Annotated in this window: 38 protein-coding genes and 12 pseudogenes (2 of these 50 only partly in view); 18 read left to right on the top strand and 32 right to left on the bottom strand. The window is 64.5% G+C overall.

Going from position 1 to position 57671, the window contains the following annotated elements; genetic code table 11:
• Positions 1–152 carry the start of a lipopolysaccharide biosynthesis protein gene (locus ACTGJ9_RS37100; protein WP_456675060.1) on the bottom strand. It extends 1093 nt beyond the left edge of the window, so only the first 152 of its 1245 coding nucleotides appear in the window; the start codon lies at positions 150–152; its stop codon lies off the left edge, out of view.
• A 576-nt stretch (positions 153–728) separates the two neighbouring features.
• On the opposite strand from ACTGJ9_RS37100, the gene ACTGJ9_RS37105 reads away from it, so the two are divergent.
• The 4 genes from ACTGJ9_RS37105 to ACTGJ9_RS37120 all read left to right on the top strand — a co-directional run bounded on the left by ACTGJ9_RS37105 (position 729) and on the right by ACTGJ9_RS37120 (position 3383).
• Entirely contained in the window at positions 729–1307 is a 579-nt protein-coding gene (locus ACTGJ9_RS37105) for a hypothetical protein (RefSeq protein WP_456675061.1), read from the top strand.
• Positions 1308–1339: 32 nt separating this feature from the next.
• Entirely contained in the window at positions 1340–1756 is a 417-nt protein-coding gene (locus ACTGJ9_RS37110; protein WP_456675062.1) for a hypothetical protein, read from the top strand.
• A gap of 147 nt (positions 1757–1903) precedes the next feature.
• Positions 1904–2998, top strand: a complete 1095-nt coding sequence (locus tag ACTGJ9_RS37115) for a tetratricopeptide repeat protein (protein ID WP_456675063.1) — start codon at positions 1904–1906, stop codon at positions 2996–2998.
• Complete coding sequence (locus tag ACTGJ9_RS37120; protein WP_456675064.1) at positions 2991–3383, top strand: glycosyltransferase family 9 protein; 393 nt, start codon at positions 2991–2993, stop codon at positions 3381–3383. Before ACTGJ9_RS37115 ends, ACTGJ9_RS37120 begins: the two co-directional genes overlap by 8 nt.
• 9 nt (positions 3384–3392) lie before the next feature.
• On the opposite strand, the pseudogene ACTGJ9_RS37125 reads toward ACTGJ9_RS37120, so the two are convergent.
• From ACTGJ9_RS37125 to ACTGJ9_RS37150, 6 genes and pseudogenes are all read right to left on the bottom strand, one after another.
• Positions 3393–4151 (bottom strand): annotated as a pseudogene (locus ACTGJ9_RS37125) (IS5 family transposase).
• A 416-nt stretch (positions 4152–4567) separates the two neighbouring features.
• Positions 4568–5794 carry an IS91 family transposase gene (locus ACTGJ9_RS37130; RefSeq protein WP_456675065.1) on the bottom strand — a complete coding sequence of 409 codons (1227 nt, stop codon included), beginning with the start codon at positions 5792–5794 and terminating at the stop codon, positions 4568–4570.
• Positions 5795–5814: 20 nt separating this feature from the next.
• Positions 5815–6675 carry a tyrosine-type recombinase/integrase gene (locus tag ACTGJ9_RS37135; RefSeq protein WP_456674985.1) on the bottom strand — a complete coding sequence of 287 codons (861 nt, stop codon included), beginning with the start codon at positions 6673–6675 and terminating at the stop codon, positions 5815–5817.
• Positions 6676–6864: 189 nt separating this feature from the next.
• Complete coding sequence (locus ACTGJ9_RS37140) at positions 6865–7662, bottom strand: adenylate/guanylate cyclase domain-containing protein (protein WP_456675066.1); 798 nt, start codon at positions 7660–7662, stop codon at positions 6865–6867.
• A 108-nt stretch (positions 7663–7770) separates the two neighbouring features.
• Positions 7771–8960, bottom strand: a pseudogene (locus ACTGJ9_RS37145) (adenylate/guanylate cyclase domain-containing protein).
• 112 nt (positions 8961–9072) lie between these two features.
• A pseudogene (locus ACTGJ9_RS37150) lies at positions 9073–9656 on the bottom strand (HutD/Ves family protein).
• A 122-nt stretch (positions 9657–9778) separates the two neighbouring features.
• Here ACTGJ9_RS37150 and ACTGJ9_RS37155 point away from each other — a divergent pair.
• Positions 9779–10591, top strand: a complete 813-nt coding sequence (locus tag ACTGJ9_RS37155; protein WP_456675067.1) for a class I SAM-dependent methyltransferase — start codon at positions 9779–9781, stop codon at positions 10589–10591.
• A gap of 31 nt (positions 10592–10622) precedes the next feature.
• Here the strand turns inward: ACTGJ9_RS37155 and ACTGJ9_RS37160 are convergent.
• The 9 genes and pseudogenes from ACTGJ9_RS37160 to ACTGJ9_RS37200 all read right to left on the bottom strand — a co-directional run bounded on the left by ACTGJ9_RS37160 (position 10623) and on the right by ACTGJ9_RS37200 (position 21500).
• Positions 10623–12175, bottom strand: a pseudogene (locus ACTGJ9_RS37160) (L,D-transpeptidase family protein).
• 314 nt (positions 12176–12489) lie between these two features.
• Complete coding sequence (locus tag ACTGJ9_RS37165) at positions 12490–13680, bottom strand: CaiB/BaiF CoA transferase family protein (protein ID WP_456675068.1); 1191 nt, start codon at positions 13678–13680, stop codon at positions 12490–12492.
• Positions 13681–13751: 71 nt separating this feature from the next.
• Complete coding sequence (locus tag ACTGJ9_RS37170; RefSeq protein WP_456675069.1) at positions 13752–14963, bottom strand: ABC transporter substrate-binding protein; 1212 nt, start codon at positions 14961–14963, stop codon at positions 13752–13754.
• A gap of 214 nt (positions 14964–15177) precedes the next feature.
• Complete coding sequence (locus ACTGJ9_RS37175) at positions 15178–15873, bottom strand: ABC transporter ATP-binding protein (RefSeq protein ID WP_456675070.1); 696 nt, start codon at positions 15871–15873, stop codon at positions 15178–15180.
• Entirely contained in the window at positions 15873–16643 is a 771-nt protein-coding gene (locus ACTGJ9_RS37180; RefSeq protein ID WP_456675071.1) for an ABC transporter ATP-binding protein, read from the bottom strand. The genes ACTGJ9_RS37175 and ACTGJ9_RS37180 overlap by 1 nt, the downstream gene beginning before the upstream one ends.
• Entirely contained in the window at positions 16640–17932 is a 1293-nt protein-coding gene (locus tag ACTGJ9_RS37185; protein WP_456675072.1) for a branched-chain amino acid ABC transporter permease, read from the bottom strand. The genes ACTGJ9_RS37180 and ACTGJ9_RS37185 overlap by 4 nt, the downstream gene beginning before the upstream one ends.
• Positions 17929–18876 carry a branched-chain amino acid ABC transporter permease gene (locus tag ACTGJ9_RS37190; RefSeq protein ID WP_456675073.1) on the bottom strand — a complete coding sequence of 316 codons (948 nt, stop codon included), beginning with the start codon at positions 18874–18876 and terminating at the stop codon, positions 17929–17931. The genes ACTGJ9_RS37185 and ACTGJ9_RS37190 overlap by 4 nt, the downstream gene beginning before the upstream one ends.
• A 120-nt stretch (positions 18877–18996) precedes the next feature.
• Complete coding sequence (locus ACTGJ9_RS37195) at positions 18997–20229, bottom strand: branched-chain amino acid ABC transporter substrate-binding protein (protein WP_456675074.1); 1233 nt, start codon at positions 20227–20229, stop codon at positions 18997–18999.
• 224 nt (positions 20230–20453) lie between these two features.
• Entirely contained in the window at positions 20454–21500 is a 1047-nt protein-coding gene (locus ACTGJ9_RS37200; protein ID WP_456678747.1) for a fatty acid desaturase, read from the bottom strand.
• Positions 21501–21895: 395 nt separating this feature from the next.
• Between ACTGJ9_RS37200 and ACTGJ9_RS37205 the strand changes: the two genes are divergently transcribed.
• The gene (locus tag ACTGJ9_RS37205; protein ID WP_456678748.1) at positions 21896–22981 is read left to right on the top strand and encodes a glycosyltransferase; all 1086 of its coding nucleotides are present in this window, start codon (positions 21896–21898) and stop codon (positions 22979–22981) included.
• Positions 22982–23081: 100 nt separating this feature from the next.
• On the top strand, positions 23082–24149 hold the full coding sequence (locus ACTGJ9_RS37210; RefSeq protein ID WP_456675075.1) for an endo-1,4-beta-xylanase: 1068 nt from the start codon (positions 23082–23084) through the stop codon (positions 24147–24149).
• 71 nt (positions 24150–24220) lie between these two features.
• On the opposite strand, the gene ACTGJ9_RS37215 is transcribed toward ACTGJ9_RS37210, so the two are convergent.
• Both ACTGJ9_RS37215 and ACTGJ9_RS37220 read right to left on the bottom strand, forming a co-directional pair.
• A complete protein-coding gene (locus ACTGJ9_RS37215) occupies positions 24221–25015 on the bottom strand; it encodes a protein-L-isoaspartate O-methyltransferase family protein (RefSeq protein WP_456675076.1) in 795 nt (264 codons plus the stop codon).
• The gene (locus ACTGJ9_RS37220) at positions 25012–28473 is read right to left on the bottom strand and encodes an ATP-binding protein (RefSeq protein WP_456675077.1); all 3462 of its coding nucleotides are present in this window, start codon (positions 28471–28473) and stop codon (positions 25012–25014) included. The genes ACTGJ9_RS37215 and ACTGJ9_RS37220 overlap by 4 nt, the downstream gene beginning before the upstream one ends.
• Before the next feature lie 135 nt (positions 28474–28608).
• Between ACTGJ9_RS37220 and ACTGJ9_RS37225 the strand changes: the two are divergent.
• The 4 genes and pseudogenes from ACTGJ9_RS37225 (at position 28609) to ACTGJ9_RS37240 (ending at position 37283) form a co-directional block, all read left to right on the top strand.
• Positions 28609–35040 (top strand): annotated as a pseudogene (locus ACTGJ9_RS37225) (amino acid adenylation domain-containing protein).
• Positions 35041–35185: 145 nt separating this feature from the next.
• Complete coding sequence (locus ACTGJ9_RS37230) at positions 35186–35350, top strand: hypothetical protein (protein ID WP_187435087.1); 165 nt, start codon at positions 35186–35188, stop codon at positions 35348–35350.
• 225 nt (positions 35351–35575) lie between these two features.
• Positions 35576–36307, top strand: a complete 732-nt coding sequence (locus tag ACTGJ9_RS37235; protein WP_456675078.1) for a 4'-phosphopantetheinyl transferase family protein — start codon at positions 35576–35578, stop codon at positions 36305–36307.
• Positions 36304–37283 (top strand): annotated as a pseudogene (locus ACTGJ9_RS37240) (LLM class flavin-dependent oxidoreductase). The gene ACTGJ9_RS37235 and the pseudogene ACTGJ9_RS37240 overlap by 4 nt, the downstream one beginning before the upstream one ends.
• A 60-nt stretch (positions 37284–37343) precedes the next feature.
• Here ACTGJ9_RS37240 and ACTGJ9_RS37245 read toward each other — a convergent pair.
• From ACTGJ9_RS37245 to ACTGJ9_RS37255, 3 genes and pseudogenes are all read right to left on the bottom strand, one after another.
• Positions 37344–38367, bottom strand: a pseudogene (locus tag ACTGJ9_RS37245) (histone deacetylase family protein).
• Positions 38368–38485: 118 nt separating this feature from the next.
• Complete coding sequence (locus ACTGJ9_RS37250; RefSeq protein WP_456675079.1) at positions 38486–39427, bottom strand: SMP-30/gluconolactonase/LRE family protein; 942 nt, start codon at positions 39425–39427, stop codon at positions 38486–38488.
• Positions 39384–41459 carry a PQQ-dependent sugar dehydrogenase gene (locus ACTGJ9_RS37255; RefSeq protein ID WP_456675080.1) on the bottom strand — a complete coding sequence of 692 codons (2076 nt, stop codon included), beginning with the start codon at positions 41457–41459 and terminating at the stop codon, positions 39384–39386. The genes ACTGJ9_RS37250 and ACTGJ9_RS37255 overlap by 44 nt, the downstream gene beginning before the upstream one ends.
• Positions 41460–41666: 207 nt before the next feature.
• On the opposite strand from ACTGJ9_RS37255, the gene ACTGJ9_RS37260 reads away from it, so the two are divergent.
• Both ACTGJ9_RS37260 and ACTGJ9_RS37265 read left to right on the top strand, forming a co-directional pair.
• Entirely contained in the window at positions 41667–41900 is a 234-nt protein-coding gene (locus ACTGJ9_RS37260; RefSeq protein ID WP_456675081.1) for a DUF6894 family protein, read from the top strand.
• 9 nt (positions 41901–41909) lie between these two features.
• Positions 41910–42086 carry a hypothetical protein gene (locus tag ACTGJ9_RS37265; protein ID WP_456675082.1) on the top strand — a complete coding sequence of 59 codons (177 nt, stop codon included), beginning with the start codon at positions 41910–41912 and terminating at the stop codon, positions 42084–42086.
• Between the two features lie 21 nt (positions 42087–42107).
• On the opposite strand, the gene ACTGJ9_RS37270 is transcribed toward ACTGJ9_RS37265, so the two are convergent.
• The gene (locus tag ACTGJ9_RS37270; protein ID WP_456675083.1) at positions 42108–42230 is read right to left on the bottom strand and encodes a hypothetical protein; all 123 of its coding nucleotides are present in this window, start codon (positions 42228–42230) and stop codon (positions 42108–42110) included.
• A gap of 169 nt (positions 42231–42399) precedes the next feature.
• On the opposite strand from ACTGJ9_RS37270, the pseudogene ACTGJ9_RS37275 reads away from it, so the two are divergent.
• Positions 42400–43987: pseudogene (locus ACTGJ9_RS37275) on the top strand (gamma-glutamyltransferase).
• Here ACTGJ9_RS37275 and ACTGJ9_RS37280 read toward each other — a convergent pair.
• From ACTGJ9_RS37280 to ACTGJ9_RS37295, 4 genes and pseudogenes are all read right to left on the bottom strand, one after another.
• Positions 43984–45265: pseudogene (locus tag ACTGJ9_RS37280) on the bottom strand (NAD(P)/FAD-dependent oxidoreductase). The pseudogenes ACTGJ9_RS37275 and ACTGJ9_RS37280 overlap by 4 nt on opposite strands.
• Before the next feature lie 11 nt (positions 45266–45276).
• Positions 45277–46008 (bottom strand): amino acid ABC transporter ATP-binding protein, encoded by a 732-nt coding sequence (locus ACTGJ9_RS37285; RefSeq protein ID WP_456675084.1) that lies wholly within the window; start codon positions 46006–46008, stop codon positions 45277–45279.
• Positions 46005–46658 carry an amino acid ABC transporter permease gene (locus ACTGJ9_RS37290; protein WP_456675085.1) on the bottom strand — a complete coding sequence of 218 codons (654 nt, stop codon included), beginning with the start codon at positions 46656–46658 and terminating at the stop codon, positions 46005–46007. Before ACTGJ9_RS37290 ends, ACTGJ9_RS37285 begins: the two co-directional genes overlap by 4 nt.
• Positions 46659–46683: 25 nt before the next feature.
• On the bottom strand, positions 46684–47442 hold the full coding sequence (locus ACTGJ9_RS37295) for an ABC transporter substrate-binding protein (RefSeq protein ID WP_456678749.1): 759 nt from the start codon (positions 47440–47442) through the stop codon (positions 46684–46686).
• Positions 47443–47621: 179 nt separating this feature from the next.
• On the opposite strand from ACTGJ9_RS37295, the gene ACTGJ9_RS37300 reads away from it, so the two are divergent.
• Entirely contained in the window at positions 47622–48272 is a 651-nt protein-coding gene (locus ACTGJ9_RS37300) for a helix-turn-helix domain-containing protein (RefSeq protein ID WP_456675086.1), read from the top strand.
• A 111-nt stretch (positions 48273–48383) separates the two neighbouring features.
• Here the strand turns inward: ACTGJ9_RS37300 and ACTGJ9_RS37305 are convergent, their stop codons facing one another.
• A complete protein-coding gene (locus ACTGJ9_RS37305; RefSeq protein ID WP_456675087.1) occupies positions 48384–49649 on the bottom strand; it encodes a D-amino acid dehydrogenase in 1266 nt (421 codons plus the stop codon).
• A 70-nt stretch (positions 49650–49719) separates the two neighbouring features.
• Entirely contained in the window at positions 49720–51048 is a 1329-nt protein-coding gene (gene aptA, locus ACTGJ9_RS37310; protein WP_456675088.1) for an omega-aminotransferase AptA, read from the bottom strand.
• Between the two features lie 147 nt (positions 51049–51195).
• Between aptA and ACTGJ9_RS37315 the strand changes: the two genes are divergently transcribed.
• Positions 51196–51744: a cupin domain-containing protein gene (locus ACTGJ9_RS37315; RefSeq protein ID WP_456675089.1), complete on the top strand. Its 549-nt coding sequence runs from the start codon at positions 51196–51198 to the stop codon at positions 51742–51744.
• Between the two features lie 34 nt (positions 51745–51778).
• On the opposite strand, the pseudogene ACTGJ9_RS37320 reads toward ACTGJ9_RS37315, so the two are convergent.
• The 3 genes and pseudogenes from ACTGJ9_RS37320 to ACTGJ9_RS37330 form a co-directional block, all read right to left on the bottom strand.
• Positions 51779–54039 (bottom strand): annotated as a pseudogene (locus ACTGJ9_RS37320) (xanthine dehydrogenase family protein molybdopterin-binding subunit).
• Positions 54032–55086 (bottom strand): annotated as a pseudogene (locus tag ACTGJ9_RS37325) (FAD binding domain-containing protein). The pseudogenes ACTGJ9_RS37320 and ACTGJ9_RS37325 overlap by 8 nt, the downstream one beginning before the upstream one ends.
• Positions 55083–55580, bottom strand: coding sequence for a (2Fe-2S)-binding protein (locus ACTGJ9_RS37330; RefSeq protein WP_456675090.1), 498 nt, complete (start codon positions 55578–55580; stop codon positions 55083–55085). Before ACTGJ9_RS37330 ends, ACTGJ9_RS37325 begins: the two are co-directional and overlap by 4 nt.
• 240 nt (positions 55581–55820) lie before the next feature.
• On the opposite strand from ACTGJ9_RS37330, the gene ACTGJ9_RS37335 reads away from it, so the two are divergent.
• Positions 55821–56462 carry a TetR/AcrR family transcriptional regulator gene (locus ACTGJ9_RS37335; protein ID WP_456678750.1) on the top strand — a complete coding sequence of 214 codons (642 nt, stop codon included), beginning with the start codon at positions 55821–55823 and terminating at the stop codon, positions 56460–56462.
• 62 nt (positions 56463–56524) lie between these two features.
• Positions 56525–56932 carry a DUF4864 domain-containing protein gene (locus ACTGJ9_RS37340; protein ID WP_456675091.1) on the top strand — a complete coding sequence of 136 codons (408 nt, stop codon included), beginning with the start codon at positions 56525–56527 and terminating at the stop codon, positions 56930–56932.
• Here the strand turns inward: ACTGJ9_RS37340 and ACTGJ9_RS37345 are convergent.
• Positions 56929–57671 (bottom strand): annotated as a pseudogene (locus tag ACTGJ9_RS37345) (MFS transporter); it runs 552 nt beyond the window's last position. The gene ACTGJ9_RS37340 and the pseudogene ACTGJ9_RS37345 sit on opposite strands and share 4 nt — an antisense overlap.

The following is a 57671-nucleotide window of genomic DNA, read 5'->3' on the forward strand; positions in this document are numbered from 1 at the left end:
ATACTACCGCATAGCACATAGATATCGACGTCCCGGCCGAGCAGCAGCACCGCGGCGGGAACGCCGCAAAACGCCAACACCGCCGTTGCGCCAAAGGCAACGATCGCCGTCCCGCGGAAATCTATTTCCGAGGATATCGCCTGATAGCGCACGACCGACAATCGTATCCACGCGAAAAACACCGACCCGGCGATTCCGCGATGCCCATTCCGACGACATAGACGCCGTACTCCGCCGGGCTGAGCATTCGGGTGAACACGGTGATCGAGAGGAAGCCGATCACCGCCGGAATCAGCTGGGCACCGAGATAGATGGAGAAATATCGATTTAGCATGATGGACGCTGCTGCTCCTGATCTCCGGGGCGATCTTCTGAATCAGGCGCCTCGACAGCTCTTCAGATTGAACTTCGGGTCTTGCCGACGTCGCTGCTTATATCCGTAATTCGTCAAAGATGGTTTTCTATAGAAGCCCAATTCGCACTGCGGCGTTAATGAACCCGCGGCAGACTCGCAGCACGCGTTTGCCTTAACAAACATGGTTACTCCATCATTGACGCCTCCGCAGGATGTCCCGCCTCGACGACAGAGTAACCGTCCTTTTGAAGGCATATACACGCTGCGAATCTGCCGCGGTTTATTAACGACGAAGCGCGAATTGGCCTCGGCAGAAGGCCTTCTTTGATAAATTGCGGATACACGCACCAATTCACCGGCAAGGAGAGATGAGATGCAGGTCAGATCCGCGCTTCAGATCAATTTGCATCCGCTGGACGTGCGCCATGCGGTCCACACACTTCCGCATCAGCTGGAGGTGTGGGGCGATCAGGTCGATCGTATCGTATTCACGGTCGATACCAAGCAGAGCAAGAGCGGCCGCTACACCGGTCATGCCTATGACGAGAGCCGCGGACGCCTGTTTGCAATCCTGGAAGAAATCGTGCGGCAGTCGCCGAAGGCGGAAATTGTCGAGGTCGACTATTCGCCGGCGGCGCTCGAGTCCGTGCGGCAGCGCTATTTCTCGACGAGCCGCATCTATCCGGAAAAGGCTTTCGATGGCGGACCCTTCCATGCCTATTTCTACGGCCTGCTGAAGACGGACGCGCAATACGTGGTGCATATGGACAGCGACATGCTGTTCGGCGGCGGCAGCCAGATCTGGCTGGAGGAGGCGATCGGCTGGCTGAGGACGACGCCGGATGCGCTGTTCGCCGGACCACTTCCCGGTCCGCCCCGCGCTGACGGTACGCTCGGCGATTTGCATGGATCGTTCGCGGGGTTGACCGGGATCAACCGCCCGAGCGGCTGACCGCCGCCTACCCGGCTTACCGCTTTCGCAGCGTGAGCACGCGGATCTTCGTTCTCGATCAAGGCAAGTTCGATGCATCGATCGGGGCGCTGGACTTGGTGCGTCCGAATCTCCGTCGCCGGATCCGCGCAAAATTGTTTCGCCAGTCGCCGCTGTCGATGCCGGCCGAGGAGATCATCACCTCGGCCATGATGCGCAAGGGACTTTCCCGTATCGACTTTCTCGGTTCGGGAGCCGGGCTCTACTCGCTCCATCCGCCGTATCGCTCGGACGCATTCTATCGGGAATTGCCACAGCTGATCGCACGCGTCGAGGCCGGTGCGATACCGGAAGCCCAGCGCGGCGACTATGACATCAATTCAAGCATGTTCGACTGGACGGAGGCACTTCGGCAGAAGACCACCGGTCGTCGCCTCGCCCGCGCCGCACGCGCGCTGCTGTCGAGCTGAGTCTCGCGGTTCGGCCGGCGACGACGCGCCGGCACCATCGCATTTCACCCCGCGCCAGCCTCGCACCAGCTTCGGACCAGAAACTGGCTCAATGGGCAATCCGATTGCGCTCGGTCAGCCCGCGAGCACAGCTTTTCTGGTCACCTCATGAACCGCCGAGAACGCTGGGCCGCGGCCAAGCAATCGCAGAGGATCGCGCCGCAAAACCTCGCGGCCGCCAGAGGTCTGGAGACGGCGAAACAGGGCCAGGCGCTGTTCAATCTCGGCCGGTATGCCGAAGCCCTGGACTGCTTCAACGCCTTCGCGAAGCTCAATCCTGACGTCGCGCCGCTGTATCAGACGCGCGGGCTTTCCCTGCAGCGGCTGGGCCGATTCGAGGAAGCGCAGGCCGACTTCGAGCGGTCGATTGCGCTGAACCCCGGCGAGGCGGAGACGCACAAGAATCTCGGCTCGCTGCATGCGAGATTTGGCCGGATGGAGCAAGCCTTCGCGAGCTTCGATCGCGCGCTCGCGCTCCGCCCGAACTTTTCCGCAGCGCTCAACGAAAAGGCGCGGGCGCTGTGGAGCCTGCAATTGCTGGACGAGGCCTTCGCGGCCTTTCACCAATCGCAGGCCATCGAGCCTGGCAATGCGGACACGATCTGGAATCTCGCGCTGCTGCAGATGCTGACCGGAGATTTCGAGCGGGGCCTGGCGGGGCGCGAGGCGCGCTGGAAGGCGCCGTCGCTCGGCCTAGCCGATCGCGGATTCTCGCAAGCCCTGTGGCTGGGTAACCAGCCGCTCGAAGGCAAGACCATTTTGGTTCATGCTGACGAAGCCCTGGGCGATTCCATTCAGTTTGCGCGCTACGTGCCGTTCGTGGCCGCGCTCGGCGCTAAGGTCATCCTGGAGGTCAAGCCCGCGGTGCAGCAGCTACTGGCCGCCGTGCCCGGCGTCGCACATTGTGTCGACCGATCGTCTGTGACGTCGCTGGCGTTCGACCTGCACTGCCCGCTTGGCAGCCTGCCGCTGGCGTTCGGGACGCGGCTCGACACGATCCCGTTCGCGCAAGGTTTTCTTCCCGCGCCGCCGGCCGAGGCGCGCGATGGCGTGGGAGGAGCGGCTTCATCCCCGCACGCGCTTGCGCGTCGGCCTCGCCTGGTCGGGAGATCCGGCTCACAAGAACGATCACAACCGGTCGATATCGCTGCGCACGCTTGCGCCTCTGCTGGATTGCGACGTCCAGTTCGTCTCCTTGCATAAAGGCATCAGGGATCAGGACCGCGCCTTCCTCCGCGAACGCTGTGACATCCTCGACCTGACGGAGCAGCTCAGCGGTTTCGGCGAGACGGCAGCGCTGGTCTCCTGTCTCGATCTGGTGATCTCGGTCGACACCAGCGTCGTGCACCTCGCAGGCGCGCTCGGCGCGCCGGTCTGGGCCATGCTGCCTTTCAACCCGGTTTGGCGCTGGCTGCTCAATCGCGACGACAGCCCGTGGTATCAGTCCATGAAGCTGTTCAGGCAGCCGAAGCGAGGCGACTGGGGCAGCGTCGTCGACAAGGTTCGCGGCGAGCTGGAGGCTCTGGTGTCCACGCGGCGCAGCCGCGACAAAGCGCAGGACGCGCCGGAACCTGCCCTCGCGCTTTAGAGCCTGTCCTCAATTGAGCCAGATGATAGTAGCCGCAAGGTGGATTGCGGCGAGGAAATTTCTGGCGGTTTTGTCGTAGCGGGTGGCGATGGCGCGGTATTGCTTGAGTTTGCAGAAGAAATTCTCGATGAGGTGGCGTGCCTTGTAGGCGTCTTTGTCGAACTCGCGTTGAACCTTGCGGTTGCTCTTGGGCGGGATCACGAACGACTTTCCCCGTGCAAGCAACGGCTCGATCACCCGCTGGTCGGCATCGAAGGCCTTGTCTGCCAACAAGGTCTCGGCCGCCATATCCGGCAGCAGCGCGTCGGCGCCTTCCAGATCATGGGGCTTGGCCCGGCGTCAGGATGAAGTCCAGCGGATTGCCCAACGCATCGACAAGCGCATGAATTTTGGTGCTCAGCCCGCCTTTGCTGCGCCCGATCGCCTGGTCTTCGTCGTGTTTTTTTGTGCGCCGGCACTGTGCTGATGCGCCCGCACGATCGTGCTGTCGATCATGGCGTACTCATTATCCGCATCGCTCGCCAGCATCTCAAACAGCATCTTCCACACGCCGCTCTTGGCCCAGCGTGAGAAGCGCGTATGGATCTTGATCGGGTCGCCAAAGCGTTCCGGCAAGTCCCGCCAAGGAATGCCGGCCCGATAGCGGTAGATTACCGCCTCTACAAACAGCCGATTGTCCCTGGCCGTTACCCCCACGTGCCCTTCACGCCCCGGCAACATATCCTTGATCCTGTCCCATTGATCGTCCCGAAGGGCGTAGCGGCGCATCTGTCAGCTCCGAATCAGCTGACCGCCTATGAATCACGCGATAATCTGCTTGGGAATCTGGAGGGTTCTGTGAGGTCGCGTTCACGCGATGGTGCGGCAGGTGCAGTTGTGCGACCTCATTGAAGCCGGATTGAACGAAGGCGCGGGCGGTTATGCGCGGTTTTGCAGCTATGGGGATTGTTGGAGATCGCGAGGTCCGGTCTGCCGGCTCGGCGTGTGCGGCAGCGACACGAGATGTGCGCATCGGCAATGGATTGGGATCAGACGCGCTTTGCGAGCGGTGGCGATGGGCGGAGCGCTGCATCGGGCGGTTGTTGTCGCACAATGTGGCAGCACGGATTCGACAGCGTCCACGATGATCGAGCCGCTGGGAGTGGGATGACACATGATGATTGTCGTACATGGCATGAGCTGGCTCACGATGTGTCGCACTGGAACGGTGATGTTCGAGGGCTGGAGCAATTGAAGCTGTGTCGAAAGCGCTCGACGATGCGCATGACGCCGCCACAATCGGGACAGGGAGGAACCTCGGCCCGCGTCGGAGGGTCCGAACTCACGGGCGACGCCTCAATATTGTTTGGCGCTGTCCGCTCATGATCAAGAAGGGCACGGCAAAGCGCGAGCCTGGCGGCGCGATGGCGGTTAGCCATGAAGCCGAAATGGCGGATGCGGTGGAAGCCGTCGGGCAACGTGTGAAGAAGGAAGCGGCGGATGAACTCGTCGGCCTTGAGCTTCATGATCTTTGTCGCGCCGTTCTGGCGGTAGTCCTTCCAGGTAAAGGCGACGTGATCCTCGTCGAGGGCTACGAGCCGGCTGTTGGCTATTGCAACGCGATGGGTATAGCGGCCGAGATAGGCCAGCACCTGCGCAGGGCCGCCGAACGGCCGCTTGGCGTAGACAACCCAGCTGATGCGCCGCATAGCGACGAGATGAGCTGCGAAGGCAGCAGGCTCGGCCAGGGATGCGAGATCGCCGAAGAAGTTCAGGGTGCCGGCGTCGAAGGCGGCGGTCAGACGTTCGAGGAACAGGCGTCTGAACAGCCGGGCGAGCGGTTTGACGGCCAGGAAGAAGTTTGGTCGGCTGGCGATCCAGTGCGCGTTATCGGGCGAGAGGCCGCCGCCCGGCACGACGCAGTGGACGTGGGGATGGTGCGTCAGCGCCTGCCCCCAGGTGTGGAGGACGGCGACGACGCCGATCCCGGCGCCGAGCCGGCGTGGATTGGCGGCGAGCGTCGACATTGCCTCGGTGGCGGCTTTGAACAGGATCGCATAAACGATGGCCTTGTTCTGAAAGGCGATCGCGGCGATCGGAGTCGGCAGTGTGAAGACGACGTGGAAATAGGGAACCGGCAGCAGGTCGGCTTCTCGCGCGGCGAGCCACGCGGCTCGGTCTGGCCCCTGACACTTCGGACAGTGCCGGTTGCGGCAAGAATTGTAGGCGACGCGTGTCGTGCCGCAGTCGTCGCAAGCCTCCATGTGGCCGCCGAGCGCCTCGGTCCGGCACGCCACGATCGCGCTCATCACGCGCCGCTCGACCCGACCGAGATGACCGGCATGTACACGGCGATAGGTGTCGCCATGCCGGCGCAGAATATCGGCAATCTCGATGGCGGGCCTGTTGCAGCGGCTGTCGGGGCGGATCATCACCCGCATCCCGCCGCTGATCATCCAGATGGCGTCACCTCCAGCGACAGGCGGTCGAGCGGGCTCTGCGTCGCCCGGATGGTATGAGTGGCGACCTGCGTATAGCGCGCCGTCGACGACAAATTATTGTGCCCGAGCAAAACCTGGATGATCCGAATGTCGGTTCCGTTCTCGAGAAGATGCGTCGCGAAGCTGTGGCGCAGCGTGTGCAGCGTGACGCGCTTGGTCAGGCCCGCGGCCTTCACCGCCGAGCGGCAGGCGGCGTGCAACACGGTCGGATCAATCGGATGATCTTCGTCACGACCAGGGAACAGATAAAGCCGCGGCCGGGCGAGCCGCCAGTAGGTGCGCAGGATGCCCAGCAGCTGGGGCGACAGCATCACGTTGCGATCCTTCGCGCCCTTGCCGTGGCGCACCTGGATGACGCCGCGGGCGCTGTCGATGTCTTCGATCCGCAGTCCCGCGACCTCGGAGGCCCTGAGCCCGGCCGCATAGGCGGTGGTGAGCGCGGCGCGGCTCTTCAGGCTGGACACGGCCTCGAGGAACTGCACCACTTCGTCGGCGCTGAGAACGACCGGCAGCTTGCGCGGTTCTCGCGCATAGGGAATGCGCTCCGGGATGAGCGCCTCGCCGAGCGTGACGCCGTAGAAAAACCGTAGCGCACAGACAATCTGGTTCAGCGCCGGCCATGAGATGCCGGTCGAGACCAGATGCACCTGGAAGGCGCGGACGTCTTCCAGCTCTAACCGGTCAGGCGATCGGCCAAAATAGCGGCTGAACTTCGAAACCGCGCTGATGTAGAATCGTTGCGTCGCCGGCGACAGATTGCGGACGGTCATGTCTTCGATCATGCGGCGGCGAAGAGGGCTCAAATCGGCCATCTCGATACTCCTGTCTGAGGGGGTGGGCTCCAACACCCACATCCTCTCAGCCAGGAGGCGATCTACGCTACCTTGCCCCTCACGCCGCGGCAGCGGCTTCGTTCAATCCTCTACTTGAGGACAGGCTCTAGTTTATTGTTTGAGCATGATCTTCTCGGAATACCGCTTCGCACTTTTCCGGATCATGCCCTAACTCTCCACCCGATACAGCCGCCACCGCGCCGGCACGCCCTTGAGCTGGTGGCTGCCGTGATCCCTGAGGCGGATCTGGGATTGCGCCGCGAGCAGATCCTTCACCGCACGCGAGACCAGGACTTCGCCGGCGCGCGCCTTGGCGGCGACGCGGGTGCAGATGTGGAAGGCGATGCCGACCATCTCGCCGCCGCTGATGGTGTATTCGCCGGCGTGCAGGCCCACCCTGATATCGAGGCCGAGCGTGCGCACGGCCTCGCGGATCGCGGTCGCGCAATTGATGCCGGCGACAGGCGCCTTGAAGGTCGCGAGCACGCCGTCGCCGGTCGTCACGACTTCCTTGCCGCGCAAAGATTTCAGCTCCTTGCGAACCGCCGCGTAATACAGGCCCATCACCTTGGTCCAGCGCGCGTCGCCGAGCTTGGCGGCTTTTGCGGTGGAGCCGACGATGTCGACGATCAGGATCGTGGCCAGCGCCTGCTTGGAATCGGCGCTGCCATTGGCGGATTTGCGGCGGATCGAGATAGCGCCCGTCAGCGGCTCATAGTCGTGGCTGCGCCGCCGCGCGATCGCGGATTTGGTGTAGTCCCGGGCGCGCTCGGCCGTGCCGCAGCGGATGGTTTTCTCCTGTGGCAGACGCGTCCAGTAAACCTTGCGTCCCCTGCCGGCGCCCTGCACCTCCACGGCGCCCCATTTCAGGAACACCGCCGAGCCGACCCGCCGCACGCACCATGCTTTTGAGGTGTATCCTGATACGTTCGACTGATGCAGGCCGATGCGAAGGAATTTGGGCATGAACGTGCGGCCAATCAATGGACGGGCGGGGCTGGAGCGTAATTGGACGCTCGCGCCTTGGCAACAGCACGCAGCGAAGCAGCGCGGCCGCTACGTCACCGCACCCGGCTAAAACGCAAACAGCTCGATCGGCTCGCTGAAACCGCGCACCGCATGCTGGCCGACCCGCTCGAGCTCGAACTCCGGCGTCACCAGATCGGCGAAATCGCGCGACAGCAGCACCGGCTTGCCGATCTGCTTGGTGAGCGCCTCGAGGCGCGAGGCCATGTTGACGGCGGGACCGATCACGGTGAAATCGAGCCGGCTGGTCGATCCGATATTGCCGTACATGACGTCGCCGACATGGACGCCGATGCCGTAGTTCAGCGGCGCGCGGCCGGTCGCCTTGTTTCGCTCGTTCAGCGCGGCCATGGCCTCGCGCGCCTCGGTGACCGCCCGCAGCAGATTGGCGCAGGCGTTTGGCTCATGAAGCGGGAAGATCGCGAGCAGGCCGTCGCCGATGAATTTCAGGATCTCACCGCCATGCCGCGCGATCGGCTCGGACATCGCGTCGAAATAATCGTTGAGGAGATCGATGACGTCGTCGCGCGGCCAGTTGTCGGAGATTTTCGTGAAATCTCTGAGATCGCAGATCATGATCGCGGCACGCACCGTCGTGCCGGTGCCGCGTCGGGTGGCGCCGGCGAGGATCAGCTCGCCGGCATGGGCGCCGACATAGGTCTCCAGCAGCGTGCGCGCCAGGCGGTTCTTGACGCGGATCTCGCTGACCAGCGCCAGCACCGGCAGCACCTTCTTCAGCGCGGCGACATGGGCGTCGTCGAAGCCGCCGGGGCGGTCGGTCGAGAACGTGACGAGGTGCCGCTTGCCGAGCGTATGATACAGCGGCCAGGCCAGATAATCGGTCAGGCCCTTCGCTCGCATCTCGTCATAGAGCGCGTGCTTGCGGCCGAGCGCGGGATCACGTTCGAGATCTCACGCACTTCGGTTGCACCGTCGAACATTTCGTTGGCCGGGCTGCCGATATATTCGGAACGTCCCCTGACATCGAAATCGACCCGCGCGATCTCGGCCTCGCGCATGCCGTCGGACCACATGAAACGGGCCCCCAGCCATTGCGGGTGCTGGATCATGACATGAAGCGTCGACCGCTTGAGCGGAATGCCGGCCTGTTGGAGGCGGATGCACATCTCGGCAAAGATGTTGTCGATGAAGCGCTGGTCGCGCGTGCCGTTGGTCAGCCAGTCGATGACGGCGTCGCTGCCGGAATGGATCAAGTCATCGTTTCGCGGCGCGCTCATTCATCTGCCTCTGGGCGTCGGTCTTGGTCTCCGACATATCGGGTTCCGGCGCGGCCGCGTCAACCTGGCCAGTTGCACGGATTGTGCGCATCGCTCTGCGCAGGATCGCCGCTCAACCAACGATTCTGATCGATCCCAGCACCGCCAGGCCCGAAACCAGCGCGAGTGACGAGGCCGCGGTCAATTCGACCTTCAGCGTGTTTTCGCGCGCGATCGCAAAATCCTCGCCGCCGAGACGGATGCTGCAGTCGCCGCGCGCCGCGTAGAGCAAATGCGTTCCCGCAGGCAATGGCCGCCCGCCGGGCTCCTGAGCACCCCGAGCTCGATCTCCGCCGCACCGCGCCGCGCCATCAGGTTGACGACTTCGACCGGACCGGCCTCGAGCTCGGTGGCGATCGCGAGCTCGCCCGCGAAGCGCACGGTCGTGAACGGCTCGCGCTCGTCGAACTCCTGCCCGGGCGCTTTCAGCACCAGCCCGCGCCCGCCGACCACCATCTGCAGACGGTCGATGCCGGGCATGTGGGAGAACGGCGCGGGCGCCACGATTGGCGTGGAGGCGAAGCGCCACAGCAGGCTGTCCCAATCCTTCACCGCCGCGCCCGGCCGATGCGCATCCGCGATATCGGTCAAGGTGCCGCCGCCGTTCTTCCAGGGCGAGCGGGTGTAGTCTTCGGATTTCAGCAGCGTGGCTTTCATGTGTCTCAGTTCGTGCGGAAAGGGCGAGCAGACCGATATCACGATTGCCGCCGGCCTCAAATCGCGCCGTCGTGGATCCGTGCTATCCTGCCTGGGATGGTCAAACCTTCAGCGAGGCACCCATGTCCAGCACCGATAAGGTTTTCGCCGGCTCGGTCCCAAAGCTCTACGACGAATATCTGGTGCCGTTGATCTTCTCCTTCTATGCCGACGACCTCGCCAGGCGCATCGCAGCGCTGTCGCCCTCGGACCTGCTCGAGATTGCCGCCGGCACCGGCGCCGTCACGCGGGCCGTGGCGGCGCTGCTGCCTGCCGGTGTCCGCTATGTCGCGACCGACCTCAACGAACCGATGCTCGCGGTCGCGAAGCAGCGTCATGGCGATGACCCCCGCATGTCCTGGCGACAGGCGGATGCGCTGGCGCTGCCCTTCGACGATGCCACGTTCGACGTCGTCTGCTGCCAGTTCGGCGCCATGTTCTTTCCGGATCGCAGCAAGGGCTATGCGGAAGCGAAGCGGGTGTTGAAGCCCGATGGCACGTACCTGTTCAGTGTCTGGGACCGTATCGAAGACAATGTATTCGCGAATGACGCGACGATCACGCTCGGCAAGATGTTTCCTGACAATCCGCCCCTCTTCATGGCGCGGACGCCGCACGGCTATCACGACAAGGCCGTCATCAAGACCGATCTCGAACGCGCGGGCTTCAAGGACATATCGATCGAGACGCTGACAGCAATGAGCCGCGCGCCCTCGGCGGAATACGTCGCGATCGCCTACTGCCAGGGAACGCCGCTACGCGGCGAGATCGAGGCCAGGGATGCGAGCAAGCTCGAGGCCGCAACCGATGCCGTTGCGCAAGCTATCCGAAAACGCCACGGCTCCGGACCGGTCGAGGCCAGGATTCAGGCCTTGGTGATCACGGCCCGGCCGTAGCGGCGTGAGCCGCTAGGCTCCGCCCCGCGGCCTACCAAAAACTCCGCGGCATCGGCTGCGTCGATTGATAGTACTGGTACTGGCCGCCGCGGCGGCGCGGATTGGCCGGCTGCGGGTTGGGATCGCGCTGCCCAAAGAAGAAGAAGCCATTGCCGCCCCAGCCATCGTCGGTGGCCACTTCCATCGGCGGCGCGGTCGGCTTGCGGGTGATGAAGCCGCCTTGCGGATGGTTGCTCAGGACCGCGACGAACTCGGTGCGATAGTTGGTCTCGGCACTCAGCGGCTCGTCCGAGATGATGATGGACGAGCGCGGCACTGCGGTCGGCGCGATGCGATCCCACACGTCCTGCGGAATGGTGACTCGGTCGAGCGCGTCCTTGGCGTTGTCGCCGTCGTCGATGGTGACGACGCTCCAGCGCAGGCCGGTGCCGGTCTTCGCCATCGCCGTGAAGATGTGCGTGCCGAGCGGCTGATCGGGATTGCGGATGGTCACGGCAACCTCGATGCTGGTGTCGAACACCTCACCGCCGCCATCGGGCGCCGGCTTGTGGGTGTTGCGACGCACGTAGAGCTTCTGCGTTGCACGGCTGATGTAGACCGAGACCGGCTCGAGCGCGAGTTTTGCGTCGGTCGCAGCCTTGACCGCTTCGGCCTTCCTGGCCGCGGCCGCTTTGGCGGCATCCTTGTTGCGGCAACCGCATCACGCTTCGGCTGCGCGGCGGCCTTGGCGGCGTCCAACTGGGTCGCAGCATCCGCGGCTTTGGTCGCGGCCTTCTGCTTCAGCTCGTCGGCCTTTGCCTTGGCCTGATCCGTCTTGGCGTTCGCGACCAGCTTGTCGGCATACGCGTTCTCGGCGTCGGCGCGCGCCTTCTGCTGCTCCAACTTGCGCAGCGTTGCCGGAAGCGATTGCGCATCCTTCGCGGCTGCCGTCGCGGCCTTCTTGGCATCATCAGCCGCGCTTGCGGCCTCCTCCGCCAGGGCGGACAGCTTGTCGGCGCGCGCGGGCGCCGCCGCAATGGCCTCCTTGCTCGGCACGAACAGCGAGGGGTGCGAGAAATCGACCGGAGCGGCGTCGTTTGGCGAGATGATCACCCGCATGCCGATATTGGTTTTGTCGAACAGGCCCTCTGCGAAGTTGAAGGGCATCCGCACGCAGCCGTGCGAGGCGGCATAGCCAGGCAGCGGTCCGCCATGCAACGCAATGCCGTTCCAAGTGATGCGCTGCATGTTCGGCATCCAGGCGTCGTCATACATGGTGGAGTGGTGGTCCTTGTCCTTCTCGATAATCGCGAAGACGCCGGCGGGCGTCTCGCGCCCGGTCGTACCGGTCGAAACCGGCGCGCGCAGGATCCAGCCCTCGGAATCGTAGAACGTGACCTGCTGGCTCTTGATCGACACGATCGCCATGATCGGCTCGCCGGCCTCGCGCTGCGCCACCGCCTCGGCGGTCGGGCGCGGCTGCTTGGCGGCAACGGCTGCGCTCGGGACGGCCAGCGCAACTGCCGCCGCGAACATCACAATTCCGGGAGCCCCCCAACGCCGCATCACTCCATTGGATTGCGCCGTCGTCATCAGGTCTTTCATGCCATTCCCCGGTTGCCTGTCCGCATTTGGTCCGCCATGGATCAGATTGCGATCTTTGAATTAAGAAATCGCAGCCACCATCCGTTCCGTATCGGGCGATTTTCGGTCGGTTCCAGCGACAAAGCTCTCATATACGACGGCCCGCGCGGGCGGAAGGCCGGTCCGCGGCTGGACTGGCCTGGAGCTGGTGGACGCGCTCTGCGGCAGAATGTCCACCTGAAGCGGCGGGATGGGATGTGACCGGAATCACAGAGAATTGCGCTAGGACGGCCGGCAGCAAGCGGTCGCGCTCAGCGTCAGCTGGCCCGCCCGCTCTACGCCGCGCCGACCGCCTTGTTCGCAACTAGCGCTGCGATCTCGGCATCGCTCAGACCCGCTTCGCGCAACACCTCGCGCGAGTGCTCGCCAAGGCGCGGCGCCATGCGATGGATGCCGGCGGGGCTTTCCGAGAATTTCGTTGCGGGTCGCGCCTGGCGAATCCGCCCCTCGGAGGGATGATCGATATCCGCGAACAGTCCGACAGCGGCGAGATGCGGCTGGTCGCCGATCTCGGTGAGCCGGGCAAAGGCGGTGTGCGGCACGTCCAGCCGCAGCAGCAATTCCTCCCACTCCGCCGTGGTGCGGGTCGGTCCGATCTCGCTCATGCGGTCGTAGATCTTGTCGATGTTTTGCGAGCGCAGCACGGGATCGCGCACGCCGAGCTCGTCGCTCAATTCGGGACGGCCGACCGCCTCGAAGAAGGCGCACCAATTGTCGCCCGAATAAGGCAGCATCGTCAGCCAGCCGTCTTTGGTTTTCACCGGACGCCGGTTCTTCATGCGCTTGTAGCCGGTCCGGCCGATCGGCGGATCGAACGCATGTCCGCCCAGCATCTCGATGCTGTTGAAGCCCGCGATCGTCTCCAGCATCGGCACCTCGACCATCTGGCCTTGTCCGGAGCGTTCGCGCCGGAACAGCGCGGCGGACACCGCGCCGACCATCGCCATGGCGCAGATCTTGTCGCCGATCAGGCTCGGAACGAACTGCGGCTCCTCGTCAGATCCGATCGATGATGCGAGGCCGGAAGCCGCCTGGATGATCTCGTCGAAGGCGGGCCGCGCCGCCCACGGGCCGTCCTGGCCAAAGCCGGTCGCGGCGGCATAGATCAGCCGCGGGTTGAGCTTGGCGCAGTCGCCGTAACCGAAGCCGAGCCGCGCCATCGCGGCGGGGCGCACATTGGTAACGAGGGCATCGACCGTCGGGATCAGCTTCGCCAGCGCCGCCTTGCCGTCGGGATGCTTCAGGTCGAGCGCGAGGCTGCGCTTGTTGCGGTTGACCGCCATGAACTGGCCGCTCATGCCCCGGTTCCGGAACACGCCGGTGTAGCGCCACGTGTCCCCCGAGGGCGGCTCGATCTTGATGACATCCGCGCCCCAATCGCCGAGCATCTGCGCGGCATAGGGACCGAACAGCACGCTGGTCAGATCGAGAACGCGGATGCCGCTGAGGGGGCCGGTTGGTGCCATCGTCTCTTCACAGTGGTTGGAGGAAGCGATCACGGGCGGGCAACCTGCCCGCCCGTCCCGATACGTCGGACCTACTCGCCGAGGACGTCGCCGAACAGCTCCCAGGATTTTCCGTTGAAGCGCGCCATCTGCAACTGTCGGATCGGGGTCACCTGCTCGGCCGAGGTGTTGAGCTTGATGCCAGGCAGCAGCATCGGCAGCTCGACGTCCTTGAAGGACTGCGCCTGTTTCATCAAATTGGCGCGCGTGAGATCATTGCCGGCACGTTGCAGCACCATCTCCATCATCTGCGCCATGGTGTAGCCGGTAACGTTGAAGATGTCGGCGGGATCAGCGCCGGCATTATAGGTCTTCATCCATTCGCGCCAGGCTTTCATGCCCGCGTCGTTCTCCCAGCGCGAATCGCCGGGATCCTTCAGGAAGGCACCGGTGACGATGCCGACGGAGTTCTCGAGCCCGGCCGGCGCCAGCACGGAGCCGACGGAATTCGAGACGGCGGGAACGATGATCTGCGGCTTCCAGCCGAGCTCGGCGACCTTCTTGATCGCCTGCGCCGCGAATTTCGGCGTGCACTCGTTGAAGAGAACGTCGGCACCGGCGGCCTTGAACTTGACGATCTGTGAGTCGACCGTCGCGTCCGTCGTCTCGTACACCGCTTCCGACACGATCTGGCTGACGTGCTCGCCAAGCCCTTCCTTGAAGCCCGCGAGATAGTCGCGGCCGGGATCCTCGTTCGGCGTGATCACCGCGATCCTGGCGTCGGGCTTGTTCGCCAGAATCCACTTGGCGTAGATCCGCCCTTCGGTCCTGTAAGTCGGCTGCGAACCGGTGGTCCAGGGAAAATGCTGCGGATCGTTCCAGCGGCTGGCGCCGCTCGACGGGAACAGCTGCGGGACCTTCTTGACGTTGAGATATTTTTGCGCCGCGATGTTCGGGCCGGTGCCCAGCATCGAGAACATCGCCAGGACCTCGTCGCTCTCGACGAGACGGCGCGTCTGCTCGACCGTCTTCGCCGGCGAGTAGGCGTCGTCCATGCTGAGAAGATCGATCTTGCGGCCGTTGATGCCGCCCTTGTCATTGAGCATCTTGAAATAGGCGATCTCGGCGCGGCCGATCGCGGAATAGGCCGAGGCCGGTCCCGAATAGGGCATGGTCTGGCCGAGCTTGATGCCCGTATCGGTCGCACCGGTATCGTAATTTCCAGCCGTCGCGGCCGAGGCAGCGCCCAGGACGGCAAGCAGAGCGACGGCTCCACCGATGAACTTGAATTGGTGGCCGGGCATGCGCGGCATCTCCTTCCCTGGCAGAGTGCATCGACGCGCGGGCTCGCAAGGCCGCCGTCAACGTCCTCCACTTCTGTTCTTGGTTATCATCGACCGCATCGCTCGCGATGTCGGCGGCGGTGACGATACCTTGATTATCAGACGTGAGATGTAGCGCAGAATACAGATGCGTATGCGCAGGCCGCAGCCGTTCACAACCACGTCACCTGAGGCGTCAGACCTCGAGCCATTCCTGCCGTATTGCGGCATTGGCCTTGAGCTCGTCCGGCGTGCCTTCGAACACCACGCGGCCGTGCCCCATGATATAGATGCGCTTGGAGATGCGCATCGCGATCGACAGTTTTTGCTCGACGAGGAGAATGGCGACGCCGGCTTGCGCGATCCGCGCGATGAGATCGCCGACCTGCTGCACGATCAGCGGCGCGAGACCTTCAGTGGGCTCGTCGATCATGATCAGATCCGGGTCGCCCATCAGCGTCCGGCACGTCGTCAGCATCTGCTTCTCGCCGCCGGACAGCACGCCCGCGGCCGTATCGGCGCGCGCGGCCAGATTGGGGAACATGTCGAGCATGTCCTGCAGCCGCCATTTGCCCGGACGGCGCGTATCCTTGATGCCGAGGAGCAGATTCTGGCGAACCGTCAGGCTCGGGAAGATGTCGCGATGTTCCGGCACATAGCCGAGACCGAGCCGCGCGATCTTGTAGCTGGGCAGGCCCGCGATGTCCTTGCCCTTGAAGCGGATCGTACCTTGCGGCGCGACCTCGCCCATGATCGCCTTGACCGTGGTGGAGCGGCCGACGCCGTTGCGGCCGAGCAGGCTCACGACCTCGCCGGCGCCGACATCGAGATCGACGCCCTGGAGAATGTGGCTCTTGCCGTAATAGGCGTGAAGGTCCCTGACCTCGAGCATCAGTGCGCCTCCTCGCCGAGATAGGCTTCCTTGACCTTGGGATCGCGCCGGATCTCCTCGGGCGTGCCCGAGGCGATGATGTGGCCGTAGACCAGCACCGAAATGCGGTCGGCAAGGCCGAACACGACGCTCATGTCGTGCTCGACGATCACCAGCGTCTTGCCCTCGGTCAGCCGACGGATCAGCGCCACGGCGCGCTCGGTCTCTGCGTTGCTCATGCCGGCGGTGGGCTCATCGAGCATGACGACTGTGGCGCCGCTCGCGATGGTGATGCCGATCTCGAGCTCGCGCTGCTCGGCATAGGTCAAGAGACCCGCCGGCACGTCACGCCGGTGCATCAGATGGATGTCGTCGAGGATCCGGGCCGTGCGTTCGCGCACCTCGGGCAGGCTGTCGACGTTCTTCCAGAACGCGTAGCGATGCCCCGTCGCCCACAGCACGGCACAGCGCACGTTCTCCCAGACCGTCATGCGCGCGAACACATTGGTGACCTGGAACGAGCGCGACAGGCCGCGGCGGTTGATCTCGAATGGCCGCAAGCCCGAGATCAGATCGCCGTTCAGCTTCACCTCGCCCGAGGTCGGGGCGATGTGACCGCTGATCAGGTTGAAGGTGGTGGATTTGCCGGCGCCGTTCGGGCCGATGATGGCGTGACGCTCACCTTTGGCGACGCTGAGATTGAGGTCGCGGATAATGCCGACATTGCCAAAACGCTTCTCGACGGCCCGGACTTCGATGGCTGCGCTCTTTCCAGATACCGCTCCGCTCATGCGAGATATCCCCGATCCCGCGCCACCGTGGCGGCGCGGTCCCACGCCTCCGCGATCCGCCGCCAAGTCAGCCGCGCCATGACAAAGCCTCCGACAACGAGGACCGCTGCCGTGAGCCAGGTCGCCGGCGACGTCGCGTTGAAGGCAATGCCGAACAAATTGATGGGATCGCCGCCGGAGAAACGTGCGACGGTCTCGATGGTCAGGATCACACCGCAGGCGAGCGCGATGGTCGGCACGATCGCCACGAGATAGGACGGGATCACCGTCCAAAGCGTGCCGGCGCGGATCAGCGGCCGATGCATCATCAGCAGGCCGGCGATGCCGCCCGGCGCATACATCACGATGCCGATGAAGATGATGCCGAAATAGAGCTGCCAGGCCGTGGTGAGATTGGTCAGCCCGAGCTGAAGATAAGTCACCAGGATCGCGCCGAGGGCCGGGCCGAAGAAAAAGGCGGTGCCGCCGATGAAGCTCGAGAACAGCACGAGGCCGGACTGGATCGCGCCGAGATAGGCGGAATTCGCGATCTCGAAATTGATCGCGGCGAGCCCTCCGGCGATGCCGGCGAAGAAGCCGGCAAAGCAGAAGGCGATGTAACGGACAACGTGCGGATCGTAGCCGATGAACTGGACGCGCTCCGGATTGTCGCGGACCGCGTTGCAGATCCGCCCGAGCGGCGTGCGGGTCAGCGCGTACATCGCGATCGCCGACAGCACCAGCCAGAAGGCGATGAGATAGTAGACCTGCAACTGCGGCCCGAACGACCAGCCGAGCATTTTCGGCAGCGAGGTGCGGTCCGTGGTGATGCCGGACTCGCCGCCGAACACCGAGCGCAGGATCAGCGACGAGGACGCCACCAGTTCGCCGATGCCGAGCGAAATCATCGCAAACACCGTGCCGGCGCGCTTGGTCATGACCCAGCCGATGATCACCGCAAACACGAGGCCGCCTAGCCCGCCGAACAACGGAATGAACGGCAGCGGGATCGGCCAGCCATGCGACACCACCGCATTCATCATGTGGCAGGCGGCGAAGCCGCCGAGGCCGTAATGCACGGCGTGACCGAACGACAACAGGCCGGTCTGGCCGAGCAGGATGTTGTAGGACAGTGCAAAGACGATCGCGATGCCGATCAGGCTGAAGGATGTCAGCGAGCCGCCCGACGAGAAGATCATCGGCAGGACGATCAGCAGGACGATGCCGAGCAGCCAGACGCCGTAGAAGCGCAGGCTTCCGCCGGTAGCATCTGCCGTTCTCTTGGAGGCCGAAGTCGTAGCCGTACTCATGACTCGCGCGTCCCCATCAGGCCCATGGGGCGAACGATCAGAATGAGCACCAGCAGCATATAGGGAACGATCGGCGCGACCTGGGCGATGGTGACGTTCCAGATGTCGGTGAGAACGGACGGTCCCGCCGACGGATCGAGCGGCCCGAACGCGCTCGCCAGCGAGCCATCGAGCGCCACCGCGAACGTCTGCACCAATCCGATGACGAGCGACGCGATGAAGGCCCCCGGCAAGGAGCCGAGCCCGCCGAACACGATCACCACGAACAGGATGGGCCCGAGCGATGCCGCCATATCGGATTGCGTCACCAGGGCGGGGCCGGCAATGACGCCGGCAAGCCCGGCCAGCGCACTGCCGACACCGAACACGACCATGAACACGCGTCCGACATTGTGACCGAGGTGGCCGACCATATGAGGATGGGTGAGTGCAGCCTGGACGATGAGGCCGACGCGGGTGCGTTTCAGCACGAGCAGCAGGGCCACGAAGATCACGACCGAGATCGCCAGCATGAAGATCTTGTAGGCGGGATAGTTGGTCGAGAAGACGGTGAAGGCCGGGAAGTCCAGCAGAGCGGGCACGCGGTAGTCGAGCGGGCTCTTGCCCCAGATCATCGAGACGATCTCTTCGATGGCAAAAGCAAGACCAAACGTCAGCAGCAACTCGGCAACGTGGCCGTGCTTGTGGGTGTTGCGCAGGCCGTAGCGTTCCACGGCCATGCCGATGGCGCCCACCAGCAGTGGCGCCAACACCAGCGCCGGCCAGAAGCCGATCCACCTCGTGAGCTGGAAGCCGAAGAAGGCGCCGAGCATGTAGAAGCTTGCATGGGCGAAGTTGAGCACGCCCATCATGCTGAAGATGACGGTGAGCCCGCTCGACAGCAGGAAGAGCAGCATGCCGAACAGCACACCGTTCAGGGTGGAAATGACAATGAGTTCCAGCACAGCGCACTCATATATATCCGGGGCCTGATGGTCCCGGTGAACATCGCCCAACCGATCAAACGCATCCCCGCCGTCCTCCCGCGACCGGTAGCGGCCGCGGAAAGGCGACGTAGTCCCTGATTACGGCCGCGCCATCTTGCAGGTCGTGGAGACCATGGCCTGCGGCGTGTCGATCTTGGAAACCAGATGCCAGCCCCAACCGGTGCCCTCCTCGTCGAATGGCTCGCTCTCGGTCAACTTGCCGAAGGAGGAGATGTAGATCGGCTGCAAGAACTGATGATCGTCCTTGCGCATGATGCCCTGGCCGCCGTCCAGAACCTCGAACTTCAGGTCCTCGAGCGCCGCCGCCACCTTCACGGGATCGATCGAGTTGGCCTTCTCGGCCGCCGCCTTGAACATCCGCATCTCGTTGACCGCGCGCGGATACCACAGCGACAGGTTGACCTTGGCGCGGAAGGCCTTTTCGTAGTCCATCGCAGCCTTGTTGCCGGAGTTGGCGAAGCCTTCGGTGATCTGGAAAACCTGCCCATCGAGGCCGGTCTGCTTGATCGCGGTCGGGCCACCGGCGCCGCCGGCATAATAAGTGTACCAGTTGACCTTCAGGCCGGCATCGGCTGCGGCCTTGAGCAGCAGCGCGAAATCCTGACCCCAATTGCCGGTGACAACGCTGTCGGCGCCGGACGCCTTGATCTTGGCGATGTAGGGCGAGAAGTCCGTGACCTTGAGCAGCGGATGCAGCTCGTCACCGACGATCTGGATGTCGGGCCGCTTGGCTCCGAGCATCTTGCGCGCATCGGTACGGACGGACTGGCCGAACGAATAGTCCTGGTTGATCAGGTACACCTTCTTGATGGAGGCCGTGTCCTTCATGTAGTTGGTCAGCGCTTCCATCTTGATGTCGGAGCTCGCATCCCAGCGGAAATGCCAATAGCTGCACTTCTCGTTGGTCAGGCTCGGATCGACGGCGGCGTAGTTGAAGTACAGGACTTCCTTGCCGGGATTGCGCGTATTGTTCTTGGTGACGAAGTCCGACAGCGCCGCGCCGACAGACGAGCCGTTGCCCTGGGTGATGTAGTGAACCCCGGCATCAATCGCCTTCTGGGCCTGCACCAAGCTCTCTTGCGGATTGGTCTTGTTGTCGAGCGGGAGGATCTCGATCTTGTGGCCGAGGATGCCGCCCTTGGCGTTGAGCTCGTCGGCCAGGTACTGGAACGTCTTCAAACCACCCTCGCCGACGCTGGCGCCGCCGCCGGAGAGCGGATCGATGTAGCCGATCTTCAGGGTGTCCTCGGCCGACGCTGCATGACCAAGCATCGGGACGATCATTGCAATGGCCAAAGTGAGCTTGCGCATTGTTTGTTTCCTCGCTGAATTTCGACTTTAGTCGATAGATGCATGCGCATATTGCTGCGCAATTTCAAACTCCTACTGAGCAGAATGGGCTTTGATTGACAAGCTCGGCAAGGCATGGCTCCGGCTGCCGCTACCGCAAAATGTAAAAGGCCGGTGACCCATCGCGCTCGCAGAAATTTCCGCGGCGAGAAATAGGCATCGTGCGGCAATGCCGGTGGGGGCGGCTACAGGTTACAACAGTCCGCCATCGCGGGCAGATCGCGCGTGGACCGGGCTCGCAGCTCCGCAAACGAGACCAGCTGCAGGCGTTCCTCATCCCACAAAACCAGCGGCACAGACCGCAGACTCTGAAGCAGGGTCATTCGTCCGACGCCAGCGAGCTGCGGGTGATCCCGCAACACATCCGGCAGTCGATAGCAGGGAATTCTGCTGCTGAGATGATGAATGTGGTGGATGCCGATATTGGCCGTGAACCATCGCAAGACAGCCGGCAAATGATAGTGGGAGCTGCCATGCAGTGCAGCTTCGTGAAAACTCCAGTCATCGCCATGGGACCAGTACGTGTCCTCGAACTGGTGCTGAACGTAGAACAGCCAGACACCAATCGACGCCGCCAGAATTATAATCGGCAGATGCACGAGCAGGAACGGCCCATAGCCCACCAGCCGGATCATCGCGGCGACGAGAACCACGATGGCGCCGTTCGTGCCCATCGTGCTCAGCCAGGGCTTCCAGCCGCCGCGCATCATTCCGACCGGCAATCGGTGCTTCAGGATGAACAGATACGTGGGACCGACGCCGAACATCACCATGGGATGCCGGTAGAGGCGATAGAGCATCCGGCGCCATCGCGATTGCGCGAGGAACTCGCGCACGGTCAACGTATCGATGTCGCCAAGACCCCTGTGATCGAGATTGCCGGAACTCGCATGATGGTGCGCATGATTATGCCGCCAATAATCGTAAGGCGTCAGGGTCACGACACCGATGGCCCGGCCGACCCAGTCGTTCACGACCCGGCTGCGGAAGAACGAGCCATGCCCGCAATCGTGCTGAATCATGAAGAGGCGGACGAGCAAGCCGGCTGCGGGCACCTCCAGCAGCAAGCCAAGCCAATAGCCATTGTCAAAAGCATTCCAGGTCAGAGCCCAGATGGCCAGCAACGGCACTGCCGTCACTGCCAGTTCGAGGACGCCGCGGGTGCTGTCGGGCTCGCGATAACGGGCGAGCAACTGCGCCAATGCGCGGATTTCCGGCATCCTTTGAGCCATATCTAGATCTGCTTTCTGAACAAGCCGGGCCAGGACGGCACGCTTCCCGCGCACCAACGCCTTCGGCAGTGGCTCTGAGGTCGCGCTTCCACAAACTCTCTTGTTAATTCGAGCGCGGACGTCTTTGCTGGGCAGTATTGCACAATCCAATATCCAACATCCACCTCCGAATTTCCCGGGATTGTACGGGCCACCGCGATTTCAGCCAGATGCGGGCACCCATCCTGTCGCCGGGCCGCAGTCTGCAGATCGGCCGCCGATTGGAGTGGCCCGCCGATTTCGCGCGTTAGCGTTAAATTTACCCTGGCCTTGAACGGACCGGCGCGATCACCGAAAAAGAAACCATAATTTCAAGCCGTCGCCCGGCTTTCTCTCAATGCGTGGACGTGACTGACATGGACGTTGCCGAGCGAACGCAGGCAGAACCCGCCTCCCTGCCTCATGACGGCACGGATGCGTCTCTGGTTCCGGCCGCCCCCGCCGACCGGGACGCGCGGATGACGCTCAACCTGTTCTTCGAGGAGCGCGACGATCGCTGGTTTCCCGGCGACCGGCATGTTCGGCCGCTGCTGCGGCGGATGCTGCTCGGCAAGTCCTGGATCAGCGGCCAGCGGCGCGTGTTCCTCAATCTCTGTGCCGGGCTCGACCGGGTCGGGATTCGCTATCGCGTCAACGATTACGGCTACATCCGCAAGCATCCGGAGGAATTGGCCTGCATCATCGGGCGTCCCTTCGTGCTCGACTGGTTCGCGTGGCAAAACCCGCTCTTGCTCGGGGTCGTCATGTACAACCATCCCGTGGATGCACCGGAGCATCTGAAAGACTTGCACAAGAAGACGATTTTGGTGCCCTGCGACTGGTATGCGGAGATGTGCCGGCCGTGCTGGCCGCATGTCGAGGTCTGGCCGGTCGGCATCGAAACCGACCTGTGGACTGAGACCGCAGCCGAGCAGAAGAGCGTCGATGTGCTGCTCTATGACAAGGTCCGCTGGGAGCACGAGCGCTACGCGGGCGAGCTGATCGAACCGATCCTTAAGCATGTCGAAGCCAGCGGCCGCTCGGTCGAGGTGATCCGCTATGGTCATTACATGGAAGACGACTACAAGGCGGCGCTGGCGCGCTGCCGCAGCATGGTTTTCCTGTGCGAGCATGAGAGCCAGGGCATCGCCTGCCAGCAGGCGCTGTCGAGCGGGGTGCCCGTGTTCGCGTGGAATCGCGGCGGCCCGTGGCAGGATCCGGAGTATTTTCCGGACAAGGTGAGATACGAAGGCGGCGTATCCTCGGTGCCCTATTTCGACGCACGTTGCGGCCGCACGTTCATCGACGCGAATGGCTTCGTCTCCGGCTGGAGCGACTTCTGGTCGCAGGCCATCGCGGGCGACTTCGCACCTCGCGATTATGTGATGGAGAATCTCACGCTCGAAAAGGGCGCGCTTCACTATTACGGGATCGCTGAAGCGGTGCAGCGTCAGGCGCGCTGACGAAGCCGTTCGCGAAAGTTAACCCAACAACAGGAAACCGCCGCATCGCGAGGCGCCGGTTGGTACATTGGCGCGTTGGTTCCGAAGGGGCGGCCGCCACATGATGAAGCTCGACAGACGCGAATTTCTCCTCGGCAGCGCCGCAACGATCGCAGCGGGCGCATCGGCGTCGGCCCTTCCGGTGTCGAAACTCGCGCAGCGCCGTCCGGGCTATGGCGCAGCCGCCACGCTCTGGGACCTGCAGGCAGATCCGCGGCTCGGCGAGGCCATCAGCACCTATTGTACGCAGGTGGTGCCGGTGCTTGAACTGAAATGGCCGATGCTGCGGCCGGACCCGCACACGTTCGCCTTCGAGCGCGCCGATGCCATCTATGATTTCGCCCAGAAGAACGACCTGACCATGCGCGGCCACACGCTCGCCTGGTATCACGACATTCCGGACTGGACCAAGCAGATCAAGGATTCGAAAGGCGTCGAGCGCGCCTATGTCGATCACGTCTCGACAGTCGTGTCCTATTACAAGGACAAGCTGACCGCGTGGGACGTCGTCAACGAGCCCATCCCCGACAATCCCAAAGCCGTCACCGACCGGCGCGACACGTTCTGGACGCAACATCTCGGCGACCGCTGGATTCCGCTCGCCTTCCGCACCGCGGCCGCAGCCGATCCCTACGTCAAGCTCGCGATCAACGAATACGATATCGAGTCGGCGAAGGATTCGTTCATCGCCAAGCGCGCCGCCTACCGCAATCTGATCATGAATCTGCTCGACCAGGGCGTGCCGCTGCACGCCGTCGGGCTGCAATCGCATCTGCATGCCGAGCTCGATATCGACACCCACGGGCTCGCCGAGTTCGTCACCGAGCTGCGCTCATGGGGGCTGGAGGTCTACGTCACCGAGCTCGACGTCGACGATCAGAAGCTCACGGGAAGCGCTTCGGAGCGCGATGTCATCGTCGCCAAGCGTGTCGACGATCTCTTGACGGCAATTGCGACCAGCGGGCCGGCGCGCTCGATCCTGACCTGGGGCATCTCCGACCGCTACAGCTGGATCAACGCCACCTTCGCCCGCAAGGACAAGCAGCCGAGCCGCCCGCTGCCGCTCGACGCCGAGTTCAAGCCGAAGCCGTTCATGGACGTGATCAGCAAGTTCACGAAGGACGCGTGAAGTCGAGCCACACTCATGCGAGCGACGGGAGGCTTGGAAACTTCGTTTCGCAAGTACAATGAAACGAATCGTCAGCCGTCCAGCGGCAGTCCCTGCGCGATGCCGCGAAAGCGCAGCGGCGCCAGCGACGATGCCCGCTGCCACCAGTCGGCGACGCGATCGTCGAGCGCCGTGACCCCGCGGCCCTGGCCGGGGAAGATCTGGATCTGCTGCACCGCCTCGGCCTGGAATCCCTTGCCCCTGCGCGTGATCTTGAGGGCGGCACCTTCGCGGTCCCGCTGCGTCAGCGGCACCAGCAGACGGCCGCGCGGGCGGAGTGACTGAAGCCAGAGCGGATGCGGATGCGAGAAGCCGGCGTGCACGATGATCACGTCAGCCGGCTCGCTGACATCCAGGCAGCCGTCGCCGTTGACAACCTCGACATTCCGATAGGCGCGAAGACAGGCCGCGGCACGTACCGCGAGCCGCTCGTCGCACTCGATTGCATGCACTCTGCCCTTGGGGCCAACGATCTCTGAGAGGATCGCCGAGAAATAGCCGAGCCCGCAACCGATCTGGACCACGCGGTCCCTCTCCCCGACGCCCAGCAAATCGATGAAGTGAGCCCACAGGCTCGGCAGTCCGGTGTCGAGCTTGCGGCGTGCGTCGATCGCAACCAGCACATTGTCGTAGAGGTGGACCGGGTCCGCGTCAGGCGTCAGACGGTAGTTGCGTCCCGCTTCGCCCTTGATACGCCAGGGTCCCTTCGCGAGAAAATTTTCGCGCGGCACCGTCGCCATGGCTGCAAGCAGGCGCGGCGAGGAGAGGCGTTCCCGCCTCGCAATCAGCCGGACGTAGCGCGCACGCGCGGCGGGCAGATCGCTCATTTCATGGGATCGCCCTGACGAGCCGGCGTGTCGCCACCGATCTCGTGCACGAGCTGCATGGCCAGCTTCAGGTCCGGTGTCAAAAATCCCTCGTTGAACTTGCCGACGATCGGCACGAGCAAAAGGCTGGCGTGTTCGCGTTTTCCGGCGTCGTGCGACAGCCGTGCGAGGCTGACGGCGGTTCTGAGCTCCCAGGACAACGCGCCCTGCTTGCGCGCGATCTCCAGCGAAAGTTCGAACAAATCCTCTGCTTCCTGCGCCGAAGTCGCGTTGCCGTCCGACAGGGTGATCTCGCCTTGCAGGCGATAGACTTCGGCCAGATAGGAGTGATCGCCGGTCCGTCTTGCAGTCGCGAGCGCACCGTCCAGCGCGCGCAAGGCGGCGTCGCGCATGCCGACCTTGGCATAGGCCTCCGCGAGCAGGCAGCGGAACCAGCAGCCAGCGAGCCAGGAATCCATCGCCTCGTATTCGTCGAGGCCGAATCGCATCTGGCTGATGCCCTCGTCGGCCTCGCCGAGCTGCGCCAGCGCCCAGCCGCGCAGGATCGTGGCCTGCTGCTTCCAGTGCAGGAAATTGTGCTCGGTGGCGATGATCATAGCGCGATTGGCGTGGTCGCGCGTGCCCTCGATATCCCGCAGATGCTGGCAGAGATAGGCGCCGAACACCAATGCAAAGGCGAGCGAGAAAGGATGGCGGATCTTCTCCGCAAGCAGGATCGCCTGCTCGCTGTGCTGCCGCGCCGCGTCGGGCTGGCCGAGGAACCACAGGAGATAGCCGAGATAGGACAGCGAGACGACGCCGGGATCGGTGCCGTGCCGCTCCATCAGGTCGGAGTGCAAATCGGGGCTGTAGAGATCGATGCAGCGGTGCAGATGATGCTGCGCGGCGGCGAAGCGCCCGCGATAGAGCATGGTCATCGCGATCGAGCGGTGCGCCTCGATCAGATAGCCGGTCTGTTGCGCCGGCTGCGCCTGCTCGTTGAGCCGCTCGCGCTTGGCGAATTTCAACAGCTCGACGCTGAGATCATGCGCCCGGGTGAGATCGGCGCGGATGAAATGGCAGACCCAGAGCCCGCGGGTGGCGGCAAAGGCGTTTTCGTCGTCATCGAGCTGATGGCCGAGCTCGAGGGCGCGAATGTAGTTCTCCTCGACCTCCTGCACAGCGTAGCCCTTGGCGGCGATCAGCGCGTTGCCGAGCGCGATCCGCAGCTCGAGCTCCATCTCGTCGGCGCCCTGCATGCGGGCATTGGCCTGCACGACGCTCAAGCCCCGGCGCAGATGGCCGATCGCCTCGAGATTGGCGCCGCTCTTGGCCGCCTGCTTGCCGGCCTTGAGCCAGAAGCTCGCCGCGCCCTCGCTCTGGCCGGACTCGGTGAGATGGCGGGCGAGCAGCTCCGGCTCGCGCTCGGTCTTCTCCGGATACATCTCGGCGAGCACCTGAGCGATGCTGGCATGCAGCTTGCGCCGCTCGCTGTGCAGCAGGCTGGCATGCGCCGCGTTCTGGATCATCACGTGCTTGAAGGAGTAGAGCGCGTCCGGCGGATGGCCGCGCCGCATGATCAGGCCCGCCTCCTCCAGATGCGTCAGCGCCGCCTCGATCTGCTCCGCCGGCGTGTTGGCGACCGCATGCAGGGTCTCGTAGGAGAACTCGCGGCCGATGGTGGCGCCGATCTGCGCGATCCGCTTGAACGGTCCCATCCGATCGAGACGCGCCATCAGCGAGTCCGTCAGCGTCGCCGGGATCGCGAGTTGCCGCCACGAGCCCGACAGCACGTAGCGGCCATGCCGCTCGGTCAGGAGGTCGGACTCGAGAACCGTCTTGGTCAGCTCCTCCAGGAACAGCGGCACGCCGTCGGTCTTGACGATGATCTCCTCGATGACCTCCTTGGGCAGCTCGCGCCCGGCGACACGCTCGACCAGCGTCGCGCGCAACGGCCGACTGAGCCGGTTCAGCACGAGGGTGGTAATGTGCGAATGCGCGTTCCAGCTCGGCTGGAATTCGGAGCGCGCGGTGATGATGGTGAGGATCGGCCGGTTCTGCACCCGATCGACCAGGAGGTCGACCACCTCGCGGGAGGTCGGATCGATCCAGTGCAGATCCTCAAAGGCCATCACCAGCGGCATCTCGCGCGCGAGGCCGAGGAAGTGATTGACCAGGGCCGCGACGGTGGCGTCCTTCTGCTGCTGCGGCGACAAGTCGAGCGGCGGATAGCGCTCGCCGGTCGGGATCGACAGCAGCGCGGCAAACAGCGGCGAGACCTGCTCGATATCGCCTTGCCCGGCGGCAATCGCATTCTCCAGGCTCGCCAGCGACAACGCGGATACATCCTCGCGATCGAGGCCGAGGGAAAACTTGAGCTGCTCGACGAACGGATAGAAGGCGGTGGAGGTATAATAGGGCGAGCACTGGAACGAGACCTGTCCGTGGCGGTCGCCTGCGATCCGGTTAAAAATCTCCTGGATGATGCGCGACTTGCCGATGCCGGGCTCGCCGAACTTGACGACGACCTGGCCATCGCCTTCCTTGACCTGCTTCCAGCGCCCCATCAGCAGCGCGATTTCCTCCTCGCGGTTGACGAGCGGGGTCAGGCGCGTGCCCATGGCGGCAGCAAAGCGGGTCTCGACCCGTGTGGCACGCATGACATGCCAGGCCTGGGTCTTCTCCGAGATGCCCTTCAGCGCGTGGGTGCCGAGATCGCGGTAATCGAACTTCCCCTTCAGCAACGACTGCGTCGAGGAGGAGATCACCACGCCGTTGGGCGGCGCCAGCGCCTGCAGGCGTGCGGCCAGATTGACGGTTTCGCCGACCGCGGAATCGCGCTCTTCGGTGCCCTGGCCGACGAGATCGCCGACCACGACGAGGCCGGTCGCGATCCCGATGCGGACGGCCGGCGCGTGGCTGAGCGCGCCGCGCGGCTCGATCGCGCGCGCCGTCGACAGCACCCGCACGATCTCGAGCCCGGCGCGCACCGAGCGTTCGGCGTCGTCTTCATGCGCGGTCGGATAGCCGAAATAAACCAGAATGCCGTCGCCGACGAAGCGGGCGGCAAAGCCCTCATAATGCTTGACCACGCGCACGCAGGTCTCGCGAAAGCTCGCGATCATGTCGCGCACGTCTTCCGGATCGAACTGGGCGGAGAGCGCGGTGGAATCCACCATGTCGCAGAACATGGTGGTGAGCTGACGCCGCTCGGCGCCGACCTCGGTCCGGGTCGGCGGGTGTGCCGGCGCGACCAGCGCCTCCGCCGTCTCGGCCTGGAACAGCGACGCGGTCGCCCGCTTCAACCGCTTGCGATCGCCGAGCGGCAATCCGAGTTCGGCAAGATCAGCCTCGGTCAGGTCTCCCATGACGTCGAGATCGAGGCGATGTTGCGCGAACAGATCGGTGTAGTGGCCGAGACCGACGCCTTCGAGCCAGCGCTTCAACCCGACTTCCGTCCCCGGCTCTTTCTCCAGCATGGTGATCCCGCCCGACACTCCCCCCGCCGAAACGCTTAAGGTCCCTCAACCACAGATTTTGGGGCCAAAACTTCACCTCGGACTGGACGCGCTCCCTAACTCTTGGGAAGAATAGCCCAATCAGATCAAAAAGGAATGGTGTTGTCGGAGATTGCATTCGGGGCTGGAATGAGGTCGGCAGGGCCGGGCGCCGAAACCAAGACATTTGCCCATATCGGCGACCTTCTCGCCTTCCACGCACAAGCGACGCCGGCAGCACCCGCCCTGCTCTCCCCTGGCCGGCCGCCGCTGAATTATGGCCCGCTCGCCGCGAGGACTGCGCATCTGGTCCAAACGTTGCGCGGGCTCGGCATTGCGCCTGACGACCGGATTGCCGTTGCGCTGCCGCGCGGGGCCGACAGCGCGCTGGCTCTCATCGCGGTCGCAACAGGCTGTGCCTGCGTCCCGGTCAATCCGGACCTGACGGCGGATGAACTGCAGCGTTACTTCAGCGAATTGAAGCTGACGGCGCTGGTCACCCGGGCCGATATGAACTCACCCAGTCGTGACGTCGCCAGGGCGCTTGATATCGCGGTGATCGACTTCGTTCCGGGATCCGAGACGGATCTCGGCGGCTGTTCGTTCATCGGACCGACGATTGGTCCCGCCTGTACGAACGGCGCTGGTTGCGCCGAGGACGATGCATTCATCCTGTTGACGTCAGGCACGGCGGCGCGGCCTAAAATGGTACCGCTGACGCATCGCAATGTGTGTCTCTCCGCACAGAATGCCGGCCGCGTGCTGTCGCTCACATCGCACGATCGCCTGCTGAATGTCCTGCCGCTGTTTCACGCCCATGGCCTGATCTCCGGTCTGCTCACCGCACTGGCCGCGGGCTCCAGCGTGATCGCGACCGGCGGTTTCGACGCACCGTCCTTCTTTGGCTGGATGCGCGATCTGCAACCGACCTGGTATACGGCGGTGCCGACCATTCATCGCGCCCTGCTGACGGCCGCGGAAGCCAACCCGCAGCGCGCCCGCGCGTCATCGCTGCGCGTGATCCGCTCGGCCTCGTCCTCGCTTGCGCCCGCAATCCTCAACGGGCTGGAGACGATGTTCGGCGTGCCCGTGCTGGAAACCTACGGCATGACCGAAGCGGCCTCGCAGATTGCCGCCAACCCGTTCGAGCTGCGCAAGATCGGATCGGTCGGCCGCGCCGCAGGTCCCGAGATTGCCATCATGGACGAGACTGGCCGCGCGCTTGCAAGCGGCGAGCGTGGCGAGATCATGCTGCGCGGAGCGAATATGAGCCGCGGCTATTATAATGACGAGGCGGCGACGCAGGCCGCATTTCGCGACGGCTGGTTCCGGACCGGCGATCTCGGCTATCTCGATGCGGACGGTTATCTCTTCATTGTCGGCCGCATCAAGGACGTCATCAACCGCGGCGGCCAGAAGGTCTCGCCGCTTGAGGTGGAGGAGGTGCTGCTGGCCCATCCGGCGGTGCTGGAAGCCGGTGTCTTTGCCGTTCCCCACCCAAAACTCGGCGAAAACGTCGCCGCCGTCGTGGTGCTGCGGGAAAATTCCGAGGCGACCTCCGACCAGCTGCGCCAGTTCGCGCGCAAACGCCTCGCCGCCTACAAAGTGCCAAGCCTGATCCGCAGCGTGGCCGCGCTGCCGAAAGGTGCCAGCGGCAAGGTCAAGCGCAACGCGCTGGCCGGCCTGATTTCGGCGGCTCATGATGACGACGAGATGCAGCTGCCGCGCAACGCGCTGGAGACCCAGCTCGCGGAGATCTGGGCCAATCTTCTGGAGCTTCCGAGAGTCGGCGTGGATCAGGACGTCTTTGCGCTCGGCGCGGACTCGCTCGCGGTCACGCAGATGCGCTCGCGCCTGCGCGAGCGCTTCAACGTCGACTTCTCGTTCGAAGACATTTTTGATTGCGCTACAGTCGGCGCTCTTGCCGCCCGGCTCGAGACCACGACGCATCGCGATGCGACGCTGCCGGCTTGGCGCCCGGCGGCCTCCGAAGGAGACGCGCCGCTGTCGTTCCAGCAGCAGCGGATGTATGTGCTCTCGCGGCTCGATCCGACACGCTACAATTATAACGTGGTCGAGGTCGCGCTACTCGAGGGGCAGGTCGACATCGCCGCACTACAGGCGAGCCTCGGGACGATCTGCGCGCGCCACGAGGCGCTGCGCTCGGTCTTCGTCGAGCGCGAGGGCGAGCCCGTGCAGCGCGTGCTCGAAGCAGCGCCCCGGCTCGAGCGGATCAAGCTAAGACCCTGCCCTTCGCACCGCCGGGCTGCGGTCGTCAGGCGCGAGGCGCTCAAGCTGGCGCAATATCCGTTTGATCTCGGTCGCGAGCCGCCGCTGAAGGTCACGCTGCTTTCGTTCGACAAGTCCAGCCATGCCCTGGTGGCCAATGTCCATCACCTCGTCACCGATGGCTGGTCACAGCGGCTGTTCTGGGAGGCGCTCGCCGCCGGATACTCCGCCGCGCGCAAGGGGGCACGACGATGCTGCCCTCGCCCGGCTTCCAATATCGCGACTTTGCGCGCTGGCAGCAGAGCTGGGCGCAGACACCGGTGGCGAAGGAGCAGCTCGATTATTGGCGAACGCAGCTCGACGGCGTCACCACGCTGCCGTTGCGGACCGACCGGCCGAGGCCTGGAGTCTGGAGCGGCCACGGCGCCCGTCATTATCTCGAATTCTCAAAAGCCCTTTCGGCCGACATTCGCGCGCTGAGCCAGGACCAGGGCGTGACGCCGTTCATGGCGCTCCTCGCGGTATTCCAGTGCCTGCTGTTCCGTCATACCGGACACGAGGATGTCGCGACGGGCTCGCTGATCGCGAACCGCAACCAGATCGAGAGCGAACGGCTGATCGGGCTGTTTGCCAACACGTTGATCCTGCGCAACGATTTCGGCGGCGACCCGACCTTCGGCGAGATGCTGCGGCGGGTGCGCCAGGTCACGCTCGATGCCTATCGCAACCAGGACCTTCCGATCGAGGAAGTCCTCCGCGCGTTGCAGATCGCGCGAAGGAGCGACGGCAATCCGCTGTTCCGGATCATGTTCATTCTCCAGAACGCATCGATCGAGGCGGCGCGCTTCCCCGGCCTGTCGACGCGGCGGCTGGAGATCGACCCGAAAGTCGCGCGGTTCGACATCACGCTGGAGCTGGTCGAGGCCGAGGGCCGCTTCACCGGCTTCTTCGAATACGCCACCGATCTGTTCGACGCTGGTACGATCGAGGGCATGGCGGATCAGTTCAAGACCCTGCTCAGGGCAGTCATCGCCAATCCCGAGCAGCGCATCTCGCGTCTGCCGCTGCTCACCGACGCCGAACGCCGGCTGCTGCCGGCGAAAGGCCGGACTGCCAATTTCACGGCGCGCGGCAATTTCTGGGGATGCTTCGAGCGGCAGGCAAAGAAGACGCCGAACGCGGTGGCGATATCCGACGGAGTTCTGTCCCTGAGCTATCGCGAACTGGCGCGCCGCAGCGAGGCGATCGCGCGCTGGCTTGCCTGCGAGGGCGTCGGCGCCGAGACCGTAGTGGCGCTGCTTGCCGATCGCGGGCCCGACCTGCTCGCTGCGATGATCGCGGTGCAACGCGCGGGCGCGGCCTTCCTGAACCTCGATCCCGAGCAGCCAGCGGCGAGGCTCGCAACCATCCTCGGATCGAGCGGCGCAAGCGTGCTGCTGACGGGGCGCGCGCAGTCCGCGATGGTCGACGCGCTGCTCGAGCCATTGGTCGCGCGCATCCAGGTCGCCGAGCTTGACGACGCCATCACGCTGGAATCGGCCAAGCCGACCCGCGCGGTGCGGCGCGCAGGCGAGCCTTGCCTATCTCATCTATACGTCCGGCTCTTCCGGTGCGCCGAAGGGCGTCATGATCGAGCAGCGCGGGCTCTCGAACCATCTGGCGTCGCTCATCGCCGAACTCGGCCTCACGAGCAAGGACGTGATCGCGCAAACCGCACCGCAGAGCTTTGTAATCTCGGTCTGGCAGTTCCTCGCCGCTCCCATGGTCGGCGCGCGTCCATGTCTGCGGCAATTCGGTCGTGCAGGATCCGATGCTGCTGGCACGGGAGATCGAACGCGAGGGCGTCACGGTGCTCGAGATCGTCCCCTCGCTGCTCCGCGTGATCCTCGAACGGATGGACGAGGCGCCGATGCTGCGCGCCTTTGCCAAGCTGCGGCTCCTGATCTCGACCGGCGAGCCGCTGCCGATCGAGCTCTGCCGCGCCTGGTTCGCCCGCTGCCCGAAGGTGCCGCTGATCAACGCCTATGGCGCCTCGGAATGTTCTGATGACGTCTCCCTGCACCGGCTGACCGGAGCGCCGGACACGGCGACGACCAATGTCCCGGTCGGCGCGCCGCTACCCAACACCCAGCTCTACGTGCTCGATCCTGGTCTGGAGCCGCAACCGATCGGCGTGGTCGGCGAGCTCTGCATCGGCGGCCCCGGCGTCGGCCGCGGCTATATCAACGATCCCGCCCAGAGCGGGCAGCGCTTCATCTCCGATCCGTTCGCGCGCCGGCAAGGCAGCCGGCTGTACCGCACCGGCGACCTCGCCCGCCGCCGCGCCGATGGGACGATCGAATGCCTCGGCCGCGCCGACCTTCAGGTCAAGGTCCGCGGCTATCGCATCGAGCTCAAGGAGATCGAGGCTGCGCTTGGCGACCACGCAAGCGTCCGCGCCGGCATCGTCGAGCCGCGCCGCGACGCCAATGGCGATGTCAGGCTGATCGCCCATATCATAGCCACATCGGGCAGCCGGATCAGCGCCAGCGAGCTGCGCGATTTCCTCAAGAGCCGGCTGCCTGTTCATGCGATCCCGTCAGCCTTCCTGTTCCTGGATCAGGTTCCGCTCAATGCCCATGGCAAGCTGGATCGCTCCGCCCTGCCGGCGCCCGCGCAACCGGAGACCGCCGGGACGGAAGCCGCCGTGCCGGCCCGCCGCTTCACCGAAAAAGTGCTGTCCGATATCTGGATCGATCTGTTGAAGATCGAGAGCCTCGGCGTCACCGACAATTTCTTCGACCTCGGCGGCCATTCGCTGCTCGCGGGCCAGGTGATGGCGCGCGTGGCCGAGCGCTCGGGGTCTCGCTGCCGATCAAGACCATCTTCGAGGCGCCGACGATCGAGGAGCTCGCCGGGCGGGTCGACGAGGCCGTAGCCACGAAGCCGCAAAAGGCCGCGGCCGGCGCGTCGCGCCTCGCCGACAGCGGACCGCCCGCGCTGTCGATCGCGCAGGACCAGATGATGCAGATCGAGCAGAATCTGCCCGATCTGCCGCTGTTCAACCTGCCGTTCGCTTTCCACCTCGAAGGCCCAATTGATCCGCGCAGGCTGGCGCAGGCGCTCGACGACATCGCGCGCCGCCACGAATCGCTCCGCACGGCGTTCGGCTGGAACGGCAAGGAGCCGGTCAGCCGCATCATCGCGCCCGCCGCGCTCGGTCCGGTCCTGACCGTCGAGACCATCGGCGACGGACGGCCTCACAACAACAGGCGCCGCAAGGCGCTCGAGCTCAGGAAAATTGAGCTCCTGATCGCGCAGGAGACCTATACCCCGGTCGACGCCGCCCGGGCGCCGCTGCTGCGGGCGCGGCTGCTGCGGCTGCACGCCGAGGATCACATCCTGCTGCTGACGCTGCATCATGCCATCGCCGATGGCTGGTCGATCGGCGTGCTGTTCGAGGAATTGTCCAACCGCTACGCCGCGCTGGCAGGCCATCCGTCGGCGCCCTTGCCGAAGATGCCGCTCGCGTTCTCCGACGTCGCACGCTGGCAGCGCTGGTGGTGCGGCACCGAAGCGGCCCGCCGCCAGGCCGCCGACTGGACCGAGACTTTGCGCGGTTCAGCCGCCCTATTCGACGGCGAAGCGCGCCCGGGCGCGTCGACCGACCATCATCCGCTCAGCCTGGAGCGCGACCTGGTCGCCCTGCTCACGGCCTATGCGCGACGGCACAACGCCACGCTGTTCATGTGCCTGCTCACTGGCCTCAAGGCCCTGCTGCTGGCGCAGACCGGACGCACGGACATCACGGTCGCCACCGCCATGGCCAATCGCGCTCAGCCCGACACCGAGAAGATCGTGGGTCCGTTCGAGAACACGGTGATCGTCCGCAGCCAGATCACGCCGGATCTGTCGTTCACGCAGGCCTTGGGCCGCGTGCGCCAAAGCGTGCTCGAGGCGCATGCCCGGCAGGAGCTGCCGTTCAACATTCTGGCCGATCATCTGGAGCAGGAGGGCATCGATCCGGCTTCGCTGCTCCAAGTCTATTTCACGCTGCAAAATCCGCTGCGCCAGCCGCTTGAGCTGCCCGATGTCGCGGTGCGATCAATCGGAAACGTCGCGCGCGAGGGCCAGCCGGTGCTGCCGGTCGACCAGACCTGGCTCTCGCTGATGCTCAAGGAGCGCCCCACCGGGATCACAGGTTCCTGCAATTACAAGGGCGAGCTGCTCGACGGCGCTATGATCGGCGCGTGGATGGAGGATCTCGTCGCGCTGCTCAGCGCCGCTGTCACGCAGCCGAATGCCCCGCTCGACCGGCTGCTCGCCCGTCGGGCGGCATGACCGGCTGTTAGCGCGCGCCGAACGCGGGTTCACTCGCCAGAGCTGTGAATGATCAAGTTGCATCTTGATTCTTTGGCGGTTGCCGCGCAAGATTATTCCTGCGTTTTTGATTTGGACGATTATTTTCAACCGGGGGAGTGTCATTATGGGTTTCATCAAATTTACCAAGGGTACCTCGCTGAGCGACAAGGACCGCAAGGCGCTGCAAAAGCTTCTCTCCGACGAGAAGAAGAAGCTCCAGTCCGCTCTCAAGGACGTCGACACCAGCCTTTCGATGCTGGGCGGCAAAAAGGCCAAGAAGAAAAAGTAAGACTTGTCGGCCGGGACGCCGCAGGAATCTTCAATTCATTTCCGAATTTAGGCCGCTCGCCTGTCGAGTTGGGGTCTCGCACAAGCTTGCGCCTGTAAACCGGCCAACGGCCGACAAGAATTTGCCCGGGCGGACCGCTACAAGCGGCCTGCTCGGTTGCTTCCTGCTCGGTTGATTCTCGGTCAGGGCGGATTTGGCCTCCGCCTGACGCTATGGGCCCAATTGATGCCAGACGACGAGATTGAACTGTTTGTCGGACTGATCGAAAGCATCGACACGCCGGGCACGGTCGAAGCGTGCCGGCGGCTGCTCTCCGTCGACGAACGGATACGCGCCGACCGTTTCATGTTCGAGCGGCATCAGCGGCAATATATCTTCGCACACGCGATGTTGCGCCTGGCGCTCTCGCACGCGGCCCCCGAAATCGAACCGACCGACTGGTCGTTTTCGACCGGCCGCTACGGGAGGCCCTTTGTTGCGGCGCCCGCGAGTTCGACGGCACTGCATTTCAGCCTGTCCCACGCCGACGGCTGCGTGGCTTGCGTCGTGTCGAAGCACGAGACCGTCGGCGTCGACGTCGAGACCGTGTCGCGGCGCGTCGCGCCACTCTCCACCGCGCTTCGCTTCTTTGCGCCGGAAGAGATCGAGGCGCTGCGCGAACTGCCGGAGCCGGCCGCGACCGAGCGCTTCTTCGACTATTGGACGCTGAAGGAAGCCTATCTGAAAGCCAGGGGTTTTGGGCTCAATTTGCCGCTCGACGCATTCGCGATGCAGGTGTCGCGGGAGGCGATCGAGATCAGCTTCAAGCCCGATATCTCCGACGATCCGTTGGGGTGGCGATTCTCGCTGTGCTCGCCTTCGCCCTCACATCGCCTGGCGATCGCCGACGGCTCCCGCGCGACCGGCGGCCTCCGCATCAGCTGCAACGCCTGGCCCCTGCAGGAAGCGGCGGAATGAGTCCGGCGCGGCTGCGCGTCTTTCCCGCGATCTCGCGCAACCGCGATCCGCAAAAATATGTCGGCGAGCTGATGCGGGTCGCCGAGTTCGCCGACCGCAACGGCTTCGAAGGCATTCTGCTGTTCGAGGGCAACGACGTCTTCGTCGAGCCCTGGGCGATGGCCCAGCACATCCTGGCGACGACAACGCGAAGCTCGCCGCTGATCGCCGTCAATCCGGTCTACATGCACCCGTTCACGGCGGCGAAGTTCGTGTCGTCCTTTGCGCAGCTCTACGGCCGCAAGGTCTATCTCAACATGATCACGGGGACCGCAATCAGCGACTTGGAGGGACTGGGCGACAAGCAGTCCCACGCCGACCGCTACGTCCGGCTCGGTGAGTTCGTCGCGATCGTACGCCAATTGCTTTCGAGCCCGCGGCCGGTCAGCTTCAAGGGGCGGCTCTACACTGCAGCCAATCTCCAGCTCCGGCCGCGCCTGCCCACCGAGCTGATGCCCGAGTTCCTGATTGCGGGCCAGTCGGAGGCGGCGCAGCGCATCGCCGGGGAGAGCGGCTGCATCAAGATGCAGATGTTGCCGCCCGATCTCGATCGCGGTCTCAAGGCCCCCGGCATGAACTTCGGGATATTCGCGCGCGAAAGCCGAGACGAGGCACGGGCCGCTGCGCAGAGACGCTTCCGCGACAGTTCGGACGATCGCGAGCTTCTGGCGCTGACAATGGAGAATACCGACTCGGTCTGGAAACGTAATCTCTATGGAGGCCAGACCAGCGAGCTCCACGACAATGGCTACTGGCTCTTGCCGTTCCTGACCTTCCAGGCCGACTGCCCCTATCTCGTCGGCAGCTACGCCGAGATCGGCGCAAAGCTGAAGAGTTTGCCGCGAAGGGCCTGACCACGGTCATGCTCGACATGGTCGCGGACGAGGACGAGATGCGGCACGTTTGCAAGGCGCTGCGGACGAGCGGGTTGTTTTAGCCACCGATGACGCGGACCCCCGTCGTCCGGTCGCTCGCAATGACGGAGAATGACGGCTGATCACCGCGCCTCTTCAGATCCTGCCAGCACCGAGGTCAGGTTCGCACCCAGAATATCCGAGAGATAGCCACCCTCCTGCACGAAGACTGTCGGCAGGCCCATCTTCGCGATGGCCTGGCCGATGCGGCGGAAGCCGGGCGTGGTGACGGCGAGACCCTTCAGCGGATCGTGCTCGGAGGCGTCGAGGCCGAGCGCGATCACGAGCGCGCCGGGCGCGAAGGATTCGATCGCCTTGCGCGCGACATCCATCGCCTGGACATAGCCGTCATCGCCGGTGCCGATCGCCAGGGGAATGTTGAGGTTGGTGCCGAGGCCTGGACCTTCGCCGCGCTCATGCGCATAGCCCACACATAGGGATAATACGCGATCGGATCGGCGTGGATCGAAACCGTGTAGACGTCCGGCCGCGCGTAGAAGATGCCTTGCGTGCCGTTGCCGTGGTGGACGTCGACGTCGAGGATGACGACGCGCTCATGCTTGAGCCGCAGATGGGCCGCGGCAATCGCGCTGTTGTTGAGGAAGCAGAAGCCGCCGGCCATGTCGCGATAGGCGTGATGACCGGGCGGTCTGCACAGCGCATAGGTCGCGTCCTCGCCGTCCATCACCATCTGCGCCGCCGTGACCGCAACATCGGTCGCCGCGCAGGCCGCGGCCCAGGTGCCGGGGCCGATCGGCGCGGCGGTGTCGGCGGTGTGCCAGCCGAGCTTGCCGACGATATGCGCAGGATAGGTTGCGGCATGGCGCACGGGGTGGATGTTGCCGATCATCTCCGGACCGGAATCGCCGAGTGCTTTCCAGGCGTCCCAGGCTTCACTCAGGAACGAAAGATATTCGGGGCTGTGAATGCGCGCGCGCGGCCCTGGCCGAATGTCGTCGGCTCGACCAGTTGATGCTTCCCATCCTTCAAGCCCTTGAGCAGGCGGTCGGCCCGCTCGGGCTGCTCGGTGGTGCGCTTGACGACACCGCGAACCAGGAAGAATTGCGGATCGTGGCTGCGGTGCAGTTCGGTATGGACGGCTTTCACGCGATACTCCGTGGTCGCTTTTTGACGGTGCCACAGATGTCTGATCTCCGCGGCGGTCAGATGCAAGCAAGAAGAGTGCCGGTCTCTCTGCGCCGGAGGCAGACCGCCTCTAAAGCGTCTAGCAGCGCCCGCGCTGGAGACAGTGCTCGCGCCCCTGCTGATCCGTGCGGAAGGATTCGATGAAGCCGCCCTGGCGCTGGGTGACGAAGACGGTCTTGCCGTGGCTGCCGCCGAAAGCGAGGTTGGTCGGCTCCTTGCCCTTCAATGCGACCTCTCGCTCGACAGCGCCATTGGGCTTCATCAGCGAGATCGTTCCCTTGAGGATGCGTGCGACATAGAGGCGGCCGGTGACATCGGTGCGCAGGCCGTCGATGGTGTCCGGCTGGAACGCCTTGACGAGCTTTGCGTCGGCGAGCTCGTTGCCGCGGATGACGTAGGACCAGACCTGGCCATTGTTGGACTCTCCGACATAAAGCGTGCTGCCGTCGGGGCTGAGATCGATGCCGTTGGTGGTGCCCATCGCGCGCGGCGCGGTCATGATCTGGCCCTGCACCGATCCGTCGGCGGCTTTCGCAATGCGCCAGACGTGGCCTTCGCGGCCCTTCCAGTTCGGATCGCTCGCGTAGATCGTGCCATCGCGGGCGATCGTGATGTCGTTGGGCTGGTTCATCTCGTCGGAGTGAAACCAGACGCCGGGCTCGGTTGCGCCCTTCGGGATCGCAAAAATGTTGTGCTTCTTGTAGTCGGCGATGAACATCGTGCCGGTGCGATCGAAGCGGATGGCATTGCCGACGCTGCCCTCGGGAAGCGCCGTGAAGGCCTCCGACGCCGTCCCACCTGCGGGCAATCGGCCGATGGTGCCGGGCTTGCCGAAATTGACGACGAAAAGATTGCCGTCGCGATCGGCGGCGGGCCCTTCGATGCCGAACGTATATTCGCTGGCCGGCGTCACCTGCACGCTTTCGAACAGCTTCGTCTCGGCGGCGACGAGTGGCGTGGCCGCGACGAGCAGGATGCTACTGGACAGGCACCAGAAATTCCTGCCGAATGAAATAGCCATCGTCGTCGCTGCACTCGCCATTCAGATAGGGATCGGCCGGACGGAAGAACCGGCTGAAGCCCGGTTTGTCTACAGCGTTCCTTTGTGTCACGACAACGACCTTGGCAGCCGGTATTTCGCCGCATTCCTTGTTCGCCTTGCCATAAAATTTGCGCTGCGGCAGGCCGAGCTTGACGCGCATCCGCGTTCCCGGAACCATTTTCGCAACGAGCAGATCCGCAGTCGTGAGCAGAGGCGGATAGCCGGGCCCGGTCTTCTGCAGGCTCTCGCCGCCCGGCGGCATCAGCTTCTCCGCACCAATGCCGCGCAACCGCGTGCGCAACTTGCCCGAGTCCGGATCGCCCGGATAGATCCAGCCATCCTGCGACAGCATGAAACGGAGCACGGCCGCGTCCTTGTCGGCATCCGACTGCCCCGCCTTCAGGCCGAAATCGGAGTGACAGCCGACGCAGTGCTTCTCGACGAGGTTTTTACGCAGCGTGGTGAGCCGGATCTTGTTGTGCGCATCCCTGGCGACGAAGGCCGCAAGCTGGTCGATCAGCGCCTGACTGCGCGTGTCGCAGGGCAGCGGCGGCGGTGGATCGCCGGCGGCGCGATCGATGCGGATGATTGTCTGGTTCTTGTCCTCGACCAGCCAGATCGCACCGTCCTCGGCAACCGTCATGCCGACCGGTGCGCCTTGCGGTCGCGCACCATTGACGCGATGCCAGCCGGCGATCAGTTCCTCGAACGGCGCCGCAGCGACATCTCCGGCGTCGGTCTCAAAATTGTGGGTCGGATCGGCCGCACAACTCACGTGGTAGCGCACCGGTGCCGGCGCGGGTTTTGGGAAACCGTGGTCGTCGACGTCGTAGATCAGCACACGGCTGCCGGTCGGGCGATACCCGTGCAGGCCGACCAGCAGCTTGCCTTCGAGCTCGGGAAATTTGGCGCCGTGATAATACAGCATCGCGAGCGGCGCGCCGTGGGGCGGCAGCAGCGAGAATGGCTGCTTGTAAAGCGCGTTGCTCGTGCAAAGGGATTTATAGGCGCCGGATTGCAGCACGAGCTTGAACTCGGGACTCGGCGTCGACAGGTCGTAACAATAGGGCCAGCCATAATGCCTGCCCTGCTCGATCGCGTTGATTTCCTCGTTCGGCTTGAAGATATCGGGCAGATCGCGGCCGTTCTCGCCTTGCAGGAAGGCGTAGCCGGCATCGGGAAAGTTCGGGTGCAGCGCCAGCGCCATCGAGTTGCGCAGGCCCCGCGCGTAAATCGTGTGGGCGGGATCGGGATCGTTCGGCTTCAAGGCCGGGAAGACGCCACCCGACGGCGGCGTGAACAGCCAGATCGCAGCCATGGCGGAGGGGCCTTCTGCCGCCGCGCAAGGTCTCGTCATCGGCGCCCGTGTAATGCAGTCATCGCTGTGGGCGCCGACATTGACGAACAGACGCCCGTTGCGATCGAACACGAACTGCTTGAGCGGGTGCGCGCTCTCGTCGAGCTTCGTGCCGTCAGGCACCGTGATGCGGCGGCCCGGCATGTGACGAATGATGGGCTCGACCGTGCCGCGCGGATCATCCGCGAGCGGATCGAAGCGGAAGATGGTCTCGGCGGTCGAGGCATAGAGTTTCTTGTCCGGACCGATCACGAGGCCGAACGGATATTCGACCCCGGTCAGGAGTTCCTTGAACCGCTGGCCCTCGGCGGCGTGAGGATCGAGCAGCAGCAGCCGCCCATCGGTATGGCCCCAGCCGCCCATGTCGGCGATCACGAACAGGTCCCGGCCGGGCACCTGGACGATCGATCGCGGAAATCTCAGATGGTCCTCTTCGCTGGCAACGAGCCCGGCGCAAAATCCCGCCTTCATGTCGATCTGGAGCTTGGGAAAGGCGAGATCGCCGCTGCCGCAGGTCTCCGTTCCCACCGCGTAGCCGCTTTTCCTCACCGCCTCCGACGAGGCCGGCGACGCAACCCCGAGCAGGATCGCGGCGACGGCGGCGACACCTGCGCACAAGCTTCGACGCACATCCTGGAATGTGAACTGATTCACAGGAACCTCCCCAGCTTTCGGTCGAAGGTTGTTCCATGCCGCTCCGGCGTCGTCCAGTTGAACATCACCCGCCTGTGATCAAACCTGCAAGGCGTGTGGTGCCGACCAATCTCCGTAGATTCCCTTACCGGGCTCGGCCCGAATATTTTTCGTTCTGTTCGGGTGGTATCGATATGCCGTCCAAATCGCTTTCCAGAGGAGGCGTGTATGGTTCAGATGTATTTTCACTGCTCGAATGCCGAAGGCACGCTGATCGATCGCTACGGCACGGCAGTCGCCAACCTCTCCGAGGCGCGCGACCGCGCCGCCCAGATCATGCGCTCGATGATCGAGACGCCTGGCGCCGAGGATTGGCGTGATTGGGTGATCCATGTCAGTGACGATGATGGCGAGGAGATTTTCGATCTCCCCTTCAGCGCCATGCTCGGCAAGCCGCATTGAGGTGATGCCATGCTGCTCGCGTCCTTGACCCGGTTTCGCCAGCCCTTCACCTTCATCGCCACCAAGTGGCAGAAGCTGGTGCGGATCGCAGGCAACCCCTACCGCCCCGAGCTCCACTACATGCGCGGCCCTGGCCCAAAATGGCACGCCAAATATCAGGCCAGCCGGCTGAACCGCGGGCTCTGACCGCAGCCCGCTCGTCCTCGCCTACTTCCCCGTAAACTTCGCCTTGCGCTTCTCGACGACGGCCTTGCGGCTTTCGACGGCGCCGGCGCTTGTGCGGATGATGGCCTGAACCTGCCGCACCAGCCGATCTCCCGACCGCGCCATCCCGCGCCTGCTTCACACCTGCCATGTCGCGTCTCCCTTTCGATGTTCCGGTTGCCGGCAATGTGCCATTCTTCGCACGCTCCGCCGATTGCGGGAGCTTCGACGTCAGCACGACGAAGCCGAGACAACGAGATCCAGAAGACAACTGAAGACAGAGTTCAGCGACATCATGCCTCATCAGTTCAGCCTCAATCAAACCGTCCGCAAATCTGCCGTCACCTCCAAGGGCGGCATTGTTGCCTCGCAATCGCGACGGGCGGCCGAAGTGGGAGCGCAGGTGTTGGCGGCGGGGGCGATTGCGTCGACGCGATCGTGGCGACCACCTTTGCGCTGAACGTTCTCGAGCCCTGGAACAGCGGCATCGGCGGCGGCGGCGCCATGGTGCTCTACCGCGCCAAGGAAAATCGCTACGAGGTGATCGACTACGGCATGTGCGCGCCGCAGAGCCTGCGTGCGGCCGATTACCCCATCACCGGAGAACGCACCGCGTCCGACCTGTTCCGTGGCCGCGGGTGAAGGACGACCGCAACGTTCACGGTCCCGGCGCGATCGCCGTGCCAGGCGTGGTCGCCGGCATGGAGGAGGCGCACCGTCGACACGCCAGGATGACATGGAAAGATCTGGTCGCTCCGGCAGCCAGGCTTGCCGGCGAGGGCCTGCTGGCCGACTGGTGGACCACGCTGACGATCGCGGGCTCGGCGGCAGATCTTCGGCGCTATCCCGCGAGCGCGGCAATGTTTTTGCAGGACGGCCTGCCCCCGAGCCCGCCCTGGAGCATCGAGGCTGAGGTCCGGCTCCCGCAGGATAATTTGAAGGCGACGCTGTTGCACCTCGCCGAGGCCGGCCCGCGCGACTTTTATCAGGGCGATCTCGCCAAGAGCATCGCGTCCGACATCGGGGCCGATGGCGGCTCGCTGTCGGTCGAGGATCTCGCCGCGTTCCGCGCAAATCTGCGCGAGCCGCTGGCGATCCCCTATCGCGGCGGGAAGGTGTATGCGACGCCCGAACTCACTGCCGGGCCGACCATGGCGCATGCGCTGCGCCTATTGCAGCAGAGTCTGAAGCCGGCGAACGCGCCGGATGCGGCCGCCTATGCCGAATATGCCGCTGCCCTGCAAGCGGCCTATCGCGAGCGGCTCAAAGACATGGGCGATGCCGACGGCAAGCGCTCGCTCGGCGCCGAATATCTGGCGCCGGCCTGCACCACGCATTTCTCCGTGGTCGACCGGGACGGCAATATCGCCGCGGTGACGCAGACGCTGCTCTCGTCCTTTGGGTCGAAATATGTGACGCCGCACACCGGCATTGCCATGAACAACGGCATCATGTGGTTCGATCCGACGCCTGCTACCACCAACTCGCTCGCCCCGGGCAAGCGCTGCCTCACCAACTACACGCCTGTTATCGCCGAGACCAAGGACGGCAAGCGCCTCGCGGTCGGTGCCTCCGGCGGCCGCCGCATCCTGCCTTCGGTGATGCAGCTCGTGTCCTTTGCGATGGATTTCGACATGGACCTCGATGCCGCCATCCATCAGCCCCGCATCGATTGCAGCGAAGGCGCTATCGTGCTCGGCGATACGCGGCTGCCGGCGGATGTACGCAAGGCGCTTGCCGTTCGCTTCGACTACAGGGAAACGCCGGTGCAGACCCTGCCGATGAAGTTCGCCTGCCCGAGTGTGGTGATGCGCGACGGCGACATCAATTCCGGCGCGGTCGAGATCTTCCAGCCCTGGGCCGACGCGGTGGCGGAAAGCTAGATCCCCAGCCGGTCGCGGACACGGCCGGCAATCACCGCAGTGGTCACGCCAACCGGCCAGAACGCGTGCATCGGGATCGGCTTGATCCCGGTGACGGGCATATCGATCTCGGCTTTGGCGCCCCCGATCAACCGGCGCGCGAGCTGTGCCCCCATCGCCGTCGACAGCGCGACGCCGCGGCCGTTGCAGCCGAGCGAGATCAGGACGTTCTCCGCGGGCTCATGCACATGCGGATAGTGATCCTTGGTGATCGCGAGCCGGCTATTCCAGCCATGGGTCCAGGCCACGCCCTTGAGCTGCGGCCAGAGCCGCTCGGCGTAGCGAATGAGATAGGCGACGTCGTTCGGCGAGTTGATCCAGCGCATCGGGCCGCGGCCGCCCATCAACAGGCGGTTGTGCTGATCGATGCGGTAGTAGACTGTGATGTGTCCGCTTTCATAGAGGACCGGACGCGTCGGCATGATCGAGCGGGCGACGTCGTCGACAGTGGCGCGGTGGCAGCGATCGACGAAAACACCGGCACGATGGTGCGGCGAAGCGCCGGCCAGAGATCATCGGTGAAACCGTTGGTGGCGAGCAGCACTTTTTCTGCATGCACGACCGCGCGCGGCGTCTCGATGCGCCAGCGGCTGCCGTCGCGACGAAGCGACAGCGCCGGTGTCTCGCCATGCACCTTCGCGCCCGCGGAGATCGCGGCGCGCGCGGGCCACGGGCGTAGCTGAGCGGATGCAGGTCGCCGCCGCGTGTGTCGAGCATGGCGCCGATGTAGCGATCCGTGCCGGTCATCTCGCGCAGCTGTTCGCGATTCAGATACGTTACCGGCATGCCGCGCCGGATGCATTGCTGGGCGGTTGCCCCGATCGCAGCCGCGTTGGCTTCGTTGTAAGCCGCGCGCAGCGTGCCGTTCTGACGCGCTTCGCAAGGGATCTGGTAACGGCGGATCAAATCGTGTGTGAAGTTTGTCGTGCCGTAGGAGAACTCGATCATACGACGGCCGAGCTCCGCGCCGAAATCCGCCTCGATCTGATCGGGATCGTGCTTCAGGCCTGGATTGGTGTGGCCGCCATTGTTGCCCGACGCGCCCCAGCCCGGCTCCTGCGCCTCCAGCACCAGCGCCTCCACGCCTTGCTCGGCCAGATGCAACGCCGTGGACAGCCCCGTATAGCCGCCGCCGACGATGGCGACGGAGACATTCTTGTCCGCATCGAGCGGCGGCGTGGCCACCGGCGCGGCGGCGGTGTCGGCATAGAGCGAGGGCGGCAGAGGCAGGCGCGTCATCGGAAGTCCGATCAGAGCGGATGCAGGACGCGGCGCAAAAAGTCCTGCGTGCGCGGATGCTGGGGTTGGTTGAGCAGCGCCTTGGCCGGGCCCTGCTCGACAATAACGCCGCCGTCGATGAACAGCACGCGATCGGCAACGTCGCGTGCAAAGCCCATCTCGTGGGTGACGACGACCATGGTCATGCCGTCGTCGGCGAGCTTGCGCATCACACCGAGGACGTCGCCGACGAGTTCCGGATCGAGCGCCGAGGTCGGCTCGTCGAACAGGATCGCCTTGGGTTGCATCGCCAGCGCCCGCGCAATCGCGACGCGCTGCTGCTGGCCGCCGGAAAGCTGCGGCGGGTGCGCGTCGGCTTTTTCGGCCAGGCCCACCTGCGCAAGCAGCGCGCGGCCACGCTCGAGCACCTGCACACGCGGCTCCTTCTTCACGAACAGCGGCCCCTCGATGACATTTTCGAGCACCGTCCGATGCGGGAACAGGTTGAAGCGCTGGAACACCATCGAGACCTGGGTGCGGACCTTCACGATCGAGGCCGCATCGCGATCGACTTTCAGGCCCTCGATGTTGATCTCACCACGATCATGGCTTTCAAGCCCGTTGATACAGCGCAGGATGGTCGACTTGCCGGAGCCGGACGGCCCGATGATGCAGACCACCTCGCCCTTCTCGACGTGCGCGGTGATGCCCTTGAGCACCTCGTTCACGCCAAAGCTCTTGTGGACGTCGTTGAGCTCGATCATTTCTTGCCAGCCCGCTTCTCGAAATGGCGGACCAGCAGGATCAGCGGAATGCTCATGGTGAGATACATCAGCGCCACCATCGTGAACACGTTGGTGTTCTTGAAGGTCGACGACGCGATCAGCTTGCCTTGCAACGCAAGCTCGGCGACCGTGATGGTCGAGGCCTGCGATGAATCCTTCAGCATCATGATCATGACGTTGCCGTAGGGCGGCAGCACGATGCGCACCGCCTGCGGCAGCACCACGCGGCGCATGGTGAGCCACCAGCCCATGCCGATCGACTGCGCCGCTTCGATCTGCCCCTTGTCGATCGCCTCGATGCCGGCACGGAAGTTTTCGGCCTGATAGGCCGAGTAGGCGATGCCGAGCCCGAGGATCGCGGCCTGCAACGCGCTGAGCGTGACGCCGAGATCGGGCATCACGAAATAGAGATAGAACAGCAGCACGATGATCGGGATGCCGCGGATCACGTTGATCAGGCTGGCGCTGAGCATCGACAGCGCCTTGATGCCGGAGACCCGCATCATCGCCCAGACCAGGCCGAGCACCGTCGAGAGCAGCAGCGAGCCGACGGTGACGACGATCGTCAGCGCGACGCCGCTCATCAGGATCGGGAAGAACTCGACGGCGTCGTGCCAGAAGCCTCTCATCGGGCGGCTTTCGATCAGCCTCTCATCAACCCTGTGCCTTCAGGCCCCATTTACCGAGGATCTTGTCGATGGTGCCGTTGGCCTTGAGCTTCGCCAGCGACGCGTTGATCTTGCCGAGCAGCGCACTGTCGCCCTTGCGGACGCCGATGCCGACCGAGCCGACGGTGACGGGCTTGTAGCCGTCCACGAGACGGACCTCGGGGAAACCGCCCTGCTTCAGGTTATAAGCGAGGATCGGATAGTCGGCGTAACCGGCCTTGAGGCGGCCGGTGTTCACGTCGCGCAGGATGTCGGGGATGGTGTCGTAGGCCTTGACCTCGGCGAACAGGCCGGACTTCTTCAGCGCATCGACGAAGGCGGTGCCGACCTGGGCGCCGACTGTCTCGCCCTTCAGATCGTCCTGCGTGGCATAGGCTTTGCTGTCGCTCTTCGGCACGACCAGGCCTTCGCCATAGGTGTAGATCGGGTCGGAGAAATCGACGACCTCCTTGCGCGGCGCGGTGATGAACATCGCAGCCGCGATGATATCGATCTTGCTCGAGGTCAGCGACGGGATCAGTGCCGAGAACTGCATCGGCTCGATCTGCACGTTGAAGCCGGCATCCTTGCCGATCTCGGTGACGAGATCGACCATGATGCCCTGGATGGTGTTGGTCTTGGTGTCGAGGAAGGTGAACGGAATGCCCGTTGGCGTCGAGCCGACTTTCAGCACCTGCTGTGCCGAAGCCGGGGCGACAGCTGCAAGTGCGAGCGCCGCGACCGCGGCCAGACCAAAACGCTTCATCGCATCCCCTTTGGGCACGGCCGATGCGGCGCTCGCAAATGTCGTCATCGCAGACATTGCGGGCCGAGCCGTTTCGGCCTATTTTCACCAACATGAAAATTGGGCCACACTTTCGCCGGCGATGCAAGCGGTTTTCATCCACATGAAGGACGCGGTTTGACGTGAGCGGTGGCAAAAGAATGCGCAACCCGGCCGCCGCAAAGCCGGTTAACAAGATCAGGAGCGGCAAGAAGACTGCGGCGAAGCCGACCGAGCCTGCCATGGACGTCGCGGTCGGCCGCCGTATCCGCGATCTCAGGCGTGTCAGGCAATTCTCGCTCGAGACGGTCGCCGCGCGCACGGATCTGTCGATCGGCTTCCTCAGCCAGATCGAGCGCGGCCTGTCGTCGCCGTCTCTGCGCGTGCTGGCCACGCTCGCCGACGTGCTCGGCGTCGGCATCGCCGCACTGTTCGGCGCAAGCCCGAGTGCTGACGGCACATCCGATCAGGTGGTGACGCGCGGGCTGCAACGGCCCGAGCTGAAGCTGTGGCGCACCGGCGTATCAAAACAATTGCTGAGTCCGGCCAGCGCCGACAACCGGCTCAATCTGTTCCTGGTGCATCTTGAGCCCGGCGGCTCGACGGGCGACGAGCTCTACACCCATGACGGCGAAGAGGCCGGCCTGGTGCTCGAAGGCGAGATGATGCTGACCGTGGACAGCGAGACGTGGTCGCTGAAGACAGGCGACAGCTTTCGGTTCGCGAGCCGTCGGCCGCACCGGTTTTCCAATCCGGCGCAGGATGCGAAGGCCGTAGTACTGTGGGTGAATTGCGTGACGGGGGCTAGCTGAACTCTCTGCTCCGTCATTGCGAGCGAAGCGAAGCAATCCAGACTGCCACCGCGGAAAGATTCTGGATTGCTTCGTCGCAAGGGCTCCTCGCAATGACGAGGGGATGAACTCTTAGCCAAACCGGTGTTCGTACCGATCGACCGTCAGGGCACTCACATCGACCTCCGGCTTCCTGCCCGAGAGCATGTCCGCGAGCACGCGCCCGGAGCCGCAGGACATGGTCCAGCCGAGGGTGCCGTGGCCGGTGTTGAGGTGGAGATTGGCGTAGCGCGTTGGGCCGATCACGGGCGGGCCGTCCGGCGTCATCGGACGCAGGCCGCTCCAGAACGTCGCCTTGGAGAGATCGCCGCCCCGCGGGAACAGATCGGTCAGGGAGTGATCGAGGGTGGCGCGGCGCGCATCGTAGAGCTTGCTTGAGAAGCCGGAAATCTCGGCGGTGCCGCCGACGCGGATGCGACTGCCCAGCCGCGTGATCGCGACCTTGTAGCTCTCGTCCATCACGGTCGATTCCGGCGCGCCGGAGGCGTCCTTGATCGGCACCGTGATCGAATAGCCCTTCACCGGATAGACCGGCAGCGAAATGCCGAGCGGCGCGACGAGCCGCGACGACCAGCTTCCGAGCGCGAGAACATAGGCGTCGGCCTGCAACATCCCGGCGCTGCTTGCGACGCCACCGACCCGCGTGCCATCGGTGACGATACGATCGATGCCGGTGTTGAACATGAATCGGACACCGAGCGCTTCGGCATGCTTGGCCAGCGCCTGTGTGAACATGTGGCAGTCGCCGGTCTCGTCCTGCGGCAGACGAAGCCCGCCGGCGAACTTTTCCTTGACGCCGGCCAGCGCCGGCTCGACCGCGATGCAGCCCTCGCGGCTCAGCACTTCGTAAGGCACGCCATATTGCTTGAGCACGGCGATGTCTTCGCCGGTGCCGTCGAGCTGGGCCTGATAGCGGAACAGCTGCAGCGTGCCCTGCGCGCGCTCGTCATATTGAATGCCGATGTCGCGACGGAGATCACGCAGGCAATCGCGGCTGTATTCCGCGATCGGGATCATCCGGCTCTTGTTGACCGCATAGCGCGCGCTGGTGCAGTTGCGCAGCATCTTGAGCAGCCAGACCCACATCAGGGGGTCGAGCTTCGGCCGGATCACCAGCGGGCCGTGCTTCATCAGAAGCCATTTGACCGCCTTCACCGGCACGCCGGGCCCGGCCCATGGCGACGAATAGCCGGGCGACACTTCGCCGGCATTGGCAAAAGAGGTCTCCAACGCCGGTTCGGGCTGACGGTCGACGACCGTCACCTCGTGACCGGCACGGGCGAGGTAGTAGGCAGAGGTGACACCGATGACACCGCTGCCGAGGATCAGAACTTTCACGCTTGGTCAAACTCCCGCGGCATCACGCTCGCCGCTGCAAGGAAGCAACTCGCAACGGCGAGAGCAATTATCAGGCCACCCGCTTGATGGCGTCGCCCAGGATCGACACGATGTCGTCGATGTGGCTCTTCTCGACGATGAGCGGCGGCGACAGCGCGAAGGAGTCGCCGCTCATGCGGAAGTAGAGCCCGCGATTGAAGCAGTCGACCATGACGTCGTAGCCGCGCGCACCGACCGTGCCGTCACGCGACGACAGCTCGACCGCGCCCATCAGGCCGCAATTGCGGATGTCGACCACGTTCGGGAGCCCCTTCAGCGAATGCAGCGCATCGCGCCAGTATTCCGCGATCGACGCACCGCGCGTGAGCAGACCCTCGTCCTTGTAGATGTCGAGCGTGGCGATACCCGCGGCACAGGCGGTCGGATGCGCGGAGTAGGTGTAGCCGTGGAACAGCTCCATCTGGTTCTCCGGACCGACCATCATGCCGTCGTGAATCTTGCGGCTGGCGAACACCGCGCCGCAGGGAATGGTGCCGTTGGTGATGCCCTTCGCCGTTGTCATCATATCAGGCGTGACGCCGAAGAAGTCGGCCGCGAACGGCGTGCCGAGGCGACCGAACCCGGTGATGACTTCGTCGAAGATCAGGAGGATGCCGTGCTTGTCGCAGATTGCGCGCAAGCGCTGCAGATAGCCTTTCGGCGGCGGCAGCACCGCGGTCGAACCCGGCACCGGCTCGACGATCACGGCAGCGATGGTGTCGGCACCATGCAGGGCCACCAGACGCTCGAGATCGTCAGCAAGCTCGACGCCATGCTCGGGCTGGTCCTTGGCGAAGGCGTTGCGGCCGAGATCGTGGGTGTGGCGGATATGATCGACGCCCGGCAGCAGCGTGGCGAAGGCGCGGCGGTTGGCGACCATGCCGCCCACCGACGTGCCGCCGAAGCCGACGCCGTGATAGCCGCGCTCGCGACCGATCAGGCGGGTGCGGCTCGCCTGGCCGTTGGCGCGATGATAGGCGAGCGCGATCTTCAGCGCGGTGTCGACCGATTCAGAGCCGGAGTTGGTGAAGAAGATGCGATCGAGGCCCTTCGGCGCGATCTCGGCGAGACGCTCGGCGAAGTCGAACGCCAGCGGATGGCCCATCTGGAACGACGGCGCGAAGTCCAGCGTCATCAGCTGCCGCTCGACGGCGGCGGCGATCTGCTTGCGGCCGTGGCCGGCATTGACGCACCAGAGTCCGGCGGAGCCGTCGATCACCTTGCGGCCGTCGACCGTGGTGTAATGCATGCCCTCGGCCGAGGAGAACAGGCGCGGCGCCTTCTTGAACTGACGGTTGGCCGTGAACGGCATCCAGAACGAGTCGGTCTTGATAGTGTTCGGAATCTGATGAAGGGTCACGGCCACGCTCCTTTGCTGACGGGATAGCAGAGGCACGGCTCCCAAAGCGCAACAAGTCCTTTTCTGATCACCTGCAAGCCATTGATTTAACTGAGGCTGCCGGTCCATATTTGCGCGATCCGCAACACTTGCAACAGGGACTTGGGCATGAGCGTCGACATCGGTGGGCGGCTGCGATTCATCCGGGCGCGCCAGAAGCTGTCGCAGCGGGAGCTCGCCAAGCGCGCCGGCGTCACCAATTCGACGATCTCGCTGATCAGATCCAACCAGATGAACCCGTCGGTCGGCGCGCTCAAGCGCATCCTCGACGGCATCCCGATGGGGCTAGCCGAGTTCTTCGCGCTGGAGCCGGAGAGCCGGCGCAAGATCTTTTATCGCTCGGAGGAGCTGACCGAGGTCGGCAAGAAGCCGATCTCGTATCGGCAAGTCGGCGACAATCTGTTCGGCCGCAGCCTGCAGATCTTGAAGGAGCGCTACGAGCCCGGCAGCGATACCGGGCGCGTGCATCTCATTCATGACGGCGAGGAAGGCGGCATCGTGATTTCAGGAAAGCTCGAAGTCACGGTCGAGGACGAGCGCCGCATCCTCAATCCGGGCGACGCCTATTATTTCGAGAGCCGTCGTCCGCATCGCTTCCGCTGCGTCGGCGGCAAGCCGTGCGAAGTGATCTCGGCCTGCACGCCGCCGACATTTTGAGGGCGGTGACGGGAGAACGTCCACCGCCCCGTCATTACAGCCCCGTCAGTACCTCCTCGATCCTGATCGGGAAGCGGCGCACCCGCACGCCGGTCGCATGCCAGACGGCATTGGCGACCGCGCCGGCACTGCCGGTGATGCCGATCTCGCCGACGCCCTTGATGCCGAGCGCATTGACGTGCGGATCATGCTCTTCGACCGTGATCACGTCGAGCGGCGGCACGTCGGCATTCACCGGGATGTGGTACTCGCCGAGATTGGCATTCATGATCCTTCCGCTGCGGCGGTCGGTGATGGCCTCTTCGTGCAGCGCAAGGACATGCCCCAGATCATGCCGCCGAACAGCTGGCTCTTCACCAGATGCGGATTGACGATGCGCCCCGCGGCGAAGGCGCCGACCATGCGCGTGACACGGATCTGGCCGAGTTCGGGATCGACCTTCACCTCTGCGAACACCGCGCCATGGGCGTGCATGGCATACTCCTCCATCGCCGCCGGATTCGGCGCGCCGGTGCCGCGGGCCTCGACTTCCGCGACGCCTGCACGGGCGAGGATCTCGGCATAGCTCTCGCTGCGGCTCTCGTCGTCGCGCCTGATCAACCGGCCATCGCGCGCGATCACGCCGGCATTTCCGGCGCCGAACAGCGGCGAGCGCTCGTCATTGGTGGCGAGATCTGCGAGTTTTGCGATCACGGCGGCACCAGCGCTGTGGATCGCAGCACCGGCGGTTGCCGTGTGCGCCGAGCCTCCGGCGATGCCGGCATCGGGCAGGTCGGATGTACCAGCCTTGAACGTGAGGCGATCGATGTCGAGCCCGACTGCGTCGGCTGCGATCTGGGCCAGCGCCGTCCAGGCGCCCTGCCCCATGTCATGCGCGCCGATTTCCATCGCGCCGGTGCCGTCACGGCGGATCGCTGCACGGGCTTCGGCCTGGAACATCAGCGCCGGAAAGGTCGCCGTGCCCATGCCCCAGCCGACCAGTAGGCCAGCATCGTCGCGCATCTGCCGCGGCTGCAGCGCGCGCTTCGACCAGCCGAAGCGCGCCGCGCCCTGATCGTAGCAGGCGCGCAGCGCTTTGGACGAAAACGGCTTGCCGGTGATCGGCTCGACCTCGGCGTAGTTCTTCAGCCGAAAGGCGAGCGGATCCATGCCGCAGGCCCAGGCCATCTCGTCGATCGCGCTTTCCAGCGCAATCGATCCCGTCGCCTCGCCCGGCGCACGCATGAACAATGGCGTGCCGGTATTGACGCGCACGGCATCGTGCGAGGTGCGGATCGCAGGCGCCGCATAGAGCGTGTGCGACGCATCGGCGGCCGGTTCGTAGAAGTCGTCGAACGTGCTCGACACGGTGCGCGCATGGTGGTCGAGCGCAGTCAGGCGCCCCTCACCGTCGGCACCGATGCGCAAGCGCTGACGCGTCGGCGCACGATGGCCGACCGGGCCATACATCTGCTCACGACGCAGCACGAGCTTGACCGGCCTGCCGACCAGCTTTGCGGCCATCAGACCGAGCACCGGAGGACCGGCCATGAGCCCCTTGGAGCCAAAACCGCCGCCAAGGAACGGGCTGCGGATGTGGATCTTGTCGTGGGCGATGCCGAACAGTTCGGCAACGCGCGCCAGCGACAGCATGAGACCCTGGGTGGGCATGTCGATCTGCACATTGTCACCATCCCAGCTGGCCACGATCGCATGCGGCTCCATGGCATTGTGGTATTGCGGCGGCGTCTCGTAGACAACGTCTATTTGCTTCTCGGCCGATGCGAGGCCTGCCTCGACATCGCCGCGATGATTTTCCGCGGGGTTACCGACACCAACGACAGGCGGCACAAAACTTTCGCCGGCATCGAGGCCGATCAGCGCAGGCAGCGTCTCATAGCGCGGCGCCAGCAGCATTGCGCCTTCGGTTGCTGCCTCCAGCGTCTCGGCGATCACGACCGCGATGGGCTGGTTGGCGTACCGAACCTCGTTGCTTTGCAGCACCTCCATCCGGAACACGAACGGGTTGGTCTTGATCTCCGGATCGATCGCGAGCTGCGGCTTGTGGTCCGGCGTCATGACGTCGACGACGCCGCGATGACGCTTGGCTGCCGCGACATCGAGCGAGGTCACGCGGCCATGCGCGATGCTGGACACCGCCATCACCGCGAATAGCATGCCGGGCGGGTGATTGTCGGCAGCGTAGGTCGCCTGCCCCTTGACCTTGAGCACGCCGTCGCGGCGGGTCAGCGGCTGGCCGATGCTCGAGCCGTGGCGGAGATGGGCGGGAGCGCTGGTAAGATTGAGCTCAGGCATGGATGGCTCCAGACGTCGAGGCAAGGGAGAAGCCGGCAGCGCGGGGATACGCGCGGGCGTACCGGCTGCGGCAAGGGTCAGCGCTCGCACCACGATGCGCCGTGCGAGCTCGATCTTATAGGCGTTGTCGCCGGCTGGTTTTGCGCCGGCAAGCGCGCGCCGGGCGGCCTCCTGGAAGGCATCTGCCGTTGGTGCGACGCCCCTCAGCACTTCCTCGGCCGCTCGCTCACGCCAGGGCTTTGCGGCGACGCCACCAAGCGCAAGCCGCGCCTCTGCGACCTTGCCGTTCTCGATCCGCAGTGCCGCAGCAGCCGAGACGATGGCGAACGCGTAGGACGTGCGCTCGCGAACCTTGAGATAGCGCGCATGCGCGGCGAAACCACGCGCCGCCGACGGCAGACGCACCGCAACGATGAGGTCGCCGGGCTCAAGCGCGGACTCGCGCTCAGGCGTATTGCCAGGCAGGCGATGCAGTTCGTCGAGCGCGATCTCGCGACGACCGTTCCTGCCTTCGATCTCGACGATGGCGTCGAGCGCCACAAGCGGCACGCAGAAGTCGGACGGATGCGTCGCGATGCAGCTTTCGCTCCAGCCGAGCACGGCATGAGTGCGGTTCTCGCCCTCGCGCGCGTCGCAGCCCGAGCCGGCCTCGCGCTTGTTGCAGCGGCTCGCCGTGTCGTAGAAATACGCACAGCGCGTCCGTTGCAGCAGGTTGCCGCCGACGGTCGCAGCATTGCGCAGTTGCGCCGACGCACCGGAGAGCAGCGCTTCCGCCACCGCAGGATACGATCTCGCGAATTCGGCGTGATGCGCGAGATCGGCGTTACTCACCAGCGCTCCGATGCGCAACGATCCATCGGCGAGAGTCTCGATCTGGTCGAGCCCGTCGAGATGCGTGACATCGACGAGGCGATCCGGTCGGCTGACGCCGCCCTTCATCAGGTCGAGCAGATTGGTGCCGGCCGCGAGATAGGTCGTGCCCGGCTGGGCGGCGGCGGCAACGGCTTCAGCGACGGTCGCGGGCCTGACATAGTCGAACTGCTTCATGCGGAGCGCCTCTGGTTGGATTCGTCGGCAGCGGCCTGCGCCTCGAGCACGGCATCGACGATGCCGGCATAGGCGCCGCAGCGGCAGAGATTACCGCTCATGCATTCGCGGATGCGTTCGGGATCGTTGCCGGCCTGGGCTTCCTGCATCATGCCGATGGCGCTCATGATCTGGCCGGGCGTGCAGAAGCCACACTGAAATCCGTCATGGGCAATGAAGGCGGCCTGAACCGGATGAAGCTGATCGCCGCGCGCGACGCCCTCGATGGTGAGGATGTCGGCGCCATCATGGCTGATGGCGAGCGCGAGACAGGAATTGATGCGCTTGCCGTCGACTAGAATGGTGCAGGCGCCGCACTGGCCGCGGTCGCATCCCTTCTTGGTTCCGGTGAGATGGAGGCGCTCACGCAGGAGATCGAGCAGCGTGACGCGCGGATCGTCGAGGACGAAATCGCGCCGCGCACCGTTCACGGTGAGGCTGATGGAGTGGTTCATACAAGGCTCCGATCAGATATGGACATGGCTCATCGCTCGGCGCGCCACCGCCGTGGCCACCGTCGATATCGCGCCGCCCGGACGTCGGTTCGGACCGGCACCCGGCGAAGATACGGAGGCACCCTCCGCTTAACAAGGGGCGCTCCAAAATATTTGGAATTCGTCAAAAGCCCGTGCGCGACAACGCGATGCAGCCAGCCGAGGGTTCAATCTAACCAATTCGTGATCTACATTGCCGGCATGGACGACCACACCGACCAGACCCGGAAGCCCCGCGCCGATGCCTTGCGCAATCGCGAGCGCGTGCTCGAGGCAGCCAAGGCCGTGTTTAGTGCGGGCGGCCCGGAGGCGAGCCTGGAGGCCGTGGCCAGACGCGCAAGCGTCGGCATCGGCACGCTCTACCGGCATTTCCCGACGCGCGAGGATCTGTTCGAGGCGGTGTACCGGCGCGAGGTCGAGCAGCTCAGCGAGTTTGCCGAGCAGTTGAAGAACGTCAAGGATCCGGTCGATGCGCTCAGGCGCTGGCTGCGCTCAGGTGTCGAATTCGTCGCCACCAAGAAGGGGATGGTGGCCGCCTTGGCGCTCGCGGTGCAGAGCGGGTCCGAGCTGCACGCGTTTTCGTTTGATCGGCTGACGAAGGCGACGGGCTCGCTGCTCGACCGCGCAGTCGCGGCCGGCGAGATGCGCGCCGACATCAGTCCCGAGGACTTGCTGCGCGCGTTCTTCGGCATGTGCTATATCCACGACCAGCCCGGCTGGCAGTCAACCGCACTGCGGCTTCTCGACGTGTTCGTCGACGGTTTGCGTGTCCAGCCCGTCGCAAAGACAAAAGCGCGCTCGCCAAAACCGGCTAGGCCGGCACCAAAACGGAAGCGATCGTAAGTCCCGGATCTTTCCAAACTCGTGCTAGGATCAGCCGCCGGCATCTCAACGCGGAGCCTGTGATGCGCATCGCAGCCCTGGTCGTCGCTCTCACAGCTGTCTTCAGCCCCCTCGCCGTATGCGCTGACGATGTGGCGGCGACGCAAGGCGTGATCCGCGCCCAGGAACAGGCCTTCGCCCATGATGATGCCACGGCCGCCTATTCCTACGCGGCACCTGCGATCAAGCAGATCTTCCCCGCACCCGAGATCTTCATGTCCATGGTGCAGAACGGCTACGCACCGGTCTATCGTCACAAGAGTTTTGAATTCGGCGAGAGCAAGATCGACGGCAGCTCCGTCGCACAGCGCGTTCACATCATCGATGCCAACGGCGAAGCCTGGGAGGCGCTCTACACGCTCGAGCAGCAGGCGGACGGAAGCTACAAGATCACCGGCTGCTCGCTGCTAAAGGCGGGACAGGCGGTTTAGGTCGCAAACCCCGGTCCGCGCCTCGCCACATTCATCCGCGAGCGGATCAACAACGTCAACACGATGCCGATATTGAGGGCGTTCCACGCCACGCCGTTGGCGAATGCCGCCGCGTAGGAGCCGGTGGCATCGAAGATGATGCCGGAGACCCAGCCGCCGAAGGACATGCCGAACACGGAGGCGAAGATCACGATACCGACGCGGGTCGCGGCTTCGCTGGCCGGCATCGCCTCGCGCACGATGATGGCATAGCTCGGCACGATGCCGCCCTGGAACAGGCCGAACATGGCGGAGATCAGATAGAGCGAGGTGAGGCTGTCGAAGAACAGGTAGAACACCAGCGCAAAGCCTTGCGCCAATGCCCCGATCAGCAGGGTCGGAATACCGCCGATCTTGTCCGCAAGATAGCCCGAGCCAATGCGGCTGACGATGCCGCAGGCCATCATCAGCGACAGCATCTCGGCGCCGCGCGCCACGCCATAGCCGAGATCGCCGCAATAGGCCACGATATGCACCTGCGGCATCGCCATGGCGACGCAGCAGGAAATGCTGGCGATCGAGAGCAGCACCGTCAGCGTGTTGGTCGAGAGCCTGAGATCGACGCGTGGCGGCGCCGCGTTGGCGTGATTGCGGACCTTGTCGTCGCCCATCTGCGCGCGCAGGACCAGAACCAGGACCGACATCAATACCACGCAGGCGAAGGCGATGCCGATATGGGTGGCGCGCCAGCCGGTTCTCT

Origin of the sequence: Bradyrhizobium sp. RDM12 (assembly GCF_051917485.1) — a bacterium.
GTDB lineage: Bacteria > Pseudomonadota > Alphaproteobacteria > Rhizobiales > Xanthobacteraceae > Bradyrhizobium.

Coding starts and splice junctions, on each gene's coding strand:
- ACTGJ9_RS37105 (WP_456675061.1), top strand. CDS start 729: ATGCAGGTCAGATCCGCGCTTCAGATCAATTTGCATCCGCTGGACGTG.
- ACTGJ9_RS37115 (WP_456675063.1), top strand. CDS start 1,904: ATGAACCGCCGAGAACGCTGGGCCGCGGCCAAGCAATCGCAGAGGATC.
- ACTGJ9_RS37130 (WP_456675065.1), bottom strand. CDS start 5,794: ATGATCCGCCCCGACAGCCGCTGCAACAGGCCCGCCATCGAGATTGCC.
- ACTGJ9_RS37135 (WP_456674985.1), bottom strand. CDS start 6,675: ATGGCCGATTTGAGCCCTCTTCGCCGCCGCATGATCGAAGACATGACC.
- ACTGJ9_RS37140 (WP_456675066.1), bottom strand. CDS start 7,662: ATGCCCAAATTCCTTCGCATCGGCCTGCATCAGTCGAACGTATCAGGA.
- ACTGJ9_RS37155 (WP_456675067.1), top strand. CDS start 9,779: ATGTCCAGCACCGATAAGGTTTTCGCCGGCTCGGTCCCAAAGCTCTAC.
- ACTGJ9_RS37165 (WP_456675068.1), bottom strand. CDS start 13,680: ATGGCACCAACCGGCCCCCTCAGCGGCATCCGCGTTCTCGATCTGACC.
- ACTGJ9_RS37170 (WP_456675069.1), bottom strand. CDS start 14,963: ATGCCCGGCCACCAATTCAAGTTCATCGGTGGAGCCGTCGCTCTGCTT.
- ACTGJ9_RS37175 (WP_456675070.1), bottom strand. CDS start 15,873: ATGCTCGAGGTCAGGGACCTTCACGCCTATTACGGCAAGAGCCACATT.
- ACTGJ9_RS37180 (WP_456675071.1), bottom strand. CDS start 16,643: ATGAGCGGAGCGGTATCTGGAAAGAGCGCAGCCATCGAAGTCCGGGCC.
- ACTGJ9_RS37185 (WP_456675072.1), bottom strand. CDS start 17,932: ATGAGTACGGCTACGACTTCGGCCTCCAAGAGAACGGCAGATGCTACC.
- ACTGJ9_RS37195 (WP_456675074.1), bottom strand. CDS start 20,229: ATGCGCAAGCTCACTTTGGCCATTGCAATGATCGTCCCGATGCTTGGT.
- ACTGJ9_RS37200 (WP_456678747.1), bottom strand. CDS start 21,500: ATGGCTCAAAGGATGCCGGAAATCCGCGCATTGGCGCAGTTGCTCGCC.
- ACTGJ9_RS37205 (WP_456678748.1), top strand. CDS start 21,896: ATGGACGTTGCCGAGCGAACGCAGGCAGAACCCGCCTCCCTGCCTCAT.
- ACTGJ9_RS37210 (WP_456675075.1), top strand. CDS start 23,082: ATGATGAAGCTCGACAGACGCGAATTTCTCCTCGGCAGCGCCGCAACG.
- ACTGJ9_RS37215 (WP_456675076.1), bottom strand. CDS start 25,015: ATGAGCGATCTGCCCGCCGCGCGTGCGCGCTACGTCCGGCTGATTGCG.
- ACTGJ9_RS37220 (WP_456675077.1), bottom strand. CDS start 28,473: ATGCTGGAGAAAGAGCCGGGGACGGAAGTCGGGTTGAAGCGCTGGCTC.
- ACTGJ9_RS37230 (WP_187435087.1), top strand. CDS start 35,186: ATGGGTTTCATCAAATTTACCAAGGGTACCTCGCTGAGCGACAAGGAC.
- ACTGJ9_RS37235 (WP_456675078.1), top strand. CDS start 35,576: ATGCCAGACGACGAGATTGAACTGTTTGTCGGACTGATCGAAAGCATC.
- ACTGJ9_RS37250 (WP_456675079.1), bottom strand. CDS start 39,427: ATGGCTATTTCATTCGGCAGGAATTTCTGGTGCCTGTCCAGTAGCATC.
- ACTGJ9_RS37260 (WP_456675081.1), top strand. CDS start 41,667: ATGGTTCAGATGTATTTTCACTGCTCGAATGCCGAAGGCACGCTGATC.
- ACTGJ9_RS37265 (WP_456675082.1), top strand. CDS start 41,910: ATGCTGCTCGCGTCCTTGACCCGGTTTCGCCAGCCCTTCACCTTCATC.
- ACTGJ9_RS37270 (WP_456675083.1), bottom strand. CDS start 42,230: ATGGCGCGGTCGGGAGATCGGCTGGTGCGGCAGGTTCAGGCCATCATC.
- ACTGJ9_RS37285 (WP_456675084.1), bottom strand. CDS start 46,008: ATGATCGAGCTCAACGACGTCCACAAGAGCTTTGGCGTGAACGAGGTG.
- ACTGJ9_RS37290 (WP_456675085.1), bottom strand. CDS start 46,658: ATGAGAGGCTTCTGGCACGACGCCGTCGAGTTCTTCCCGATCCTGATG.
- ACTGJ9_RS37295 (WP_456678749.1), bottom strand. CDS start 47,442: ATGAAGCGTTTTGGTCTGGCCGCGGTCGCGGCGCTCGCACTTGCAGCT.
- ACTGJ9_RS37300 (WP_456675086.1), top strand. CDS start 47,622: ATGCGCAACCCGGCCGCCGCAAAGCCGGTTAACAAGATCAGGAGCGGC.
- ACTGJ9_RS37315 (WP_456675089.1), top strand. CDS start 51,196: ATGAGCGTCGACATCGGTGGGCGGCTGCGATTCATCCGGGCGCGCCAG.
- ACTGJ9_RS37330 (WP_456675090.1), bottom strand. CDS start 55,580: ATGAACCACTCCATCAGCCTCACCGTGAACGGTGCGCGGCGCGATTTC.
- ACTGJ9_RS37335 (WP_456678750.1), top strand. CDS start 55,821: ATGGACGACCACACCGACCAGACCCGGAAGCCCCGCGCCGATGCCTTG.
- ACTGJ9_RS37340 (WP_456675091.1), top strand. CDS start 56,525: ATGCGCATCGCAGCCCTGGTCGTCGCTCTCACAGCTGTCTTCAGCCCC.